50 protein-coding genes (2 of these 50 cut by a window edge) are annotated in these 57,671 nt (G+C 42.3%); 48 read left to right on the top strand and 2 right to left on the bottom strand.

Features of this window, described 5'->3' with window-relative positions; genetic code table 11:
* From rseP to hfq, 47 genes are all read left to right on the top strand, one after another.
* Positions 1–48, top strand: the end of a protein-coding gene (rseP, locus tag AC25Y5_RS04765) for an RIP metalloprotease RseP (protein ID WP_488139337.1). The gene continues 1,218 nt to the left of window position 1, outside the view; the window shows 48 of its 1,266 coding nt (coding positions 1,219–1,266); its start codon lies off the left edge, out of view; it ends in the stop codon at positions 46–48.
* A 104-nt stretch (positions 49–152) separates the two neighbouring features.
* Entirely contained in the window at positions 153–1,859 is a 1,707-nt protein-coding gene (locus AC25Y5_RS04760) for a proline--tRNA ligase (protein ID WP_488139336.1), read from the top strand.
* A gap of 68 nt (positions 1,860–1,927) precedes the next feature.
* Positions 1,928–6,238 (top strand): PolC-type DNA polymerase III, encoded by a 4,311-nt coding sequence (locus tag AC25Y5_RS04755; protein ID WP_488139335.1) that lies wholly within the window; start codon positions 1,928–1,930, stop codon positions 6,236–6,238.
* A 359-nt stretch (positions 6,239–6,597) separates the two neighbouring features.
* Positions 6,598–7,074 carry a ribosome maturation factor RimP gene (rimP, locus tag AC25Y5_RS04750; protein ID WP_482100475.1) on the top strand — a complete coding sequence of 159 codons (477 nt, stop codon included), beginning with the start codon at positions 6,598–6,600 and terminating at the stop codon, positions 7,072–7,074.
* A 22-nt stretch (positions 7,075–7,096) separates the two neighbouring features.
* Positions 7,097–8,284: a transcription termination factor NusA gene (nusA, locus tag AC25Y5_RS04745; RefSeq protein ID WP_482100476.1), complete on the top strand. Its 1,188-nt coding sequence runs from the start codon at positions 7,097–7,099 to the stop codon at positions 8,282–8,284.
* Between the two features lie 21 nt (positions 8,285–8,305).
* Positions 8,306–8,584, top strand: coding sequence for an RNase P modulator RnpM (gene rnpM, locus AC25Y5_RS04740; RefSeq protein ID WP_482100477.1), 279 nt, complete (start codon positions 8,306–8,308; stop codon positions 8,582–8,584).
* A complete protein-coding gene (locus AC25Y5_RS04735; protein ID WP_482100478.1) occupies positions 8,581–8,958 on the top strand; it encodes a YlxQ family RNA-binding protein in 378 nt (125 codons plus the stop codon). The genes rnpM and AC25Y5_RS04735 overlap by 4 nt, the downstream gene beginning before the upstream one ends.
* A complete protein-coding gene (infB, locus tag AC25Y5_RS04730) occupies positions 8,906–11,335 on the top strand; it encodes a translation initiation factor IF-2 (RefSeq protein ID WP_488139334.1) in 2,430 nt (809 codons plus the stop codon). Before AC25Y5_RS04735 ends, infB begins: the two co-directional genes overlap by 53 nt.
* Positions 11,332–11,610 carry a DUF503 domain-containing protein gene (locus AC25Y5_RS04725; protein WP_482100480.1) on the top strand — a complete coding sequence of 93 codons (279 nt, stop codon included), beginning with the start codon at positions 11,332–11,334 and terminating at the stop codon, positions 11,608–11,610. The genes infB and AC25Y5_RS04725 overlap by 4 nt, the downstream gene beginning before the upstream one ends.
* Before the next feature lie 22 nt (positions 11,611–11,632).
* Complete coding sequence (gene rbfA / locus AC25Y5_RS04720; protein ID WP_482100481.1) at positions 11,633–11,983, top strand: 30S ribosome-binding factor RbfA; 351 nt, start codon at positions 11,633–11,635, stop codon at positions 11,981–11,983.
* A gap of 85 nt (positions 11,984–12,068) precedes the next feature.
* Positions 12,069–12,980 carry a tRNA pseudouridine(55) synthase TruB gene (gene truB / locus AC25Y5_RS04715; RefSeq protein WP_488139333.1) on the top strand — a complete coding sequence of 304 codons (912 nt, stop codon included), beginning with the start codon at positions 12,069–12,071 and terminating at the stop codon, positions 12,978–12,980.
* Positions 12,981–12,994: 14 nt separating this feature from the next.
* Entirely contained in the window at positions 12,995–13,942 is a 948-nt protein-coding gene (locus AC25Y5_RS04710) for a bifunctional riboflavin kinase/FAD synthetase (RefSeq protein ID WP_488139332.1), read from the top strand.
* A 128-nt stretch (positions 13,943–14,070) separates the two neighbouring features.
* Positions 14,071–14,340, top strand: a complete 270-nt coding sequence (gene rpsO / locus AC25Y5_RS04705; protein ID WP_482100484.1) for a 30S ribosomal protein S15 — start codon at positions 14,071–14,073, stop codon at positions 14,338–14,340.
* A gap of 296 nt (positions 14,341–14,636) precedes the next feature.
* Complete coding sequence (pnp, locus tag AC25Y5_RS04700) at positions 14,637–16,754, top strand: polyribonucleotide nucleotidyltransferase (protein WP_488139331.1); 2,118 nt, start codon at positions 14,637–14,639, stop codon at positions 16,752–16,754.
* Between the two features lie 123 nt (positions 16,755–16,877).
* Complete coding sequence (locus tag AC25Y5_RS04695; RefSeq protein WP_488139330.1) at positions 16,878–18,125, top strand: M16 family metallopeptidase; 1,248 nt, start codon at positions 16,878–16,880, stop codon at positions 18,123–18,125.
* A gap of 71 nt (positions 18,126–18,196) precedes the next feature.
* A complete protein-coding gene (locus tag AC25Y5_RS04690; protein WP_488139329.1) occupies positions 18,197–18,475 on the top strand; it encodes a YlmC/YmxH family sporulation protein in 279 nt (92 codons plus the stop codon).
* Positions 18,462–19,235: a hypothetical protein gene (locus tag AC25Y5_RS04685; protein WP_482100488.1), complete on the top strand. Its 774-nt coding sequence runs from the start codon at positions 18,462–18,464 to the stop codon at positions 19,233–19,235. Before AC25Y5_RS04690 ends, AC25Y5_RS04685 begins: the two co-directional genes overlap by 14 nt.
* 12 nt (positions 19,236–19,247) lie before the next feature.
* Positions 19,248–19,838, top strand: coding sequence for a dipicolinate synthase subunit B (locus AC25Y5_RS04680; RefSeq protein WP_482100489.1), 591 nt, complete (start codon positions 19,248–19,250; stop codon positions 19,836–19,838).
* Positions 19,839–20,015: 177 nt separating this feature from the next.
* Complete coding sequence (locus AC25Y5_RS04675) at positions 20,016–21,041, top strand: aspartate-semialdehyde dehydrogenase (protein ID WP_488139328.1); 1,026 nt, start codon at positions 20,016–20,018, stop codon at positions 21,039–21,041.
* A gap of 27 nt (positions 21,042–21,068) precedes the next feature.
* Positions 21,069–21,959 (top strand): 4-hydroxy-tetrahydrodipicolinate synthase, encoded by an 891-nt coding sequence (dapA, locus tag AC25Y5_RS04670; protein ID WP_488139327.1) that lies wholly within the window; start codon positions 21,069–21,071, stop codon positions 21,957–21,959.
* A 108-nt stretch (positions 21,960–22,067) separates the two neighbouring features.
* Complete coding sequence (locus tag AC25Y5_RS04665; protein ID WP_482100492.1) at positions 22,068–23,735, top strand: ribonuclease J; 1,668 nt, start codon at positions 22,068–22,070, stop codon at positions 23,733–23,735.
* Between the two features lie 97 nt (positions 23,736–23,832).
* Positions 23,833–26,163, top strand: a complete 2,331-nt coding sequence (locus tag AC25Y5_RS04660; RefSeq protein WP_488139326.1) for a DNA translocase FtsK — start codon at positions 23,833–23,835, stop codon at positions 26,161–26,163.
* Positions 26,164–26,319: 156 nt separating this feature from the next.
* The gene (locus tag AC25Y5_RS04655) at positions 26,320–27,048 is read left to right on the top strand and encodes a GntR family transcriptional regulator (protein ID WP_488139325.1); all 729 of its coding nucleotides are present in this window, start codon (positions 26,320–26,322) and stop codon (positions 27,046–27,048) included.
* 44 nt (positions 27,049–27,092) lie between these two features.
* A complete protein-coding gene (locus AC25Y5_RS04650; protein WP_488139324.1) occupies positions 27,093–28,160 on the top strand; it encodes a BMP family lipoprotein in 1,068 nt (355 codons plus the stop codon).
* Between the two features lie 141 nt (positions 28,161–28,301).
* On the top strand, positions 28,302–29,858 hold the full coding sequence (locus AC25Y5_RS04645) for an ABC transporter ATP-binding protein (protein ID WP_488139323.1): 1,557 nt from the start codon (positions 28,302–28,304) through the stop codon (positions 29,856–29,858).
* On the top strand, positions 29,848–30,894 hold the full coding sequence (locus AC25Y5_RS04640; protein ID WP_488139322.1) for an ABC transporter permease: 1,047 nt from the start codon (positions 29,848–29,850) through the stop codon (positions 30,892–30,894). Before AC25Y5_RS04645 ends, AC25Y5_RS04640 begins: the two co-directional genes overlap by 11 nt.
* A 1-nt stretch (position 30,895) precedes the next feature.
* Positions 30,896–31,855, top strand: coding sequence for an ABC transporter permease (locus AC25Y5_RS04635; protein ID WP_482100498.1), 960 nt, complete (start codon positions 30,896–30,898; stop codon positions 31,853–31,855).
* Positions 31,856–32,011: 156 nt separating this feature from the next.
* Positions 32,012–33,286: an EF-P 5-aminopentanol modification-associated protein YfmF gene (gene yfmF, locus AC25Y5_RS04630; RefSeq protein WP_488139321.1), complete on the top strand. Its 1,275-nt coding sequence runs from the start codon at positions 32,012–32,014 to the stop codon at positions 33,284–33,286.
* 1 nt (position 33,287) lies between these two features.
* Positions 33,288–34,586 carry an EF-P 5-aminopentanol modification-associated protein YfmH gene (yfmH, locus tag AC25Y5_RS04625; protein WP_488139320.1) on the top strand — a complete coding sequence of 433 codons (1,299 nt, stop codon included), beginning with the start codon at positions 33,288–33,290 and terminating at the stop codon, positions 34,584–34,586.
* On the top strand, positions 34,583–35,317 hold the full coding sequence (ymfI, locus tag AC25Y5_RS04620) for an elongation factor P 5-aminopentanone reductase (RefSeq protein WP_488139319.1): 735 nt from the start codon (positions 34,583–34,585) through the stop codon (positions 35,315–35,317). Before yfmH ends, ymfI begins: the two co-directional genes overlap by 4 nt.
* Before the next feature lie 454 nt (positions 35,318–35,771).
* The gene (locus AC25Y5_RS04615) at positions 35,772–36,569 is read left to right on the top strand and encodes a DUF3388 domain-containing protein (protein WP_488139318.1); all 798 of its coding nucleotides are present in this window, start codon (positions 35,772–35,774) and stop codon (positions 36,567–36,569) included.
* A gap of 16 nt (positions 36,570–36,585) precedes the next feature.
* Positions 36,586–37,452: a helix-turn-helix domain-containing protein gene (locus AC25Y5_RS04610; protein WP_488139317.1), complete on the top strand. Its 867-nt coding sequence runs from the start codon at positions 36,586–36,588 to the stop codon at positions 37,450–37,452.
* Between the two features lie 49 nt (positions 37,453–37,501).
* Positions 37,502–38,080, top strand: a complete 579-nt coding sequence (gene pgsA, locus AC25Y5_RS04605; RefSeq protein ID WP_488139316.1) for a CDP-diacylglycerol--glycerol-3-phosphate 3-phosphatidyltransferase — start codon at positions 37,502–37,504, stop codon at positions 38,078–38,080.
* A gap of 14 nt (positions 38,081–38,094) precedes the next feature.
* Positions 38,095–39,348: a competence/damage-inducible protein A gene (locus AC25Y5_RS04600; protein ID WP_488139315.1), complete on the top strand. Its 1,254-nt coding sequence runs from the start codon at positions 38,095–38,097 to the stop codon at positions 39,346–39,348.
* A 175-nt stretch (positions 39,349–39,523) separates the two neighbouring features.
* Positions 39,524–40,585, top strand: a complete 1,062-nt coding sequence (gene recA / locus AC25Y5_RS04595; protein ID WP_488139314.1) for a recombinase RecA — start codon at positions 39,524–39,526, stop codon at positions 40,583–40,585.
* 339 nt (positions 40,586–40,924) lie between these two features.
* A complete protein-coding gene (gene rny, locus AC25Y5_RS04590; protein ID WP_482100507.1) occupies positions 40,925–42,484 on the top strand; it encodes a ribonuclease Y in 1,560 nt (519 codons plus the stop codon).
* A 64-nt stretch (positions 42,485–42,548) separates the two neighbouring features.
* Positions 42,549–43,346, top strand: a complete 798-nt coding sequence (locus AC25Y5_RS04585) for a TIGR00282 family metallophosphoesterase (protein WP_488139313.1) — start codon at positions 42,549–42,551, stop codon at positions 43,344–43,346.
* A gap of 86 nt (positions 43,347–43,432) precedes the next feature.
* Entirely contained in the window at positions 43,433–43,705 is a 273-nt protein-coding gene (locus tag AC25Y5_RS04580; protein WP_067211081.1) for a stage V sporulation protein S, read from the top strand.
* A gap of 193 nt (positions 43,706–43,898) precedes the next feature.
* Positions 43,899–45,440, top strand: coding sequence for a tRNA (N6-isopentenyl adenosine(37)-C2)-methylthiotransferase MiaB (gene miaB, locus AC25Y5_RS04575; protein ID WP_488139312.1), 1,542 nt, complete (start codon positions 43,899–43,901; stop codon positions 45,438–45,440).
* Positions 45,440–45,871 (top strand): YlbF/YmcA family competence regulator, encoded by a 432-nt coding sequence (locus tag AC25Y5_RS04570; protein WP_482100510.1) that lies wholly within the window; start codon positions 45,440–45,442, stop codon positions 45,869–45,871. The genes miaB and AC25Y5_RS04570 overlap by 1 nt, the downstream gene beginning before the upstream one ends.
* A 123-nt stretch (positions 45,872–45,994) precedes the next feature.
* On the top strand, positions 45,995–46,549 hold the full coding sequence (gene cotE / locus AC25Y5_RS04565; RefSeq protein ID WP_488139311.1) for an outer spore coat protein CotE: 555 nt from the start codon (positions 45,995–45,997) through the stop codon (positions 46,547–46,549).
* Positions 46,550–46,780: 231 nt separating this feature from the next.
* Positions 46,781–49,345, top strand: a complete 2,565-nt coding sequence (mutS, locus tag AC25Y5_RS04560) for a DNA mismatch repair protein MutS (RefSeq protein WP_488139310.1) — start codon at positions 46,781–46,783, stop codon at positions 49,343–49,345.
* Between the two features lie 5 nt (positions 49,346–49,350).
* Complete coding sequence (mutL, locus tag AC25Y5_RS04555; RefSeq protein ID WP_488139554.1) at positions 49,351–51,165, top strand: DNA mismatch repair endonuclease MutL; 1,815 nt, start codon at positions 49,351–49,353, stop codon at positions 51,163–51,165.
* A 25-nt stretch (positions 51,166–51,190) separates the two neighbouring features.
* A complete protein-coding gene (glpK, locus tag AC25Y5_RS04550) occupies positions 51,191–52,684 on the top strand; it encodes a glycerol kinase GlpK (RefSeq protein ID WP_488139309.1) in 1,494 nt (497 codons plus the stop codon).
* A 418-nt stretch (positions 52,685–53,102) separates the two neighbouring features.
* A complete protein-coding gene (locus AC25Y5_RS04545; RefSeq protein ID WP_488139308.1) occupies positions 53,103–54,029 on the top strand; it encodes an alpha/beta fold hydrolase in 927 nt (308 codons plus the stop codon).
* Positions 54,022–54,969, top strand: coding sequence for a tRNA (adenosine(37)-N6)-dimethylallyltransferase MiaA (miaA, locus tag AC25Y5_RS04540; protein ID WP_488139307.1), 948 nt, complete (start codon positions 54,022–54,024; stop codon positions 54,967–54,969). The genes AC25Y5_RS04545 and miaA overlap by 8 nt, the downstream gene beginning before the upstream one ends.
* A 45-nt stretch (positions 54,970–55,014) precedes the next feature.
* On the top strand, positions 55,015–55,242 hold the full coding sequence (gene hfq, locus AC25Y5_RS04535; RefSeq protein ID WP_482100516.1) for an RNA chaperone Hfq: 228 nt from the start codon (positions 55,015–55,017) through the stop codon (positions 55,240–55,242).
* A 40-nt stretch (positions 55,243–55,282) separates the two neighbouring features.
* Here the strand turns inward: hfq and AC25Y5_RS04530 are convergent, their stop codons facing one another.
* Positions 55,283–55,876 (bottom strand): trimeric intracellular cation channel family protein, encoded by a 594-nt coding sequence (locus AC25Y5_RS04530; protein ID WP_488139306.1) that lies wholly within the window; start codon positions 55,874–55,876, stop codon positions 55,283–55,285.
* Positions 55,877–56,016: 140 nt separating this feature from the next.
* On the opposite strand from AC25Y5_RS04530, the gene AC25Y5_RS04525 reads away from it, so the two are divergent.
* Positions 56,017–57,279, top strand: a complete 1,263-nt coding sequence (locus AC25Y5_RS04525; protein ID WP_488139305.1) for a methionine gamma-lyase family protein — start codon at positions 56,017–56,019, stop codon at positions 57,277–57,279.
* Between the two features lie 106 nt (positions 57,280–57,385).
* On the opposite strand, the gene lexA is transcribed toward AC25Y5_RS04525, so the two are convergent.
* Positions 57,386–57,671 carry the final stretch of a transcriptional repressor LexA gene (lexA, locus tag AC25Y5_RS04520; protein ID WP_482100518.1) on the bottom strand. 335 nt of this gene lie beyond the right edge of the window, so the window shows 286 of its 621 coding nt (coding positions 336–621); the start codon falls outside the window, past its right edge — the gene reads right to left on this strand; the stop codon is at positions 57,386–57,388.

Genomic DNA, 57,671 nt, shown 5'->3' with positions numbered 1-57,671 from the left:
CTAATGCTTGTTGTAACCTGGAATGATATACAGCGCTTTTTCTTCTAATGAAAGTAGTAAAAGGAGACATATAGCTCTGAAGCAATTCAGGGCGTTGACGTCTAGCCAATAGATCAGGATTTCAAAAACATTACTTGAGGTGGGAAACATAGATGAAACAATCACGAACATTCATACCAACAATGCGTGAAGTACCTTCTGATGCTGATATTATTTCACATCAGTTACTCTTACGTGCAGGATTTATCCGCCAAAATACGAGTGGGGTATATTCCTTCCTTCCACTTGGCACTAAAGTGATTCGGAAGATTGAATCGATTATCCGCGAAGAAATGGAAGCGATTGAAGCCGTAGAAGTATTGATGCCTGCTTTGCAACAAGCCGAACTTTGGCAGGAAACGGGAAGATGGTTTAATTACGGACCTGAGTTGTTTAGACTGAAAGATCGTCATAATAGAGAATTTGCTCTAGGAGCAACGCATGAAGAAGTGATTACTTCTCTCGTCCGTGACGAAGTGAAATCCTATAAGAAGTTACCGCTTACGATGTTCCAGATTCAAACAAAGTTTAGAGACGAACAGCGTCCACGTTTTGGCCTTCTTCGAGGACGCGAATTCATCATGAAAGATGCGTATTCTTTCCATGCGACAGAAGAAAGTCTTGACGAGAAATATCAGGAAATGAAACAAGCTTATGTGAATATATTCACAAGACTCGGCCTCGATTTCCGCGCTGTTTTAGCGGATGGTGGTTCAATCGGTGGAACAGATACGCATGAATTTATGGCGCTATCTGATATCGGTGAAGACACCATTGCATATAGTGACGCATCATCATATGCAGCCAATGTTGAAATGGCTGAAGTTAATATGGCATATGAAAAGATTGATGAAGACTTACAAGAGGTCGAGAAAGTTGCAACTCCCGAACAACGTACGATTAGCGATGTAGCTACGTTTTTGGACGTTGACGCATCGCGTATCATTAAAACGCTTGTTTTTAAAGCAGATGATGAACTAATTGCAGTGCTGTGCCGTGGGGATTATGAAATTAATGATATCAAGCTTAAAAACGCGCTTGGTGCAACACTTGTGGAACTTGCTAGCGAGGTTGAGGTTCAAGAACTTCTTTCTTGTGAAGTTGGTTCAATCGGTCCTGTTAAATTGCCAATTGATCTTAAAGTAATTGCAGATCACTCAGTTGCGTCCGTCGTGAATGGTGTTTGCGGAGCGAACGAAGATGGATTCCATTTAACGAACATCAATCCTGAACGCGATTTTGCAGTTGATCGCTATTCGGATCTTCGATTCATCCACGAAGGAGATATTTCTCCAGATGGAACTGGTACAATTAAGTTCGCTAAAGGAATTGAACTTGGACATATCTTTAAGCTAGGGACGACTTACAGCGAACCGATGGAAGGAACATTCCTTGATGAGAACGGCAGGGCTAAACCGTATATCATGGGTTGTTACGGTATTGGTGTATCCCGTATACTTGCAGCAGTCGCAGAACAGTTCAATGACGAGAATGGTTTGAAATGGCCTAAGAAGATTGCCCCATTTGATATCCATCTCATTACTGTGAATGTCAAAGATGACAGTCAGAAAGAATTGGCCGATGAATTATATACTATTTTGGAATCTTACAGATATGATGTTCTCTATGATGATCGCCCTGAACGTGTGGGAGTCAAATTCGCTGATTCAGATTTGATTGGCTTGCCAGTCCGGATTACAGTTGGAAAGAGAGCTTCTGAAGGAATTGTTGAAGTTAAATTCAGACAAACTGGTGAATCGGCTGAATGGCAAAAAGAAGAACTTACCGAAAAACTACAGGCGTTCTTCACAGCGGAATAAGTTAGAGGAGGGAAGGCCGCACATCGGTACTTCCCTTCTTTTTCACTAATGAAAGATTGGAGAGGCTTATGGACGCTTTAAATAAATTATATATATTGTTACAGCAAATCGGAATGACAGATGACCAATTTGTCATCCACTTTGAAAATGCAGAACTGAACCGTGTGAACATTCACCGGAAATCAAGAGTGTGGCAATTCAATATAACTTTAAATAAGCCACTACCGGTAGATATATTTACAATTTTTTCTCAGCGCATCAATGAAACATTCTCTGCTATCGCAACGGTCAAGATTCATATATCGTCTGAAACCCAAGATGTGGACAACAAGTTAATCACAGACTATTGGCCGTTTATTATTGAAGAAATGAGCGACATGTCCCCACCGATTAGAGAGCGGCTGATAAGCCAAAAGCCGGTTATACAAGGTGGTAAAATGACGCTACTTTGTACAAGTGATATGGAACTGCAAACGATGAAAAGTAAATACGCTTCTATCATTTCGGATGTCTACACTTCATTCGGTTTTCCAAGACCTGCCGTCGATTTCAAATTGACAGAGGAAGATAGTGGTGCCAAAGATGCGCGTAAAGCATTTGTTGCACAACGTGATGCAGAAGAAGAAGCGCTTGGTCAAAAAGCGCTAGCTGATTTGAAACTGCGTGAAACAACCAAGAAGGAAAATGGTAATGTTTCTGGACCATTCAGACTTGGTACTCCTATCAAACCTGACGAGCCAATGTTGGAAATTCAACAAATTCAAGATGAAGAACGCCGAGTGACAATTGAAGGGTATGTGTTTGATACGGACGTGCGTGAATTGCGCAGCGGAAGGTCACTCCTGACAATCAAAGTGACCGATTACACGGATTCCATTCTTGTGAAAATGTTCTCGCGGGATGATGAAGATGCAGAAATGATGAAGACTTTGAAAAAAGGAGCCTGGATTCGTGCGCGTGGAGGTATTCAAAACGATACATTCGTACGCGACCTTATTATGATGGCTCAAGATGTTATGGAAGTATCACCTATTATAAGACAGGACAAAGCACCAAAGGATCGTAAACGCATTGAACTACATGCACATACAACGATGAGTCAGATGGATGCTGTTGTCTCCGCAACAGCTCTTGTTGAACAAGCAGCAAAATGGGGACATCCTGCCATCGCGATTACAGATCACGCGAACGTTCAATCATTTCCGGAAGCTTATTCTGCAGGAAAGAAAAATGGCGTAAAAGTTATTTTTGGACTGGAAGCATATTTAGTGGATGACGGAGTACCGATTGTTTTTGAAGAACAACACCGGAAGCTTGAAGAAGATACATATGTTGTATTTGACGTTGAGACGACAGGGCTTTCTGCGGTATATGACACCATTATCGAACTGGCTGCGGTCAGATTGAAAAACGGTGAGATTGTTGAAACGTTTGAGAGGTTCTCAAATCCGCATCATCCCCTGTCATCTACCACTACAAAACTTACTGGTATTACAGATGAAATGGTAAAAGATGCACCGGAAATCGGGGATGTCGCGAAGGATTTTATTGAGTTTATCGGAGATTCAATTCTTGTTGCACACAATGCAAAATTCGATATGGGCTTCTTTTACGAAGCATGTAAGAAATCTAGTTTAGAAGCAGCTGCTTATCCGGTCATAGATACGCTTGAACTCGCTCGTTTCCTTTATCCGGAAATGGGGAATCACCGGTTGGGTACGTTGGCGAAAAAGTTTGGAATCGAGCTGACACAGGCTCACCGGGCCATTTATGATACCGAAGCAACTGCCCATCTATTTTTACGTTTGTTGAAGGATGCGCAAGAGAAAGGCATCGAATACTTGGATGATTTTAATCGCCATATTGGTAAAGGTGATTCTTACAAACGAGCGAGGCCATCGCATTGTACACTATTAGCAACGGATGACGAAGGGTTGAAAAATTTATTTAAACTCGTGTCCTATTCCCATATGGATTATTTTTACCGGGTTCCACGCATTCCGCGTTCTTTACTCGTCAAGTATCGAAAAGGTTTGCTCGTCGGCTCTGGTTGCGACAAAGGGGAAGTGTTCGAGGGACTGATGCAGAAACCGATGGATGAGGTAGAGGAGATTGCAAAGTTTTATGATTACCTTGAAGTCCATCCCAAACCGGTTTACTCACATCTCTTAGAACTTGAATTGATTCGTGATGAGTGGAACATGGAAGATATCATGCGAAAAATGATCAAACTCGGGAAAAATACTGGTCTCCCGGTATGTGCAACAGGGAATGTCCATTATATTGACGAAACGGATGCAACTTTCCGTCAAGTGCTTGTTAGATCGCAAGGGGGAGCCAATCCCATGAACAGGCACTCACTACCGGCGGTCCAATTTCGGACAACCGATGAAATGCTTGAGGAGTTCGCGTTTCTTGGAGAAGAAATCGCGCAGGAAATAGTCATTGATAATCCACATGCCATTTTGGAGAAAATCGGTGAGGTAAAACCGATTAAAGATGACTTATACACGCCGACCATTGAAGGGGCGGACGATGACGTTCGAGAATTGACATATTCGATGGCACATGGAATATACGGTGAGCAGTTACCTGAAATCATCGAGGCACGCATTGAAAAAGAGTTAAAGTCAATCATTGGTCATGGGTTTGCGGTCATATATCTAATATCCCATAAACTTGTAAAGAAATCACTGGATGACGGGTATCTTGTGGGATCTCGGGGATCCGTTGGTTCTTCACTAGTCGCAACACTGATGGAGATAACTGAAGTGAACCCAATGCCGCCGCATTATGTTTGTCCTACGTGTAAAGTTGCGGAGTTTTTCGATGATGGGTCCGTCAGTTCAGGCTACGATTTACCTGATAAAATGTGTCCAGCATGCAAGACCGCTTTCAAAAAAGATGGTCAAGATATACCGTTCGAAACTTTCCTAGGTTTTAATGGCGATAAAGTTCCGGATATCGATTTAAATTTCAGCGGTGATTATCAAGGGAAGGCACATAACTATACGAAGGAACTTTTTGGCGAAGATTTTGTCTATCGCGCAGGGACAATCGGGACGGTTGCGGAAAAGACTGCTTATGGTTACGTCCGTGGTTATATGAATGACAACAATTTGAATTTCCGTGGAGCAGAAATAGATCGACTCGTACAAGGTTGTTCAGGAGTTAAACGGAATACAGGGCAGCATCCAGGCGGAATAATCGTTGTTCCCGATGATATGGAAATATTCGATTTCACGCCTATCCAATTTCCTGCGAATGACTTGAATTCAAGTTGGAAGACGACTCATTTTGACTTCCATTCAATCGACAACAACTTGTTGAAACTTGATATTCTAGGTCACGATGATCCAACAATGATTAAGATGTTGCAGGATCTCTCGGGAATTGATCCATTGACGATTCCACCGGATGATGAAGGAGTCATGCAATTATTCAGTGGTACAACTTCACTTGGTGTCACACCGGAACAAATCGGATGTAAAACAGGAACGCTAGGCGTACCTGAATTCGGAACGAGATTTGTACGCCAGATGCTTGAAGAGACGAAACCATCAACATTTTCGGAACTGATTCAGATTTCAGGGCTATCCCATGGAACTGATGTCTGGTTAGGGAACGCACAGGAATTGATTCAAAATAAGACATGCGAACTTTCCGATGTTATCGGTTGCCGGGATGATATAATGGTGTACTTAATCTATCAAGGGTTAGAGCCTTCGATGGCATTTAAAATTATGGAATCTGTTCGTAAAGGTAAGGGACTTACTCCCGAGTTTGAGGCGGAAATGAAGGTTCAGGGTGTGCCGCACTGGTACATTGAATCATGTAAAAAAATTAAATATATGTTCCCGAAAGCGCACGCAGCGGCCTATGTACTAATGGCACTGCGCATTGCATATTTCAAAGTGCATCATCCGATACTATACTATGCAACGTATTACACAGTACGGGCGACTGATTTCGATTTGTTGACGATGACAAAAGGTTCTGCCTCCATACGAGCACAAATTAAAGAGATTAACGTTAAAGGCCTGGACGCAACACCAAAAGAGAAAAGCTTATTAACCGTACTTGAAATTGCACTTGAAATGTGGGAGCGCGGAATTACATTGGCAAGACCTGACTTATACAAATCCGATGCAGCGACATTCCTAATTGAAGGCAACACACTAATTCCTCCGTTCAATGCCGTCCCGTCTCTTGGGACGAATGTAGCTAATTCGATCGTAGAAGCCAGGAAAGATGGAGAGTTTCTTTCAAAAGAGGATTTCCAGCAGCGTGGCCGTGTTTCGAAGACAATTGTCGAGTATATGGACACTTTAGGTTGTTTGGAAGGAATGCCTGAGGCGAATCAACTATCCCTCTTCTAGCACATTGTTTGCTACATCATTTATCCTATGGTATGATGGGAACAACTTTTGTAATAGTCTTGCGCAAAAAGAGTGGGATTTCCCGCTCTTTTCTGTTGTTCTGTACTGTTTTTTACCAAAGTCGGAGGGGAGTCTAAATTCATTTTCGACTTTGGTTAAAGCTTCCGGCGGATGCCACGGATTTAGTAGGGAAGTAAATCGTGCACGTAGCTGCATGATGCAGGTTGGTTGGCTAGGTGGAATTGAGTTTCAATCCCCCTGGTTGTCGCAGAGATGCGACGTTTCTAGACTAACTTCTCTACTTAATCTGGTCGCAAATACGCCGAGGCGTATTTGATTACTATTTCGGGAGGGGTAAGATGAGCAATATTACGGAAGAAGTCGAAAAACTCGTTATTCCAATTGTTGCAGAACTGGACTTGGAACTTGTCGACGTGGAATTTATAAAAGAAGGCAGAGATTGGTTTCTACGAGTCTATATTGATACACCTAACGGGAGCATCGATATTGAGCAATGTTCTCAGGTGAGTGAAAAGTTAAGTGAAGAACTTGATCGTACTGATCCGATTCCACAAAACTATTTCCTAGAAGTATCATCACCTGGTGCAGAGCGTCCGTTGAAGAAGGAAGAAGACTTCCTAAAAGCAATTGGACAATTCGTATTCATTAAGACGTACGAGGCCATCGATGGCATGAAAGAATTCGAAGGTTATCTGTTAGCATACGGTCCTGAAGGCGCAGAAGTTGAAGTAAGCATTAAAACAAGGAAATTGACAGTCGTTATTGACAAGGAAAAAATCGCATTTGCCCGTTTGGCGATCGACTTTTCCGCATAATTGAATAGTAGGAGTGATTAATATGAGTAGTGATCTACTCGATGCATTGACTGCCCTTGAAAAACAAAAAGGTATTTCAAGGGATGTCTTAGTAGAAGCGATTGAAGCGGCACTAGTAACTGCATATAAACGAAATTTCAATCAGGCGCAGAACGTGCGAGTTGACTTGAATCTTGATAAAGGGACGATGAAAGTTTATTCCAGAAAAGATGTCGTCGAAGAGGTTGAAGATGATCGTTTACAAATCAGTCTTGAAGATGCACATAAAATCAATCCTGCTTACGAACTTGAAGATATTGTTGAGGAAGAAGTAACTCCGCGTGACTTTGGTCGCGTTGCTGCGCAAACTGCTAAGCAGGTTGTCACACAGCGAGTGCGGGAAGCCGAACGCGGTATCATCTTTGAGGAGTACGTCGACAGAGAAGATGATATCGTCAACGGTATTGTTGAACGGCTTGACGCTCGTAACTTATATGTCGGCCTCGGTAAAGTGGAGGCTGTATTGCCGGTTGGTGAACAGATTCCGACTGAAACCTATCAGCCCCATGACCGAATCAAAGTATATATTACAAAAGTTGAACGTACATCACGCGGTCCGCAAGTGTTTGTCTCAAGAACACATCCCGGACTTCTCCGTAGATTGTTTGAAGTTGAAGTGCCTGAAATCTTTGAAGGAATCGTAGAAATCAAATCGATCGCACGAGAAGCGGGAGACCGTTCCAAAATTTCAGTTCATACGAATAATGATGCAGTAGATCCGGTCGGTTCATGTGTAGGTGCAAGAGGTGCCCGGGTACAATCGATTTCAAATGAACTGAATGGTGAGAAAATTGATATCGTCGAATGGTCCGAGGATCCGGCTATATTTGTGGCAAATGCACTTAGTCCTTCGAAAGTAATTGATGTTCAGGTGAACGAAGAAGATCGATCTACCACTGTTGTGGTTCCTGATTATCAATTGTCACTTGCAATAGGTAAGCGCGGACAGAACGCAAGACTCGCGGCTAAGATGACTGGTTGGAAAATCGACATTAAGAGTGAAACGGATGCACGTGAACTAGGAATTTATCCGCCAGCTTTCAAAGAGCCGATTGAAGAGAGTCTGTTAGAAGAAGAGTCAACTGAAATCGATCCATATTTTGTTGAGGATGATGCTACAGAAATTAGTAGTACCGATTCAATCGATCTGTATACGGACAACGAAAACTGAAAAGAAAGGATGAGCACACACATGACAAACATGAAAAAAGTTCCTTTACGTAAATGTGCGGCGACTGGCGGTATGTTCCCGAAAAAGGAAATGATTCGTATCGTCCGCCCAAAAGAAGGGGAAGTTTCAGTCGATCTCACTGGCAAGAAGTCAGGCCGTGGGACATATGTGTCTAAATCCGAAGAAGCAGTTGAATCCGCGCGTCGTAACAGATCGATTGAAAGCCAGCTTGGAACAGCTGTACCTGAACAGGTATACGATGATCTTCTTCATGCTATCCGCCGGGAGGCATTAAAATGACAGATCCGAAAAGGATTTATCAAATGCTTGGAATGGCGGCTAGAGCAAGGATGCTTATCATGGGTGAAGATTTGGTTGTACGGGAAATCCGTTCCGGCAACGCGCGTCTAGTAATTGTTTCAGAAGATGCATCTAAAAATACAATGAAAAAGTTAACTGATAAAAGTACGTTTTACAACGTTGAGAAGCATGTCTTCGGGAATCGAGAAGAGCTCGGGCATGCAGTTGGGAAAGAGTCACGGGTAGTACTTGCCCTAACGGATGCTGGTTTTGCCAGAAAAATATCCGGGCTACTCAACGAATATAACCGGGGGTGGACTAATGACGAAAATTCGAGTACACGAATATGCGAAAAAAGTGAATCGGTCGAGTAAAGAAGTTATTGATGAATTAGGAAAGATAAATGTGAGTGTGTCAAATCATATGTCAACAATTGATAATGATGTAATTACGAAACTGGATAGTAAATTTGGAGGCAATGTGAATAAACCAAATGCCCCTAAAGTATATCCAAAAGCTGCTGAACGAAAAGAAACGCCAAAAGCTGCACAATCTGCTAGCGGCAACCGTCCAGCACAAGGCTCAACAGGCGGCAACCGTCCGTCACAAGGCTCAACAGGCGGCAACCGTCCGTCACAAGGCTCAACAGGCGGCAACCGTCCGTCACAAGGCTCAACAGGCGGCAACCGTCCAGCACAAGGCTCTACAGGTGGCAACCGTCCAGCGCAAGGTTCAACAGGTGGCAACCGCCCTGCACTAGGCTCAACAGGCGGCAACCGTCCAGCACAAGGCTCAACAGGTGGTAACCGACCGGCGCAAGGAGCGCCAGGTGGTCAAAACCGTCCAAGTTCTGGCGGACCAAGCCGACCGGCAGGCGGAGCACCTAACCGCTCAGGTGGAGGTCGTGGTGGACGTCCACCGGCACGTGGTATAAACCAAGGGCGTAGAAGATACCGTCCGGCTAACCCGATTCCGAAGGTGGAGAAACCATTACCGGAAAAAATTACTTACTATGAGTCGCTTTCAGTAGCAGAACTTGCGAATAAACTAGGTCGTGAGCCATCCGCTATTATTAAAAAACTATTCATGCTTGGTATTATGGCTACAATCAACCAAGAACTCGACAAAGATGCGATTGAACTTATCTGCGCAGACTACGAAGTTGAAGTAGAAGAAGAAATTCGTATTGATGTAACTGATCTTGAAACATATTTTGAAGAACATGAAGAAGTTGCGACTGAACTAATTGAACGTCCACCAGTTGTAACAATCATGGGTCACGTAGACCATGGTAAAACAACACTTCTGGATTCGATTCGACATACAAAAGTTACGCAAGGCGAAGCGGGTGGAATTACTCAACATATTGGTGCATACCAAATTGAAGAGAATGGCAAGAAAATAACTTTCCTTGACACACCTGGTCACGCAGCATTTACGACAATGCGTGCACGTGGAGCAAAAGTGACTGATATTACAATTCTAGTTGTTGCAGCGGATGATGGTGTTATGCCACAAACGATTGAAGCCATCAACCATGCAAAAGCGGCTGATGTTCCGATTATCGTTGCAGTAAATAAAATGGATAAACCTTCTGCAAATCCCGATCGTGTTATGCAAGAATTGACAGATCAGGGTCTTGTAGCTGAAGCTTGGGGCGGCGATGCAATATTCGTACCAATTTCAGCGTTGAAAGGTGAAGGGATTGACCAGTTGATAGAAATGGTCCTTCTCGTTGCTGAAGTTGCTGAACTCAAAGCGGATCCAAAAATCCGTGCACGCGGAAGTGTTATTGAAGCATCTCTTGACAAAGGACGCGGAGCCGTTGCAACGCTTCTTGTACAAGACGGAACACTTCATATTGGAGACCCAATTGTTGTAGGTAACACATACGGTCGTGTTCGCGCAATGGTGAGTGATATCGGCCGCCGTGTGAAAGAAGCAGGACCATCTACACCGATCGAAATTACTGGGCTAAGCGACGTACCACAAGCCGGAGATCGTTTTGTTGTCTTTGAAGATGAAAAAACAGCACGTCAAATCGGAGAAACAAGAGCCGGTGAAGCGCTGCAAGATCAACGTGTTGAGAAAACGCGTGTCACGCTTGATAACCTGTTCGATCATATGAAACAGGGTGAAATTAAAGAATTGAACTTAATCGTTAAAGCGGACGTACAAGGTACGGTTGAAGCGATGGCCTCTTCACTTATGAAAATTGAAGTCGAAGGTGTTAACGTGAAAATTATCCATACAGGTGCCGGCGCGATTAATGAATCTGATATATCTCTTGCTGCTGCTTCGAATGCTATCGTTATCGGATTTAACGTTCGTCCTGACGTCAATGCGAAACGTGCGGCGGACGAAGAAGGCGTAGACATTCGACAACATCGTGTTATCTATAAAGTAATTGAAGAAATCGAATTGGCAATGAAGGGTATGCTAGACCCTGAATACGAAGAAAAAGTTATCGGACAAATTGAAGTGCGCGAAACAATTAAAGTGTCTAAAATCGGTACGATTGCGGGAAGCTATGTAACGAGTGGTAAAATTACTCGTGATTCAAGCGTTCGTATTGTTCGCGACAACATCGTCATTTTCGAAGGTGAAATTGATACTTTGAAACGCTTTAAAGATGATGCAAAAGAAGTGGCAAAAGGATACGAATGTGGTATTACAATCAAGAACTTTGATGATATACATGTTGGTGATGTCATTGAAGCATTCATTATGGAAGAAATTAAACGAGTATGATTGTCTATGCGGAATGTTCATTCTTCATTCCGATGGCTGCTTCTCTAAAAGACAAGCGGTCAGTTTTGAAACGGATGACGGACAGAGTGAAAAATGCTTATAATGTCTCCATTGCGGAAATAGATCATCAAGACTTGTGGCAACGTACAACAATCGCTCTAGTTGCCGTGGCTTCATCAAAAGATGCAGCTGAGCGTGAAGTTAGACGAGCGATACGGTTCCTGGAGTCAAATCCGGACTGGGAATTATCCAACTTGACGCTTGACCATTATTAATACAGGATTGGGGTGACCGCCCATGTCAATGCGTGCTAATCGCGTTGCAGAACAAATGAAAAAAGAACTTGGTGAAATCATCGGCCAAAAATTGAAAGATCCACGGATCGGTTTTGTTACAGTAACCGATGTCGAGGTGGCCGGAGATCTTCAACATGCGACTATTTACATTTCAGTTCTAGGACATGAAAAGGAAAAAGAAGATACGCTGAAAGGGCTCAATCAGGCGAAGGGATTTATTCGCACTGAAATCGGCCAACGTATCAGACTTCGCATTACACCTGAGATTAAATTCGAATTCGATAGTTCCGTAGCCTACGGAACTCGGATTGAATCACTTCTTAAACAGGTGAAGAACGAAGACAATCAATAAGAAATGAGTAGGAAGTCGGTGTCCCTAAGGACTTTCCGACTTCCTATTTTTACATATTAATGTAACTTCTAAGGTGGCGACTTGAATGAATGGAATACTTCCTTTATGGAAAGAAAAGGGGATGACTTCGCATGACTGTGTATTCAAATTGCGAAAAATTCTTGGTACTAAAAAAGTGGGACATACGGGTACACTGGATCCGAGCGTAGAAGGTGTATTACCGATTTGTATCGGGCAAGCGACAAAAGTAGCTGAATACGTAACGGACTCTGGGAAGGAATATGTGGCACTTGTTTCCATAGGGACTTCAACGGAAACGGAAGATGCGGATGGAGCAATTGTAGCTTCAGACTTATCGCCAAAACATATTACAAGGGCCGAAATTGAAGCAGCTCTCACAAAATTAACAGGCGAAATTACTCAAATTCCACCCATGTACTCCGCTGTGAAAGTGAACGGCCGCAAACTCTACGAATATGCACGAAAAGGAATAGAGGTTGAAAGGCCAGAGCGAAAAGTTCTTATACATGAAATCGAATTGTTAGACCCTGTAGAATGGTACGCAGGAGAATCGATTTCATTCCGTATTAGGGTCGCATGCGGGAAAGGAACATACATCCGAACACTTGCGGTACAAATTGGCGAGCTATTGGGCTTTCCTGCACATATGGCAGCCCTCGTCCGTACATCTTCAGGGACGTATGTGCAGGACGATTGTCGTACGTTGGATGAAGTCAGGTCACTTCAGGAAGAAGGACAAATTGCCACGATACTTCGTCCGCTGGAAGATGCACTGAGCGATTTCGTTGCCATTGAAGTCACTAAAGAGCTTCTCGAAAAAGTAGAAAATGGACAAGTGCTGCCTGAGCATCCACTGCTTGAAAGTGAAGAGGCAATCGTATTTATGAATGAAGGTAAGGCACTCGCAATTTACAGGAAGCATCCTACCAAGCTTGGTCTTATGAAGCCTGAAAAAATGTTTCCATTGAACAGGTAAGGGGAGCGATTACAATGGACATTTACAAATTACATTATCCAGGAACAATAATGGTTGATAACGACTCGCATTATTCCCTTGCAATCGGTTTCTTTGACGGCTTGCATAAAGGTCATCAGACAGTGATCAACGAAGCGAAGAGAAAGGCTGAAGAACTTGGCATCCGTTCGGCAGTTATGACATTTGATCCACACCCCTCTCATCTATTTGGTGATGGTGAGAATAAGGTAGGTTATATCACGCAGCATCAGGAAAAAGTTCGGCTGCTTAGTGCTATGGGGATTGATGCTTTGTTCATCGTAACGTTTGACTGGGCGCTTGCCTCGCTTTCGCCTAAGCAATTTGTTGATATTTTCTTGAAGGAACTCAATGTTTTGCATGTCACTGCAGGATTTGACTTTACATTTGGTTCAAAGGGTGTAGGTACGATGGAACAGATGGCTGCATTGGCAGACGAAGCATTCGGTACAACGGTTATTAATAAAGTGACGGATAACGAGGAAAAGATTTCATCAACACGAATTCGGAAGCTTTTGTCTGAAGGTAATGTTGAAGAGACGAAATTGCTTCTAGGTAGACCTTTTCGGACTGTGGGCATAGTCGTTGATGGTGAGAAGAGGGGAAGACTACTTGGATTTCCAACTGCCAACGTCATGCCTGAGAGTAGTACAGTGTTACCTGCAAATGGTGTCTATGCAGTGTGGTTTATTGTGGAAGGAAAAACTTATAAGGGAGTGTGCAATGTCGGCGTTAAACCGACGTTCCATGATCCGAGCGATAGGCCCGCTGTCATCGAGGTGCATGTACTCGATTTTACCGGAGATCTTTATGGCAAGGAAGCATCTGTAGACTGGATTGGGCATATCCGCAACGAGCAAAAATTCGGTTCTATCGATCTGCTAGTTGAACAAATTGCCAAAGATAAAATTAGCGCACAAGACATTCTAGAAGCGCATCAATGATGGTTGCATTTCAAAAATAGGCATGGTACTATAAATACGTGCCAATGTGCACAAACCATTCCTTGGCATCGCGAATCACCAACGCTTGCTCGGGAACCGGGGATATCTTACTATTGGAGGTGAAGAAGATGGCTATAACACAAGAGCGTAAAAATGAATTGATCAGTGAATATAAAATTCATGAAACTGATACTGGGTCAGCAGATGTCCAGATTGCAGTACTTACAGAAGAGATCAATAACCTGACTGAACATTTCCGTCTTCATAAGAAAGACAACCACTCACGTCGTGGTCTTTACAAAATGATCGGAACTCGTAAAAGACTTTTGAGATACTTACGAGACAATGAAGTTCAGCGTTACCGTGATCTTATTGCTAAACTCGGCCTTCGCCGTTAATAAGATGACTATCGAAAGTGGGCCTTGTGCCCGCTTTTTTTTGTGTTTTTTAAAGTGTTTGGTGTCAGTAACTGGCACAATGCGTTTCGACCTGTTCAAATCTCCACAAAAAATCAAAACTTCATTAATTACCTTGTTCTATATTAGAAACGACAATAAAGTGGTATACTATACAAATGTGCCATGACGACGGTTAATGATGATAAAAACTTGTGTTCACTGAGCGCTATCACTTACACTACTATTAATACATACACGTAAACAGTTCAGGCTGAGATGTGGAGAGGGGTTCAATTATGACCGAAAAAAAAGTATACACACTTGATTGGGCAGGACGACCGTTAACAATTGAAACGGGACAACTTGCAAAACAGGCGAATGGAGCAGTACTCGTACGCTACGGAGAAACAACAGTACTTTCAACTGCAACATCTTCTAAAAATTCACGGGGGTTAGACTTCTTCCCGCTTACAGTGAATTACGAGGAGCGTATGTATGCGGTCGGGAAAATACCCGGTGGCTTCCTTAAGCGTGAAGGACGTCCATCTGATAAGGCTGTTTTAACAAGCCGTCTGATTGACCGTCCAATACGTCCTTTATTCGCAGATGGATTCCGTAATGATGTACAAGTCATCTCAATGGTTATGTCAGTTGATCAAGACTGTTCATCTGAAATGGCAGCAATGCTCGGTTCTTCACTTGCATTGTCGATTTCTGACATTCCTTTTGAAGGACCGATTGCTGGTATTCAAATTGGACTAATCGACGGAAAATTCATCGTCAATCCAACACCGGCACAATTGGAGAAAAGTGAGCTTGACCTTGTTGTCGCTGGTACGAAAGATGCTATCAACATGGTTGAAGCAGGCGCACAAGAAGTCGCTGAAGACATCATTCTTGAAGCCATCATGTTTGGTCATGGTGAAATCATTAAACTGATTGAGTTCCAGGAAAAAATTATTGCTGAAGTTGGCAAAGCAAAAACAGATGTTGCACTATTCACATTGGACGAAACAATTATGTCTGATATTAAAAATAGCTGTGAAACCGATCTTGTTAATGCAATTCAGACAGTTGAGAAGCATGCACGCGAAGAGGCTATCAATGCTGTGAAAAACGAAGTCATTGAACGCTACAAAGAAAACGAAGCGGACGATGCGACAATGAAACAAGTAAAAGGCGTATTAGAGCACATCGTTAAAGAAGAAGTGCGTCGTCTTATTACAGATGATAAGATCCGTCCTGATGGCCGTGGTCTCGATGAAATTCGTCCACTTGCATCAGAAGTAGGCATTTTGCCACGTACACACGGTTCTGGTCTCTTTACGCGCGGCCAGACGCAAGCACTTAGTGTTTGTACACTAGGAGCACTTGGGGAAGTACAAATCATTGATGGCCTCGGTCTGGAAGAAACAAAACGTTTTATGCACCATTATAACTTCCCGAATTTCAGTGTCGGTGAAACAGGTCCAATCCGTGGACCGGGTCGTCGTGAAATCGGACACGGTGCACTTGGGGAACGCGCACTTTCAGCGGTTCTCCCGAATGATACTGACTTCCCTTACACAATCCGTCTTGTAGCAGAAGTGCTCGAGTCAAACGGTTCTTCTTCACAAGCATCCATTTGTGCTTCAACAATGGCGATGCTCGATGCAGGGGTACCACTTAAAGCGCCGGTTGCGGGTATCGCAATGGGACTTGTGAAAAAAGGGGACAACTACTCTGTCCTGTCTGATATCCAAGGGATGGAAGATCATCTCGGCGATATGGACTTTAAAGTAGCAGGAACTGAAAAAGGAATTACTGCACTTCAAATGGATATTAAAATCGATGGTCTATCTAGAGAAATCTTGCAAGAAGCATTGACACAAGCAAAAATAGGGCGCTTGGTAATATTGAATCATATGATTACAGCAATTTCAGGACCACGTGAAGAGCTTTCGCAATACGCACCTAAAATTATTGTCATCAAAATCAACCCAGATAAGATTCGTGACGTAATTGGACCAGGCGGGAAAGTTATCAATAAAATTATCGAAGAGACAAATGTCAAAATCGATACTGAACAAGATGGTACGATTTACATTTCTTCTCCAAATAATGACATGAATACAAAAGCGAAAGCAATGATTGAAAATATTGTTCGTGAAGCAAAAGTCGGCGAATATTATATGGCGAAAGTGAAACGAGTTGAAAAATTCGGTGCATTCCTCGAACTCTTCCCAGGGAAAGATGGACTGCTTCATATTTCGGAAATTGCAGAAGAACGCACAAAAGCGGTTGAAGACGTTCTAAAACTGAATGATGAAATGTTCGTTAAAGTAATTGAAATTGATAACCAAGGACGAGTTAACTTGTCTAGAAAAGTTGTCATTCTTGAAGAAAAAGAAGCAGCTGAAAAAGCGAAAAACTAAATCGAAATACAAATATAGATCGAAAAGCCCCTCTTCAAGTTGAGATGGAGGCTTTTTGTTCTTTCATTAATTATACTAGGAACAGCTATAATAGAATTAAGTTTAAAAGGGGGAATCAGAGAAATGATAAAAACACATCTATGCCAGAATGGCGTTAGAATCATCCATGAAACGATGCCTCATGTACGCTCGGTAGCACTCGGTGTATGGGTCGGTACGGGTTCAAGGGATGAAATGGAATCAGAAGCAGGAATCGCCCATTTCATTGAACATATGCTTTTTAAAGGGACGGCAACAAGAAGCGCACGGACGATCGCAGAGGAATTTGACCGTATCGGTGGTGACGTCAATGCATTCACATCCAAAGAAATGACGTGCTATTATACGACAGTGCTTGGACACCAGGCACCACGCGCACTTTCCATTTTGACGGATATGTTTTTCAATTCGAAGTTTGATGAAGTGGAAATAGAAAAAGAGAAATCGATTGTCCTTGATGAAATCGCGGCAGTTGAAGACGCACCTGATGATGATGTGGACGAAAGACTTTGGGCAACCATGTATCCAGAACAGCCAATCGGCAAACCGGTTCTCGGCAATGAAGAAACAATAAACAAATTTAACCGTAAAATGATAGAAGAATTTATGGAGAACAATTATACGCCCGAACGGATTGTTATTTCTCTTGCAGGAAACTATGATGAACGACTAATCAGGCTCATTGAAGTCCAATTTGGTTCATTCAAACGGGCTGAAACGGTTGAAGAACAGGCTTTTTCTACGATTCCAACATTTCATGAAGGTCTTACTCTTAAAGCTAAAGATATTGAACAAGCACATATCTGTCTAGGCTTTCCAGGTCTTCCTGTAGATGATAAACGGATTCATGAATTAATAGTTCTAGACAGTATAATTGGTGGCTCGATGTCCTCGCGCCTATTCCAGGAAGTCCGTGAAGAGCGTGGCCTGGCTTACTCGATCCATTCCTATTTCTCGGCCTATCGAAATGCTGGGACTTTCATGATTTACGGCGGGACATCACCCGAAAACCTAAAGGTATTATCCGAGACAATCGATGAAGTCATCCATTCAGTTTTGAATGAAGGCATTACTGAAAAAGAATTATATAATGCGAAAGAGCAGCTAAAAGGTGGATTCCTGCTAGGATTAGAAAGTTCAGAAGCTAGGATGCATCGCAATGGTAAAAATGAGCTTATTTTGCAAGAACATAAAACAGCCGATGAAGTCGTTTCCCTGATTGACAAAGTCGAATTGAATCAGGTTTATAGAATGGCAAATGATATTTTTACAGGAAAGCGAGCTATTTCAATAATTGCTCCAAAAGACGCTTTAAACGAATATGAAAAATGATTTTCGTGTCAGTCAGTTTTTCCTTGTTCAACTCATATGATGAATGGAGATGAAAGAAAGGGGATTTGACGATGCTATTATCAGAACTTGCTCAAAAGGAGCTTATTCAAGTTGAGGACGGTGTTCGCTATGGTTATTTGGCGGATACCGACCTTATTTTTAATGGGAAAACAGGTGATATTATCGGATTTGAAATAAAGAAGAAATTCGGTCGCTTTTCATTCAAGAACCGTCAAGAAACTTCCGATGAATTCATACCTTGGCATGAGATTGTCTTAATTGGAGAACACCGCATTCTGTTTGGAAAAACGCATAGTTTGGAAATGTTGGATAGCGATGACAGAGAATAAGTGGCTTTTTATAGGAACAGATAATAGATTAGCAGCTTGTAGTCGAATATGGTCTGAGAAAGGATTCATCAGTCACCATAGTGCGACTGATGTTTTTTCTGAAAAACTTCGTGAACAGATTGAGGAACTTAAACCACAGCATATCGTTTTTCCGATTTTACAAATGGGTGGGTCGCTACCACCCGCATTGCTAGGAAAAGATACAGAACTGTATACAGGAATCGCATCAGAAGAATGGCTGATGCCCTTCAAAGAGGCCGGACTTCAAATCCATACCTATCTTAAGGAAGAACAGTTCATCTGGCAAAATGCACTACTCACTGCGGAGGGGTTCATCCACGATTATTATTCACGCACGGGCAGATGCATTTCCGGTAGTACTTTCCGCATAGCGGGTTTTGGTAAAGTTGGAAAGGCGACTGCGCATGCACTGGCATCCCTAGGAGCCCATATTACCGTTGTCGCTAGGTCCGATGAACAACTGGGGGAAGCATCCATTCATGGATATAAGACCGAACGTTTAACGAGTAAGTGGTCAATGCTAGAGGGTACGCTCATTAATACGATTCCCGCAAAATGGTTGGAGCTTTCAGAAACCCCGGGTATGCATATTTTCGACCTCGCATCAGCCCCGGGTTGCCTAAAGGAACGGCTTTCGTCTGAATACTATACAGTACTCCTAGGATTACCGGGAAAACATTTTCCTGTTGACGCCGCAGCCGCATTAGCGGATGCGCTAGAGAGGATCTATAGAAGATGAAAGGGGAACTCCATGTTAAAGGGAAAAAGAGTAGGACTGGGCATTACAGCTTCACATTGTACGTATGAAGAAATCATTCCGGTTATCGATTCACTAAAAGACGCTGGAGCGACCGTTATACCAGTTATCACTCACTCAGTTTTAACCGCTGCAACGCGCTTCGGCACAGGGGAAGAATGGATTGCACGTATCGAAGGGGCGACGGGAGAAAAAGTAATTTCTACCATTGTTGGAGCAGAACCATTCGGTCCAAGTACCCCTGTCGATTGCATGATTATCGCACCGATGACAGGAAATTCAATGAGTAGATTTGCGAATGCTGCCACGGATTCGCCTGTGTTGATGGCGGCAAAAGCTACGTTGCGCAATGATAGTCCAGTACTCATTGGAATTTCAACGAACGATGCACTCGGTTTAAATGCGATGAACCTCATGAAGCTGGTAAATATGAAAAATGTCTTTTTTATTCCGTTCGGACAGGACGATCCAATCAAAAAACCGAATTCACTTATCTCTGATTTTACACTTATGGTACCCGCAACTGTTGCAGCCCTCGAAAAAAGACAACTCCAACCATTATTGATTATTCATAAAAAAATATAAAAATACAGGGCAGAATATTCTTTTATATGATATAATTCCTCCAATGAACTGCTAACGATGTTAAGGACTAAAGTATTTCCATTAAATATGCTACATAATGTAGCGATGCGGAAATAAGACTTATTTATACACGTCCTGGTTATTTATACATCTGTATAAGCTGAAAGGGAGATAGAGATGAAAAAAGTGAATGTAGCAATAGTAGGCGCGACGGGGGCAGTTGGTACAAAAATACTTGAAAAGTTACTGGAACGTGATTATCCTGTACAAACAATTAAACTATTAGCTTCGAAGCGATCTGCGGGAAAAGAAATTACTGCAGGTGGCCTTAAATATACCGTTGAAGAAACAGTACCGGAATCATTCGAAGGCATTGATATCGCTTTTTTCAGTGCAGGAGGATCGATTTCAGAAAAATTTGCACCTGAGGCAGTGAAAAGAGGTGCGGTCGTTATAGATAATACGAGCGCATTCCGAATGAAAGACCAAATTCCTCTAGTAGTGCCAGAAGTGAACGCGAATGCTTTAAATAACCATACTGGAATCATTGCAAATCCAAACTGTTCAACGATTCAGATGGTAACTGCGCTACAGCCAATCCGTGAAAAATTCGGTATGAAACGAATCATTGTTTCGACATATCAGGCGGTTTCAGGTGCAGGATCCGAAGCGATTGATGAACTGGAAAATCAAAGCCAGCAGTTTGAAAAACGTTCAGAGATTGAAGCAGCTGTCTTACCATCTGCATCAGCGGAACGTCACTATCCAATTGCATTTAATGCAATTCCACAGATTGATTCATTCGATCCGTCAGGCTATACACTTGAAGAATTAAAAATGATGAATGAAACGAAAAAAATATTTGGTGATCAAGAAATTTCTGTTTCAGCGACATGCGTTCGTTTGCCTGTCGTCACGGGGCATTCCGAATCCGTTTATATTGAAATCGGTTCAGAAAATGTATCCGTAGAAGAACTTCATACTTTACTGGAAAATGCGCCAGGCGTTGTTGTCCAAGATGATCCTTCCAAACAACTGTATCCAATGCCATTATTCGCAGAAGGAAAAGACGAAGTATTTGTTGGCCGTATACGGAAAGATCCAAATCATCCAGCAGGATTCCACCTGTGGATTGTATCGGACAATCTTCTAAAAGGGGCAGCATTGAATTCAGTACAAATCGCAGAAGCTTTGATTAAATAACAAATCTCAGTAAAGGGTTGATCATAAATGGAACTTGGACAGATTGCTACAGCGATGGTCACTTCTTTTTCATCTACAGGTGAAGTCGATTACGATAGAGCAGCTAAACTGATAGAGCATTTGATTGCAAATGGAACAGATACACTGGTCGTCAATGGTACAACGGGTGAGTCGCCGACCGTTACGACTGAAGAAAAGGAAGCTATGCTCGCTTTTACAATTGAACAAGTAAATAAAAGAATACCGGTAATTGCGGGAACTGGAACGAATAGTACTGCTGAATCCATACTGCTGACAAAGCAGGCCGAAAAACTTGGGGCGGATGGTATTATGCTTGTCACGCCTTACTACAACAAGCCCAATCAAAAAGGGATGTACGCACACTTTTCAACAATTGCAGGCGAAACAGAACTGCCTGTACTGCTCTACAATATTCCGGGACGTTCCGTCGTGAATATGCTTCCGGAGACTGTTATTGAACTGTCAAAAGTGAAGAATATCCGCGCAATAAAAGAAGCAAGCGGTAGTCTTGAACAAATGTCAGCAATCATTTCGGGAACGGACGATGGGTTCTCAGTTTATAGCGGTGACGATGCACTCACACTTCCGCTTCTTGCAATCGGCGGAAAAGGGGTCGTATCGGTAGCGGCACATGTCGTCGGAAACGAAATGCAACAGATGGTTAATGCGTTTAAACAGGGTAGAACAGAACAAGCAGGAGCAATGCACAGGGCTTTGGTTCCATTATTCCGCGCACTGTTTTCCGATCCGAATCCAGTACCTTTGAAATATGCATTGAAGAAAATTGGTGTTGAAACCGGAGGGGTAAGACTCCCGTTAGTTCCTTTTGAAGAAGTAGATATCCAATTTGATAAAGTATGGGATAACTATAAAAAGCAGTCTCATATATTTAATTAATCAAAGCCGGTAGCGAATACCGGCTTTTTTTGTTTGTACAGATAGCTACTCTCCCGTATAATGAAAATTAGTCGTTATGGACGGGAATTATTAATAGGAGGAAACAAAGTGACAAAACCAAAAAATGAAGTAATTAGAGTCATCCCACTCGGTGGAGTTGGGGAAATCGGGAAAGCGATGTACGTAGTCGAAGTCGATGAAGAACTATTTATTGTTGATGCTGGGCTTATGTTCCCTGAAGGAGAAATGCTTGGAATTGACATCGTCATTCCAGATATAAGTTATATTGTAGAAAACAAAGAACGTGTGAAAGGAATCTTCCTAACACACGGCCACGAAGATGCAATCGGCTCAATTTCGTACTTGTTGCAAAAAGTACAAGCACCTGTCTATGGATCTAAATTGACAATTGCGCTTGCAAAAGAACATCTGAAAGCGATGCCAGCACCTTCCAACGTCAAGTTTTTTGAAGTTACAAACAAAAGTCGCATGAATTTCAAATGTACGCATGTTACATTCTTTAATACGACTCATAGTATTCCAGACTCGCTAGGAATCGTTTTCCACACGAGTGAGGGAGCAATTGTCCATACAGGTGAGTTTAAATTCGATCAGTCCGCTAAAGGCAAATACCGTCCAGATATTGCAAAGATGGCATTACTAGGTGAGGAAGGCGTTTTCATCCTCATGTCAGATTCATCCGAAGCGGAGCGCCCGGGTTATACAACTTCCGAGTCCGTTATCGAAAAAAGCCTATCTAAAACGTTCCACGGAGCTGAAGGTCGTATTCTAGTTGCGCTTTATGCGTCAAACTTCATCCGGATTCAACAAGTTTTCGACACGGCATTTGAAACAGGTAAAAAAGTGGCAGTCGTCGGAAAAAGCTTAGAGAGTTATTTCGAAGTCGGCATGAAACTTGGTTATTTAACAATTGAGGATGATATCGTCATTCCAGTTAAGGAAATTGAAAAGTATGATGATGACCGTGTCGTAGTGATCGTGACAGGAAACCAAGGCGAGCCGCTTGAAGCGCTTGAAAAAATTGTCCGTAAACAGCATAGAGACGTTCGCATCAAAGAATCGGATACTGTTCTAATCACATTCACACCATCTCCAGGAATGGAAGTATCGATGTTCCAGACTATGAATGACCTTGCGAAAGCAGGTGCAAATGTACTCACTTCAAGTAAGAATGTTCACGTTTCGGGGCATGGTAGCTCGGAAGACTTGAAACTGATGCTGAACTTGATGCAACCGAAGTACTTCATTCCAATTCAGGGTGAATACCGGATGCTAATCGCTCACTCTAAACTGGCTCAGGAAACAGGGCTTCAAAAAGCGCAAATATTTATTGCAGACAAAGGCGATATCGTCGAATATAAAAATGATAAAATGCGCATGAGTGGACGAGTACAAGCGGGGAATATTTTGATTGATGGAATCGGTGTTGGAGACGTTGGAAATATTGTTCTAAGAGACCGTAAATTACTATCACAAGATGGGATCTTCACCGTGGTCGTTACATTGAATCGCAAACAGAAACGCATTGCTTCAGGACCAGAAATTGTTTCTCGCGGATTTGTTTATGTGCGTGAATCCGAAGAGCTTTTTGATGAGTCAGTAAAACTCGTTAGAAAAATTGTTGAGAAGTATGTGAATAAAGAGACGTTTGAATGGACAAACATTAAGCAAGAGATACGCGATACACTAAGCTCTTATCTGTATCAACAGACCAAGAGAAGACCGATGATTATTCCTATCATCATGGAATACTGATTCCAGAAAATTGAATCGATAAAAACGCTTCGAAGGGTTTCCTTGCCGTCTGACCGGCGGGAAACCCTTTTTTGTAAAAAGGAGGAAGCGGAAGGAAATGGCGAAAAAGAAGGCGAACAATAAAAAGAAATCCAATGCACGGAAAAAAAAGACCACTGAATCGCAACCATTATTATATGAAGTGATGGGCATCGCAATGATTGGACTAGCAATCATCATCATATTTGAATTCGGAGTTGCCGGAAGAGGCTTGTCCTCATTATCAAGATTCATCTTTGGGAATTGGCATGTCGCAATTCCGCTTTTACTCATTATTCAGGCACTCATGTTTATGATTAAGCAGAAAATGGGCGGCTGGAAAAATCGAATTGTCGCAGGTAGCCTTTTCATACTCGCAAGTCTGATTCTCTTTAGCCATGTCCATTTGTTCAAAGAATTGTATGAAAGTCGTGTCCTTATGACTGATTCAGTACTAAGGGAAACATGGAAAGTGCTTATTACGAATGATGGTATTACGTCAAGGAGTGGAGCACTTGGCGGCGGAATGGCAGGCGCATTTCTTTTCACAATGTTTTTTTCCTTGTTCGATTCAGCTGGAGCAACGGTCGCTGGAGTCTTGTTGTTTATCATTGGTCTCATACTCATAACTGGGAAAGCGCTCGTTCCCTATCTTGCTGAACGATTGCCAAAGGTTGCCGGAAATATGAAAGGGACCTTTACCAGAAAAGCACAAACAGTTGAAAAAGACCGGGCTGCAACAAGATTGACCCGCTCAAAATCGAAGAGAACTGAAGCTGCTGAAGAACCCCCGCTAATAGACATATCGAGTTCTCAAGCGGAAATTGAGGAAGTTGTATCACAACCAATTATTTCAGCATTCAGTGAACGAATTGACAAAGCACCCAGTGATGAGCAGGCAGCCGTCGTTGAAGTAGAAAAAGAAGTCACTGGTGAAATTAGCACTTATATAAAAGGTGTCACAGGAGAAGAAGAAAACGAGTCATATATTTTGCCTCCAGTAAATTTACTGAGACAGACGCCACTGGTTGACCAATCTGAAGAATACAACTCCATTCAAGCGAATGCACAAAAGCTTGAAAAAACGTTCCTTAGCTTCGGGGTTAAAGCAAAAGTTACCGAAGTACATCTTGGACCAGCTGTCACGAAGTATGAAGTGTTGCCGGACACAGGTGTTAAAGTAAGCCGTATCGTAAGCCTTGCAGATGATATCGCACTGGCACTGGCAGCAAGTGGTATCCGAATTGAAGCGCCGATACCAGGGAAATCTGCAATTGGAATTGAAGTACCAAACAGTTCCGTAGCTGTCGTCAGTCTTCGAGAAGTTATCGAAGCGAAAGAGAACAACCGTCCTGATTCAAAATTAATGATTTCGCTGGGACGCGATGTAACAGGGCAAGCCATGCTTGCAGAATTGAACAAGATGCCTCACGTTCTCATTGCAGGTTCGACAGGCAGTGGTAAAAGTGTTTGTATTAATGGAATAATCGTCAGTATTTTAATGCGTGCGAAACCGCATGAAGTAAAAATGATGATGATAGACCCTAAAATGGTGGAACTAAATGTCTATAATGGCGTTCCACATTTACTTGCACCGGTCGTCACAGATCCTAGGAAAGCATCTCAAGCACTAAAAAAAGTTGTATCTGAAATGGAACGAAGATATGAACTGTTTTCACATACGGGAACAAGAAATATTGAAGGGTATAACGATCATATCGAAGTATGGAATGAAGAAAATGAAGAAAAGCATCCACGCATGCCCTATATCGTTGTCATCGTAGATGAGCTTGCAGACCTTATGATGGTTGCATCGAGTGACGTGGAAGATTCGATTACCCGTCTTGCACAAATGGCACGTGCAGCAGGAATCCACTTGATCATTGCGACACAGCGTCCAAGTGTAGATGTTATCACAGGGATTATTAAAGCGAACATTCCGTCACGAATCGCATTCGCAGTATCGTCATCAATCGATTCTAGAACAATTTTGGATAGTGGCGGGGCAGAAAAACTGCTCGGTAGAGGCGATATGCTGTTTCTCCCAGCGGGTGTTGCAAAACCAGTTAGAATTCAAGGTGCCTTCGTTACGGACAGTGAAGTAGAGGCCATTGTCGATTTTGTGATTGAACAACAGAAAGCGCAATATCAAGAAGAAATGATTCCGACAGAAATAGAAGAAGTGGCACCGCATGAAGAAACGGATGACTTGTATGATGATGCTGTCCAACTAGTAACAGATATGCAAACTGCTTCAGTCTCATTATTGCAGCGCCGATTCAGAGTGGGTTATTCGAGAGCAGCACGTATAGTCGATCAAATGGAAATGCGTGGCGTTGTTGGTCCGCCCGAAGGCAGTAAACCACGTCAAGTTCTGATGGGGAAAGACGATGCGGATAATCACTCATGAAAAAGGGATCAAAATGGTACAATAAAGTACTCGCAAAATCCGAGCTATTAATAATTTCATTCGTGTTGTTTATTTTATCAGACAAAAGTGATATAGTATGGATGATTAGTAGTTGACGTTTAACATCAGAGGTCTGACCTCGCAGGGGGAGATGTAATGATGGTAAAGACGGATCAAAGGCATTTATATGTGCAAGTGATTGAACGTCTAAAGAGAGACATCGAACTGGGTATCTTTAAAGAAAATGAGCGTTTCCCTTCAGAGTTTGAACTTGCTCGCACGCTTGGTGTAAGCCGTGCAACACTCCGCGAAGCACTTCGTGTGCTGGAAGAGGACAAAGTCATTCTCAGAAAGCACGGTGTCGGTACATTCGTAAAGCCGAAGCCGTTATTTTCATCAGGCATTGAACAATTATCCAGCGTTTCATCAATGATTCGCGATGCGGGGATGGAACCAGGAACAATTTTCATGGATGTTTCAGAATCCATTCCATGTGAAGAGAGTCAAGCGAGATTTGAGTGCGGTGAAAATGATAATCTCGTTACGATTAAAAGAGTTAGGACTGCAGACAGCGATCCAGTTGTTTTTTGTATTGATCAGGTACTATCAAAAAATCTTCCAGCAGGAACGGAAGAACTATTGAATGAGTCTATTTTCGATGCAATTGAAAAGTCTGGCGCAATCCATATCGCTCAAGCAGTGGCACACATTGAACCAGTTGGGTATGATGATGAAGCATCGTCCATTCTCCGATGTGGTATAGATGTACCATTACTTGTCCTCCTACAGCATCATTACAGTGAGGAAGGCGAAATGGTCCTCTACTCTAAAAATTATTTTCGAGCTGATAAGTTCAGTTTCCATGTTGTTCGTAAAAGGGTATAAGACGTTCATACGTCCTACTAATAAAAAACAGGGGGGTTCCAAAATTGAGCAAACGTAAATTTGGACTAGCTTTATCAATGGTTCTTGCTGCAGGTACAATTCTTGGTGCATGCGGAACGGATAAAGAAAAAGAGGGTACGGAATCTACAGGCGGTACGAAGGAAGATACTTATTCAATCGCAATGGTAACTGACACAGGCGGAGTGGACGACAAATCGTTCAACCAATCTGCTTGGAAAGGCATCCAAGAATACGGTGAAGAAAACAAGCTAGAAAAAGGCGATGGCGGTTTTGATTACTTAGCATCAAAAGAAGATGCTGAATACCTTCCGAACTTGAACAAACTTATCCAACGTGATTTCGACCTTATCATAGGGGTTGGTTTCTTGTTGAAAGAGTCTATTGAAGAAATTGCTACACAACGTACTGACAACAATTTTGTACTTGTGGACGAGGTTTCTGACCTTCCTAACGTAGCAAGCCTTATGTTTAAAGAGCAAGAAGGCGCATTCCTTGCGGGTGTTGCAGCTGCTCGAATGACGAAGTCTGATAAAATTGGCTTTGTTGGTGGTATGGAAATTCCCGTAATTGAACGTTTTGAAGCTGGATTCCTTGCAGGAGTTGCTGCAGTGAAACCTGATCTTAAAGTGGATGTACAGTATACTGGGGACTTTGCAAAAGCTGAACTTGGTAAAGCTGCAGCAAACCGTATGTACTCTTCAGGCGTAGATATTATTTTCCACGCTGCCGGCGGTTCTGGTAATGGCGTATTCTCTGAAGCAAAAGAACGTAAAAAAGCAGATCCAAATGCATATGTATGGGTAATCGGCGTTGACTCTGACCAGTACGATGAAGGTAAAGTGGGCGACGACAATATTACATTGACTTCAATGCTTAAACGTGTTGATATTGCAGTTAAAAACACAGCTGATTTAGCTGCTAAAGGTGAATTCCCAGGCGGCGAAATAACAACTTTCGGTCTTGCTGATGATGGTATCGCACTTGCAGATTCACGTGGAGCAATTCCACAAGAAGTAATGGACGAAGTGGAAGAATTCACTAAGAAAATTGCAGATGGTGAAATCGAAGTTCCAGAATTCACTGAGAAATAAGTCTGAAAAGGTATCATGAAGGCCGATTCAATTCGGTCTTCATGATTTCCATTTAAATTAATAGAATAAAGGATTCCGTAAAAGGAATTTTTTCTTGTGTTAATTTAAACTTATATACGTATATGCGAGGGAGTGAACCCAGTGGAATATGTAATTGAAATGCTGAATATCCGAAAGGAATTCGGTAATTTTGTTGCGAATGATAATATTACTCTTCAACTTGAAAAAGGTGAAATTCATGCTTTATTAGGAGAGAATGGCGCAGGGAAATCAACATTGATGAATGTGCTGTTCGGTCTTTATCAACCTGACGGTGGAGAAATCCGGGTACGGGGGAAAGCGACTTCAATTACGGATCCCAATGTCGCAAACAGTTTAGGAATAGGAATGGTTCACCAGCATTTCATGTTGGTTGAAAATCTCACTGTTACTGAAAATATTATTCTAGGTAATGAACCGAAAAAAATGGGCATGATTAATGTCAAAGACGCTGCGAAAAAAGTGGCTGAAATTTCAAAGCTTTACGGACTTGACGTGGATCCATATGCAAAAATCGAGGACATATCAGTAGGTATGCAACAGCGGGTAGAAATATTAAAAACGCTTTATCGTGGGGCGGAAATTTTGATTTTCGATGAACCGACAGCCTCCCTAACACCTCAAGAAATTACTGAGCTGATTTCAATTATGAAGAAGTTGATTGGTGAAGGTAAGTCGATTATCGTCATCACACACAAACTTCAAGAAATAATGGATGTGTCCAATCGGGTTACAATTATTCGTAAAGGACAGGGGATTGGTACGGTCTTAACTTCCGAAACCAATCCTGAAGAGTTGGCAACACTCATGGTTGGACGCCAAGTTACATTCAAAACTGAAAAAGGTCCGTCTTATCCAAAAGAGGAAGCCCTTCGCATTGAAAATCTTGTTGTTGAAGATTACCGCGGTATTCCAAAAGTGAAAGGCTTGAATCTGTCTGTCCGTAAAGGCGAAATTGTAGGTATTGCAGGAATTGACGGCAATGGGCAATCGGAATTGATAGAGGCTATTACAGGTCTAAGGAAAGTGAAGAGTGGGAAAATTCTGATCGATTCAAAGGATGTCACAGGAAAAAAACCGCGTAACATAACTGAAACCGGTTTGGGTCATATCCCTCAAGACCGACACAAGCATGGACTTGTCCTTGATTTTACTGTTGGTTATAATGCGGCATTGCAATCGTATTATAAAAAACCATTGTCCAAAAATGGCATCATGAATTATAAACTCGTGTCTGAAAAAGCAAATGACATCATAGAAACGTTCGACGTACGGACGCAAGGGGAGCATGAGTTAGCCCGGGCGCTATCAGGAGGGAATCAGCAAAAACTTATCATTGGACGAGAAATAGATCGTAATCCAGATTTACTAATTGCTGCACTCCCAACACGTGGGCTTGACGTCGGAGCAATTGAATTCATCCATAAAAGATTAATCGAACAACGTGATAACGGGAAAGCCGTTCTCCTAATTTCATTTGAACTTGATGAGGTTATGAACGTTTCTGATCGGATAGCAGTCATTTATGATGGTGTAATTGTCGATACGGTTATTCCTGCCGAGACAACTGAACAACAACTCGGTCTTTTGATGGCAGGCCAATCTAAGGATCAAGCTTCCTACGAGCTGAAAGAAGGTGATGATTTCCATGTCGAATAGGTTTGTAAATATACTGGTGCCTATCATCTCAATTATTCTTGGTCTGCTAGTAGGGGCAGTCGTGATGTGGTTTAGCGGATACGATCCGATTGCCGGGTATATCGCATTATGGAATGGTATTTTCGGAAATATGTACTCAATTGGGGAAACAATCCGTCAAATAAGCCCTTATTTACTAGCTGGTCTAGCTGTTGCTTTTGCATTCCGCACAGGACTATTTAATATCGGTGTAGAAGGTCAACTAATTGTTGGTTGGTTTGCAGCAGCTTATGTAGGTATGGCATTTGAATTACCTGCAATCATCCATCTACCTTTTGCGCTTCTTGCGGCGGCACTCGCAGGAGCGCTCTGGGGACTGATACCGGGAATATTAAAAGCAACACTTCACGTGCACGAAGTTATCGTCACAATTATGATGAATTATATTGCACTTCATACAGTTAATGCATTAATAAAAGCAGTTTCTGATGGTGGTTACAAAACAGAAAAAATTCATCCTACTGCATCACTTCGATCGGAATTCTTATCCAATCTGACTGATTTTTCCACGTTACACTATGGAATTTTCGTTGCACTTGCGATGGTTGTAGTCATGTGGTTCATCTTGGAAAAAACGAAAACGGGCTTCGAACTTAAGTCGGTCGGTTTCAATGACCATGCATCTCAGTATGCAGGGATGAACGTCAAGAAGAATATTATACTTTCGATGGTAGTCTCTGGTGCATTTGCTGGACTTGGTGGAGCAATGGAAGCACTTGGAACTTTCGGTAATATGGTGACACGCAGTGCGTTTACCGGTATTGGATTTGACGGAATTGCCGTCGCTTTACTAGGTGCAAATACGCCGCTTGGTGTTGTTTTCGGTGCTTCATTGTTCGGATCATTAAAATATGGTGCTGGTAATATGCCGAATGAAGCAGGAGTTCCTGTGGAAATCGTTTCCATCGTCATTGCACTAATCATATTCTTTGTCGCTTCAGGTTATATCATCCGAGTTCTTCTGAGCAAGATGAAAAAGAAAAAGGAGGCAAAATGATATGAGTTTCCTAGAGATACTATATTTCATCATTCCGTTAACCATTTCTTATGCCGCCCCTCTCATTTTCACTGCAATCGGAGGCGTATTTTCAGAACGTGCGGGTGTTGTTAACATTGGCCTTGAAGGTCTTATGGTCATGGGTGCTTTTATCGGTATTTTGTTCAATCTGTTTTATGCGGATACATTCGGAGCTTGGACTCCATGGATTGCTTTACTAGTTGCAATGGTTGTTTCTGCAATATTCTCTATTATGCACGCAGTCGCTTCGATTACATTCCGTGCTGACCAAGTCGTATCAGGGGTCGCTATTAACATGCTCGGAATTGCGATTGCTTTGTTCTCAGTAAAAATGATTTTCGACAAAGGACAGACGGATTTCATACAGCATAGTATTCCGCGCTTCAACGTTCCGATTTTACATGAAATCCCGTTTATCGGACCACTCTTTTTTAAAGGGATTTATGGGTCTTCGATACTCGCTATAGCACTTGCTTTCTTAGCTTGGTTCATCATTTATAAAACACCATTCGGTCTTCGTCTACGATCCGTCGGAGAACACCCAATGGCTGCCGATACAATGGGAATTAAAGTAACCAAAATTCGTTATATTGCAGTTATCATTTCAGGTGGACTTGCGGGCATCGGTGGAGCTATCTATTCACAGACGATGACGAATGATTTCAGTCATGCAACGATTAATGGACAAGGATTCATGGCACTGGCTGCAATGATTTTTGGGAAATGGCATCCAATGGGTGCGATGGGAGCTGCATTGTTCTTCGGATTCGCACAGGCACTTGCCATCAGCTCATCTAGTATTTCATTCATGGAAAATGTACCATCCGTTTATTTATACATCTTGCCTTATGCGTTGACGATTCTCGCACTTGCAGGCTTTATCGGAAGGTCGAATGCGCCAAAAGCAAGCGGACAACCGTATATTAAAGGAAATCGATAAAAAAATGATACTGCCTAGATAGTCTGCTACAACAGACTTCTAGGCGGTTTTTTTGAGTAAATGACAATACTTCCGCCGGTATATTTGCATCTTTCGACTCACGGAATGTATAGTGAAGTGAGGATTCCGCATATTAACTAAAACAGAGGTGTTCATATGTTCAAAAAAGTAGTGCTACAAGAAGGCGTCACATTATATATCCGTAAGTCAGAACAATTCAAAACCGTCAACTTCTCTGTGAAGTGGAAATCGGTTCTTGATGATAAAAAATCCGCTCTTCGTGCTGTATTGGCAAATGTTTTAGAAGATTCAAATGGTCGTTACCGGACACAAACTGAATTCCGAAATGCATTAGACGAATTGTATGGAACGGTATTGTACACGGATGCAGGAAAGCGCGGGGAAACACATATTGTTTCCCTGGCTGCAGAATGTGTGAACGATGAGTATTTATCTGAAGGCGGCGTTCTTGAGGAAGTTCTTGGCCTTATTCAAACTGTCATATTTGACCCAAACGCAGTGGATGGGAAATTTGATGAAACAGTTGTCGACCGTGAAAAGAGATCTGTCAAAGATCGGATTCGTTCGGTTTATGATGACAAGTCGCGATATGCTCAAAAACGTATGCTCGAACTGCTTCGGCCTAATAGCGCAGCGTCTTCATCTTCCTACGGAACGGATAAGGATGTAGATGCAATTACAGCTGCAGACCTTTACAAGACGTATGAAAGCATGATAAATGAAGATGAAATTGATATTTACGTTGTTGGTGATATCGACGAAGACGCAATGATAGAAAAAATAAAAACAACATTCACATTCAACGCCCGAAAAGCGTATGAACGCAAAAAGGATGTAAAACAACCAGTTGTGAAATCGGATGAAGTTAAACATGTGCAGGAAAAACAGGAAATGAAACAAGGGAAATTACACCTTGGATTCAGTACACCTGTGACTTTCCATCATCCTGACTATGCGAAAATGCAAATGACAAATGGTGTTTTCGGTGGTTTTTCTCATAGTAAGTTATTCGTAAATGTTCGTGAAAAAGAAAGCATGGCATATTATGCTTCCAGTTCGTATTCTTCCCAATACGGACTTCTCTATGTGACTGCAGGAATCGATGCTGAACTTGAAGAGAAAGCCGTAAACCTCATCAAGGAACAACTTAAGGTACTACAAGCCGGAGATATTACAGACCTTGAAATCGAACAGACGAAGGCGTTGCTCGCTAACGGTATTAAGAGTGCATTCGATTCAGCAAGAGGGCAGATTGAAGTGTTTGATCAATACAAAGAACTTGATGAACATTTCACAGCGCAAACAATTATATCCGGTTGGGAATCCGTAACAAAAGAGGATATTAAAAAGATGGCTTCTGAAATTACGTTAGAAATCGTCTATCTGTTATCCGGCAAGGAGGCTAATTAATATGAAAAAAATTCAATTCGATAATTTGCAGGAAACACTATATAACGAAACGCTCGACAACGGACTGGATGTCTATATTCTACCTAAACGGGGATTCTCAAAAACATTCGTGACATTCACGACGAAATACGGTTCAATTGACCGGACTTTCGTTCCGCGTGGTAAAACGGAAGAAGTAACTGTTCCGGATGGTATCGCTCATTTCCTCGAACACAAAATGTTTGAAAAAGAAGATGGAGATGTATTTCAAAAGTTCAGTGTCAATGGAGCTTCTGCCAATGCGTTCACTTCTTTCACGAGGACTGCGTATCTTTTTTCTGCTACAGATAAGTTATACGACAACACGGAAGTTCTCCTCGATTTTGTTCAAGAACCGTATTTTACTGAACAGACGGTCGATAAGGAAAAGGGGATTATCGCACAGGAAATTACCATGTACGACGATCAACCCGATTGGCGCCTTTATTTCGGTACAATTGAGAATCTTTTCTATGAACATCCCGTAAAAATAGACATCGCAGGTACGGTCGCGACGATTCAAGATATCACCGCTGAACATTTGTATGAATGCTATGAAACTTTTTATCATCCGTCAAATATGGTCCTGTTTATTGTCGGAGCTGTTGATCCTGCAGAGATGATGGCATTCATCAAAAAGAACCAAGACTCAAAAACATTCGATGAGCCAGCCGAAATTGAACGCCGCTTCCCAACTGAAATGGAAACGGCAGCCATAGCGAATCGTACACTCGCAATGGATGTGTCTAAACCGAAATTCAATATGGGGATGAAATGCAACAATACGGACATCGAAGGGGAAGAGATGCTGATTCAAGAACTCTCAGCAGGCCTTGTTCTAGATATCCTATTTGGCAGATCTTCTGAATTCTTTACGGAATCATACAAAGACGGTCTTATCGATGAATCCTTCTCTTATGATTTTACAATGGAAAAAGGATTTGGATTTGCAATGATTGGTTCGGATACTGATCAGCCAGAAGAACTTGAAGCAGCCATTCGAAAAACGGTACGCGATGCGGCAGAGGCGTGGCCAATTACTGATGTGGAACTTAATCGGATGAGAAAGAAAAAAATAGGCCAATTTATGCGTTCTTTAAATTCGCCTGAATTTATCGCCAATCAATTTACACGATACACATTCAATAACATGAATCTATTTGACGTTGTTCCGATACTTGAAAAATTAACGCTTGAAAAATTGAAAGAAGCATTCCATACGTTTTCAGATGAAAGCGGTCATACTGTTTATTCAATTATCCCAGCCGATAAAGCACAATGACAGACAGGAAATACTGTGTCATCCTTGGTGCATCCGGTGGGATAGGCGGAGCAATCAGTCGGAATCTGGCATCTACAGGATGGTCGTTATACCTTCACTACAATGAAAATACAGCACAAGCGCTTCTTCTTCAGTCGGAACTGATTTCGGCTTATCCGGAAGCGGACTTTCAAATAGTGCATGCAGATTTTAGTGCAATCGACGGAGCAGACCTTCTGGCCAAACAAGTTCCTCGTGCAGGTGCAGTTGTTGTATCGAACGGTCAATCCATGCTTAAATTGTTAACGGAAACAACTGTTGGAGACATGGATGCCTTATGGAAAGTTCATGTCCAAAACCCGGCAAGGCTAATCAGTCTGTTATCGTCTCAACTGAGAGCATTTGATCGATCCTATGTCGTTGTGATTGGCTCGATTTGGGGCAATACGGGGGCGGCGGGAGAAGTGATGTATTCGGCCGTAAAAGGTGCGCAACATGCATTTGTTAAAGCATATGCAAAAGAAGCGGCCTATTCGGGAGTAAGAGTGAATGCAGTTGCCCCCGGATGGATTGAAACGCGGATGAATGCTGACATTCCAATGGACGAACGACAAATGATTATCGATACGATCCCGCTAATGAGTTGCGGGACACCAGAAAATGTCGCTGACGCAGTTAATTTTCTATTGAGCGGCAAGGCGGATTATATAACGGGTGAGATTTTGAAAGTAAATGGCGGTTGGCATATTTGATTTAACTTCATTCAGCATAAGTCATCCACTTCTATAAGTGGCGAAATGAATGCGAACGAAGTCAGCAATTCAGCGGGGGGCAAACCCTTGCTGAATGGGGAGAAATTGAGTTCCATTTCTCCTTGTTAAAGCCTTCGGCGGATGTCAAAGATTTTGAAGGGAGTTAATAATAGGATAGGCAACCTAAGTTCGCCGCGTCCTGCGGCAATAAGGAAGGATGCAGTTCAATCCTTCCCTGTTGCATACCTGCGTCCTGCAGGCACAAGCTCAATTCAAAATCTTGACGCAATCACGCCGAGGCGTGATTGATCTAAGGGGAGTTCGACAATCCCCTTTTTCTTTTACTCTTTTTCCTTTTCATAATGCCTAGAATCCGCTATCATAGAACTATATTGCTTTCTGTGCGTCATATAGTAGTAGATGTTTGAGAAATGGGCAAAGGGGAGTGTGTCTGATGGGGGAATGGTATCTCGAATATGAAATTCAGGTAAACCGTCCTGGTCTTCTGGGGGATATATCATCACTACTCGGAATGCTACGCGTGAACATTGTAACAATCAATGGAGTTGACGGCGGACACCGTGGTATGCTGCTACGGACCGAAGATGATGATCAGATTGCACGATTCGCACAAATTGCTGAGACGATGGAGACCATTCAGGTGATAAAAATCCGTGAACCGAAATTGCGCGATATTCTAGCGGTCCGACACGGGCGTTATATTCAGCGTGATGCGGATGAAAGAACAACTTTCCGTTTCCTACGAAGTGATCTTGGGATTCTTGTTGACTTTATGGCGGAGATATTTAAGCAGGAAGGTCATAAGTTAATCGGGATACGTGGAATGCCACGCGTAGGAAAGACTGAATCGGTTGTCGCAGCTAGTGTCTGTGCGAACAAAAAATGGATTTTTCTATCTTCAACAATGATCAAGCAAACACTTCGAAAAAACTTGGCAGGCGATGAGTTTTCGAAGGATAATATCTTCATCCTGGATGGAATTGTTACACGCCGTGCAGATGATGAGCGTCATATGCAACTCGTCAGAGAGATGATGCGAATGCCTTCTATTAAAGTTGTAGAGCATCCGGATATGTTTGTTAAGCATTCTGAATATAGCATTGAGGACTTCGATTACATTATCGAATTGAGAACAGATCCAGAGCAAGAAATTACATATGAAATGATGGAGAAGAACCATATGATGTCGGGCCATGGGTCGACGGACGGTTCGGGTTTATTCAACTTTTGATAGGCAGGTGTTTTTGGTGACCGGATTAGGTGATCGTCTCAAGCAGGCGAGAACGGATAAAGGTTTCACGTTGGAAGATTTACAGTCAATCACGAAAATACAGAAACGGTACCTTTCTGGTATCGAAAATGAAGATTACAGCATGATGCCCGGTTCTTTTTATGTAAGGGCGTTTATAAAACAATATGCAGAAGCAGTGGACCTCGACCCGGATGAAATGCTTACTATGTATAAGGACAGTTCTCCTGCCGTGTCTCCTGAAGATGAGGCAGGTCAGTTACCTTCAACGACATTAACACGTAGAAGGGGCTTGAAAAGCAATACACGGTTAAATGAAATTATGCCAAAAATTATCGTTGCTTTGTTTATCATCTTCATCTTGGTTGTTGTCTGGACCCTTTCTAAAGGTACATCAGATACCTCGTCCGGCGCGGATATCATAGAGACCGAACAGCCGGTAACGATGGAAAATAGCAAACAGGATCCATCTAAGGTTGAAAATGGTACGACAGACGAAGAGCCTGTGGAAGAAGAACCTGAACCTGAAAAACCACAACAGGCTCTAGCTTTTGAAAGTGCAAGCGGAGAGACGTCGATGTATGACCTTACTAATGCTGAAACGTTCAAACTTGAGATTCGTTTAAACGGAGGTTCTTGGATAGGCGTTAAAGATAATACCGGTAAAGAATGGATGACACCCGCACGCATCATGAACACGGGGGAAACGATTGAATTTGATGTGACGGCAACAGAATCCGTCCGAATTCGGGTAGGACGTCCTAAGTCAACTGAAATCTATGTGAATGGCGAACTACTTGAATATGGCGTAACGCCACAGGATACTGTTCCACAAAACATAATGATCAAATACACGAAAGAATGATAGTCATCTACTTCAGATGACTATTTTCTTTGAAAGGAAAGTGTTCTTAATGAATTTACCTAATAAAATAACAGTATCACGTGTCCTACTTATTCCAGTTTTCATGATTTTTATGCTAATCGATTTTGGCATGGGCGATATCGCAGTGGCTGGAACTGAAATGATGAAAGAACATTTAATCGGCGGACTCATTTTTATCATTGCCTCTATAACGGACTGGCTCGACGGTTATATCGCTAGAAAAAACAATCTCGTTACAAATATGGGGAAATTTCTAGATCCACTTGCAGACAAGTTACTCGTTTCGGCGGCTCTTATCATACTCGTTGAGCTTGGTATAGCACCTTCTTGGATTGTGATTATTATTATCAGCCGTGAATTTGCTGTGACAGGTTTACGACTTATCCTTGCAGGCGGCGGGGAAGTTGTAGCGGCTAACCAACTTGGTAAAATTAAAACAGTTGCACAAATTCTAGCAATTACTTCACTATTGTTGAACAATATATTTTTCGAATCGATTGGCTTTCCTTTCGGTGTAATTATGCTTTATATCGCATTGGTGTTTACAGTTTGGTCAGGTTTTGACTACTTCTATAAAAATAGAAAAATTCTGTTGGAGTCAATGTAAGGAGGTGGATGGATATGAAAGCAGAAATAATTGCAATTGGTTCTGAATTGCTGTTAGGACAAATAACGAATACAAATGCCAAATTCATTTCATTGAAACTTGCCGAAATAGGCATTGACGTCCATTTTCAAACGGTCGTGGGCGATAATCCTGAGCGTTTAGATGAAGTGATTGAAATTGCAAGGAAACGAGTAGATATTTTAATTTTCTCCGGCGGACTGGGACCGACGAAAGACGACATGACAAAAGAAACAATAGTGAAGCATATTGGTACGACACTTGTCAGCGATGATGATGCGCTTCGCCATATCCAACAGTATTTTGAACGTAGTGGTCGGATAATGACCGAGAATAATAAAAAACAGGCACTGGTCTTCAAAGGCGCTAAAGTATTGACTAATCGGAATGGCATGGCTCCGGGAATGGCGGTAGAGAAAGAGGGTATACGCTATCTTCTCCTACCAGGTCCACCACATGAAATGGAACCGATGTTTGAGCATGAGGCGATTCCATACTTGTTAGGTCTAACAGGGAAGCATGAAGTCATTACATCTAAAGTATTGAAATTTTATGGTATAGGTGAAGCGGAACTTGAGGACCGGATCCAGTCCATTTTAGAAAAACAAACGAACCCAACAATTGCACCGTTGGCAACAGCGGATGCAGTGACATTGCGTATTACTGCAAAAGCGGCAACGAACGATGCAGCGCTACAAATGATTGCTCCTGTAGAAGAGGAAATCCGTTCTCTAGTGGGCAATTTCATCTATGGGGTGAATGAAGATACATTGTCTTCCAAAGCTGCTGAACTTCTAATCCGAAATGGTTGGACATTGGCGGCAGCGGAGAGTTTGACTACTGGCCTATTCATGTCCGAACTCGCTATGGAACCAGGAATCAGTTCGTCACTAGAAGGCGGCGTTGTTGTCTACAATGAAAAAACTAAAATGGAACAGCTCGGTATTGAGCAGTCTCTATTGGAGGAATATGGCGTTGTGAGTGCGGAATGTGCGGCATCTCTTGCAGAGAACGTTAAACGAAAGTTCAAGTCAGACATTGGTATTGGACTCACGGGTGCTGCTGGTCCGGATCCACATGATGGTAAGCCAGCGGGAACCGTTTGGATTGGTATCGCCTCCTCCAATGGAATTACAGTAACACACAAATTATTTTTGTCGGGTTCAAGAAACGTAAATCGTCTCAGAGCAGCAAGATTTGCGACCTATTATCTTATTAAATATCTCACGGCTAAAGAAAGTCAAAATTAAAGTTTAGCTCCTGTTCTCATTTAAAAATGCGATTTACCCCTCTATTCTCACTTAAAACTACATTTTATAAAAAATAGTCGAATAAATGTTCGCTTTTATATTGAGTATTTCTCATTAAAGGAGTATAGTAGGGGTAGTAAGAAAAACAGAACATCACCTTCAGGGAGGAAATAATTTGAGCGACCGTAAAGCGGCATTAGATATTGCATTAAAACAAATTGAAAAGCAATTCGGTAAAGGATCCATTATGAAACTGGGTGAAAAAACAAACCTGGAACTTGAAACATCTTCGTCAGGCTCCCTTACACTGGATCTTGCACTCGGTATAGGTGGATATCCACGGGGACGTATCGTTGAAATATACGGACCTGAAAGTTCGGGTAAAACGACAGTTGCCCTCCATGCCATCGCAGAAGTGCAGGCTGCAGGAGGAACAGCGGCATTTATCGACGCTGAACATGCGCTCGATCCGCTTTATGCACAAAAATTGGGTGTCAACATCGATGAGTTGCTACTTTCTCAGCCTGACACGGGAGAGCAAGCACTTGAAATCGCTGAAGCACTCGTACGAAGTGGCGCTGTCGATATTTTTGTAATCGACTCCGTTGCTGCACTCGTACCTAAAGCGGAAATTGAAGGGGAGATGGGTGATTCGCACATCGGATTGCAAGCCCGTCTTATGTCCCAAGCTTTACGTAAACTTTCAGGTGCTATTAATAAATCCAACACGATTGCCATATTTATTAACCAAATCCGTGAAAAAGTAGGTGTTATGTTCGGTAGCCCGGAAGTAACACCTGGGGGACGCGCATTGAAGTTTTACTCTTCTGTTCGGATAGACGTACGACGTGGAGAAGCTATCAAACAAGGCAATGATATTATGGGAAATAAAACACGAATTCGCGTTGTTAAAAATAAAGTTGCACCGCCTTTCAAATTGGCGGAAGTTGATATTATGTACGGAGAAGGAATTTCAAGAGAAGGCGAAATTGTCGATCTTGGTGCAGAATCCGAAGTACTTCAAAAAAGTGGATCATGGTATTCATACGAAGGCGAACGAATGGGGCAGGGACGCGAGAACTCGAAACAGTTCTTGAAGGAAAATCCGGATATCCGTGCGGAAATCTCCCGCAAAATTCGTGAATCATATGGACTCGATGGTGCAAAAAATGTCGTTATTGCCAATGACATAGACGAAGAAGACGAAGAGCTAGAACTACTTCTTGATAAAGAATAACAGCGTTTAATAACCGATTTGTCCTTTACTTTGGACAATCGGTTTTTTTATGCTGAGGGCAAGGGAATGGGAGATTACCATTTTGAAACTGAAAGTGAGAAATCCAATGGTATTATCAAATATAAAACCTGTGTTAGTTGTAAAATGCAGGAATAAAACCTGCAATTAATTCATTGAATAATGCGTTCTGAAGACCTCCGTATCCTTGACATGTCAAATTTACATAGATACAATTAGAATTGTATAATTTCATACCCTTTAAATGATTTTGGCAGTATATTGTACGTAGATATATGAGCCGACTGAAAATGAAAAGAATAGCAGGAGGAGGTGAGCTGGATGTTAGTAGAATTTATCATCTTCGCTTTGCTCGGTCTGTTCGTCGGTGCAGTTGTTACCTATATCTTTGGTAAGAAAGTGAATGATTCAAAAGTGACTGGTGCCAAGAACTCGGCAGAACAAATCGTCGAAGAGGCGAAGCGTGAGGCAGAGTCTCTTAAGAAAGAAGCACTACTAGAAGCGAAAGATGAAACTCACAAACTGAGAATTGATGCGGAATCAGAGATCCGTGAACGAAGGGCGGAACTGCAAAAGCAGGAAAGCCGTCTTTTACAACGGGAAGAAAATCATGATCGCAAGGATGAAGCTCTCAATAAAAGAGACTCAGGTCTGGAGCGTAAAGAAGAAGCGCTTACAGGAAGACAACAGCTTATAGAACAGATGGAACGCAAGGCAGAAGAATTAGTAACGGTTCAGAAAACTGAACTTGAAAAGATATCATCACTGACAAGAGATGAAGCAAGAAGGCTCATCTTAAGTGAAGTAGAAAAAGAACTTGCTACAGACATCGCTGTCATGACGAAAGAGTCTGAACAACGTGCAAAAGAGGAATCAGATAAGAAATCGCGTGAAATTCTATCTATTGCTTTACAACGATTCGCTGCAGATCATGTTGCTGAAACGACTGTTTCGGTCGTTAATCTGCCGAATGACGAGATGAAAGGCCGCATCATTGGCCGTGAAGGACGAAACATTCGAACGCTCGAAACGTTGACAGGAATTGACCTGATCATCGATGATACACCGGAAGCTGTCATTTTGTCAGGATTTGATCCGGTACGTCGTGAAACTGCACGACTGGCACTTGAGAAATTAGTGGCAGATGGACGGATTCATCCGGCACGCATCGAAGAGATGGTTGATAAATCTAGACGTGAAGTGGATGAGCTCATCCGTGAAACTGGAGAGCAGACAACGTTCGATATCGGAATTCATAATTTGCATCCAGACCTTATCAAAATCATCGGAAGACTGCGTTTCCGTACAAGTTATGGTCAAAATGTTCTGAAGCACTCAACAGAAGTTGCTTATCTCGCGGGATTATTGGCAGCTGAACTTGGAGAAGATGTTACACTCGCACGACGGGCTGGACTACTCCATGACATCGGAAAAGCGATTGATCATGAAGTTGAAGGCAGTCACGTAGAAATTGGTGTAGAACTAGCAACGAAATACAAGGAACACCCTGTCGTTATAAATAGTATCGCCTCCCATCATGGGGATACAGAAGCGACATCGGTAATTGCGGTACTCGTAGCAGCAGCAGATGCATTATCAGCTGCAAGACCGGGAGCACGTAGTGAAACACTTGAAAATTATATTCGTAGACTGAAGAAGCTTGAAGAGATTTCTGAATCGTATGAGGGTGTGGAGAAATCATTTGCAATCCAAGCTGGACGCGAAGTCCGAGTGATTGTTCGTCCAGATCAGATTGATGATATTTCAGCCCATCGTCTAGCGAGAGATATTCGGAAACGAATTGAAGAAGAACTCGATTATCCAGGTCATATTAAAGTAACGGTCCTCCGTGAAACACGTGCGGTCGAATACGCAAAATAGTAAAAAAAGGGGTTTCCGTGATTTCGGTCCGGGAACTTCTTTTTTATTGGGAGAGATATTTTAAATGAAAGTATTATTCATAGGTGATATTGTCGGTTCGCTTGGTAGGGATATGATATTTGATTATTTACCGCGCTTAAAAAGAAAGTACAACCCTGATGTCATTATTGCCAATGGTGAAAATGCAGCAGCTGGAAGAGGCATTACAAAATCAATATTTGACGAGTTGTTACGCGCAGGTGTGGATGTCATAACAATGGGTAATCACACATGGGATCAGAGAGAAATCTATGATTTTATAGATGATACTGATTATCTAATACGTCCAGCAAACTTTTCAGATGAAGCACCCGGTAAAGGGATGACAACGATTTCACGTAATGGCGTTACATTGTCCATCATTAATCTACACGGACGGGTATTTTTACCTCCACACGGAGATCCATTTGAAAAGGCGGATGAACTGGTAGCAGAGGCGAGAGAAATCTCCCCGCTTGTCTTCGTCGATTTTCATGCTGAAGCAACGAGTGAAAAAATAGCTATGGGTTGGCATCTTGATGGGAAAGTGTCAGTAGTTGTAGGGACGCACACGCATGTCCAGACGGCGGATGATCGCATTTTACCAGGAGGTACAGCCTATTTGACTGACGCAGGTATGACGGGCCCGTATGATGAAATACTAGGCATGAAAAAAGAGGATGTCCTCTATCGTTTCAAAACCAATTTACCAGTCCGTTTTGAAGTACCTAAATCGGGACGTTCCCAGTTAAATGGACTTTTTGTGGAATTGGATGATGAAAAAGGGCATGCTGTAAAAGTTGAACGTGTTTCTATCAATGATGACCGACCTTTCAAAGGATGATTCGCGTCTAAACGTAACCTCCGAGTCATAGGATGGTTTATGGAGATATCTGTTCCATAGACATCGAAAAATAAGGAGGAATTATGTTGAATCCATTGAAAGTATCATCTCGCTCGAATCCCAATTCCGTTGCTGGAGCACTCGTTGCAGTTATTCGGGACCAGGGGTACGCAGAAATGCAGGCAGTAGGTGCAGGTGCATTAAATCAAGCTATAAAAGCAATTGCAATTGCACGAGGATTCGTCGCTCCTAGTGGTGGTGATCTCATTTGTGCACCGGCCTTCACAGATATCGAAATTAATGGTGAGGGACGAACAGCATTGAAATTGCTTGTTGAAAAGCGACAGCGCAATATGTAAATTAGAAAAGTTGAGACCACAGGAAGCCACTATTTTCCTGTGGTCTTTTAGTTGTTTAAAAATAAAAAGCCTTGTGGAACTGTGACAATCAATCGACAAAGCAGACTCACTCTTGTATAGCCGGTCTATAATTAGATATAATGAAACAATATGTTTAAATTCCCACATTTACGTGGGAAAGGGGGCAATTTAAATGAGTGAAGAACAGCGCCTGAATGCCGGGCTTTTGGAACCGGCTCATGTTAAACCGCCAGAAAAGGACTATAGCCAATACTTTCAGACAGTCTACGCACCACCATCGTTGAAAGATGCGAAAAAGCGTGGCAAAGAAGAAATTGCCTATCACGATGATTTCAAAATTGACGAACGTTTCCGAGGAATGGGAAACAATCGGAAGTTTTTTATCAGAACGTTTGGCTGTCAAATGAACGAACATGATACAGAAGTAATTGCAGGTATTTTAATGGGGCTTGGTTATGAGGCTACAGTAAATGTAAAAGAAGCAAATCTTATATTGCTCAATACATGTGCCATACGAGAAAACGCTGAAAATAAGGTTTTTGGAGAACTTGGACACTACAAACCTCTTAGACAGAAGAACCCTGACGTCCTGATTGGCGTCTGCGGATGTATGTCCCAAGAAGAATCAGTTGTGAATAAAATCCTAAAAACGTATGATCAAGTTGATATGATTTTCGGTACACATAATATTCATAGACTTCCCAACATTTTACATGAGGCATACATGTCAAAAGAGATGGTAATCGATGTTTGGTCAAAAGAAGGGGATATCATTGAGAACCTTCCAAAGGTCAGACATGGTAATATCAAGGCATGGGTTAACATCATGTACGGGTGTGACAAATTCTGTACCTATTGCATCGTTCCTTATACACGAGGCAAGGAACGCAGCAGGCGACCACAAGACATCATTCAAGAAGTTCGACAGTTAGCGGCAGAAGGGTATAAGGAAATAACATTGCTCGGACAGAACGTCAATTCTTACGGGAAAGACTTTGATGATATCGGTTACCGTTTCGGTGATTTGATGGGCGACTTACGAAAAATCGATATTCCGAGAATTCGTTTCACAACAAGCCATCCCCGTGATTTCGATGACCATTTAATCGAAGTGCTTGCTAAGGGGGGAAATTTAGTCGATCACATCCATCTTCCCGTCCAATCCGGTTCAAGTGATATATTGAAAATTATGGCACGCAAGTATTCACGCGAACACTATCTTAATCTAGTCGGGAAGATTAAAAAAGCGATTCCGAATGTAACGTTAACAACGGACATTATCGTTGGATTCCCGAATGAAACGGACGAGCAGTTTGAAGAGACGATGTCCTTATATAGAGAAGTCGGTTTCGATATCGCCTATACGTATATTTATTCACCAAGGGAGGGTACACCAGCTGCAAAAATGGTTGACAATATCCCAATGGCAGTGAAAAAAGAACGTCTGCAGCGGTTGAATAATCTTGTTAATGAATTATCCGCGGAAGCGATGAAACCCTACAAAGGAAAAGTCGTGGAAGTGTTGGTTGAAGGGGAAAGTAAGCGGAATCCAGAAGTGCTAGCAGGATATACATCGAAAAATAAACTGGTGAATTTCAAAGCACCCCAATCGGCAATTGGAAAAATTGTAAACGTAAAAATAATAGAGGCCAAAACGTGGTCACTCGACGGTGAATTCATCGGCGTTGTAGAAAAGGAAAAGGTGATGTCATAATGGAAAAGATTTATACAAAAGATGAAATTATTGCAAAAGCACGCGAAATTGCACACATGATTGCCAACACGGAACAAGTTGAGTTTTTCAAACGTGCGGAAGCACAGATTAATGAAAACCAAAAAATTCGTGAAAACATTGCGAGCCTGAAGTCATTGCAAAAACAGGCCGTCAATTTCCAACAGTATGGTAAAGAAAAAGCTTTAAGTATTATTGAAGGTAAAATCGAGAAGATTCAAGCAGATATCGATGAAGTTCCTATCGTCCAGGAATTTAAACAATCACAAGGCGAAGTGAATGATTTACTTCAACTCGTATCGAATACAATTGCAAATACAGTCACGGATGAAATCATCGAAGCGACAGATGGCGATGTGCGACGAGGCGAAACAGGTTCTTATGTAAAAAACACAACATATGAAAAACTATAATCAATCATACCAATCGGCGGAAATAAATTTTCTGCCGATTTTTTTCACTCTCTGGGCTTCTGTTGCATAGAATGGATTGAAGCGAATGGAGGAGGAATTAAACTGAAAAATTTACGCCAGATTGTGACGAAGACGGTTATTGCCAAGGGGAAGAAGCGGACCGAAACGACGGTGTCACTTAAGCCGCCGAATAGTCCCACGAGTATACTCGGCTGTTGGGTCATCAACCATACACATCAGGCGAAGAAGGTTGGTAAATACATCGAAGTGAGTGGTAAGTTCGACGTCAACGTTTGGTATTCCCATCAGGATCATTCAAAAACATCTGTATTTACAGAGTCAATACCTTACAGAGACAAGATTCGGCTACATTATAGAGATGAACCGACGTCGGGTCACGAAGAGGTAATTGTAGATGTCATCCAGCATCCGAATTGTACAGAAGCGGTCATTTCGGAGAGTGGTGAGAAGTTCCAAATCACAATTGAACGCGAATTAATGGCAGAAGTCGTTGGAGAAACTAAAGTATTAATTACGATTCATCCGCAAAGTTTTGAAGAAGAATGGAAAGTCACTGATGAATCATCCTCACATGATGAGGGACATAAATCAGCACGTGGTCAAGGTGGCCCTTCTGGACATGATGGTAAAAAAGGAAAAGAATCATCCTCATTTTGAGAGCCGGAGAACACTACCGGCTTTTTTTGGTTTTTTTACGTTAAGATGAAAAAGGGAAAACTGATCGCTTAGATTTTTGAAGACCATAAAAATCACGCAGAATTTGGGCTCTTCGTATTAAGGATTTGCTTAGAATTCCGCAAAGCCCGCGTAATTCACGCAGAACCTGGACCCTTCGTTGTCCAGGTTTGGTATAATAATAAAAAATAGTAAACCTAGTGAGGTTAGAGAATGACAACACATACACCAATGATTCAGCAATATTTAAAAGTAAAAGCAGCGCACGAAGATGCATTTTTGTTTTTCAGATTAGGCGATTTCTATGAATTGTTTTTCTCGGATGCCGAGAAAGCATCTCAAATTCTTGAAATTACGTTAACGAGCCGGGATGCTGGGAGTCGTGACAGAATACCGATGTGCGGCGTTCCTTATCATGCGGCTGCAGGTTACATCGAGACGCTTATTAGTAAAGGTCATAAAGTGGCTATTTGTGAACAGACAGAAGATCCGAAGCATGCGAAGGGGATTGTAAAAAGAGAAGTCGTCAAAATCATTACCCCCGGAACAATGACTGAAGGAAAAACAATTGACGCGAATACCAATCACTTCATCGGTTCTGCTGATAGTATAGGCGGCAACAGGTATGCGCTGGCTTATCTAGACTTGGCAACCGGAGAGGGAAAAGTAGAGTGTGTAGAAGGCGACGAGCGGACGTTAATTGCCGAAATTGAGGCACTTGGCATGAAAGAGGTCGTTGTCGATGAAAGACTGCATCTCACGCTCGATGGCAGCATGGCGAAACGCAATATTATGTTGTCTATTGAGTACGGTGAAGAGCAGTTTGAAACGAGAGATTTATTCGACGCGGTTCCATTCGATGTCACAGGGGCATGCAGCATGCTTGTTTCCTACGTGAAGCGCACGCAGAAAACGGCACTTGATCATATACGTCCATTTGAATTTTTGCAAAAACAAGCAAAACTATCGATTGACGCTAATTCAATGCGTAATTTGGAACTCATTCAATCCATTCGGAGCGGAAGTAAAGAGGGTACGCTTTACTGGTTGCTTGACGAGACAGTCACAGCGATGGGCGCTCGTAAATTGAAAATGTGGATCCATCAACCCTTAGCCGAAAAAAGAGAAATAGAAAATCGGCTCAATGCAGTAACTGATCTAATTGAAGAGTTTTTCCTAAGGGATGAATTGAAAAATAGCTTAAAAGAGGTCTACGATTTAGAGCGGCTTGCTGGACGAATCTCAATGGGGAGCGCAAGTGGAAGGGATTTAGCGCAACTTCGGAATTCCTTGAGACGAGTTCCTGCTATCAAAGAATCACTTCATCAATCCGATCGGTCATTGCTTCATCAGTTCTCTGAAAGAATTGATGGTTGTGATGAAGCATTGCAAATACTCGAAAACGCAATCGCCGAAAATCCTCCATTATCCGTTAAAGAGGGCGGCATTATCAAAGATGGATATAATCCATTACTAGACCAATACCGGGATGCTTCAAGGAATGGTAAAACATGGCTTGCAGAACTTGAACGCTTAGAACGCGAGCGTACAGGCATTAAATCTTTGAAAATAGGGTATAACAGAATTTTCGGCTACTATATCGAGATTACGAAATCCAATATCCATCTTGCAGACTTAGAGCGATATGAAAGAAAACAAACATTGGCCAATGCAGAACGGTACATAACCCCTGAACTGAAAGAAAAAGAAGACCTTATTTTAAACGCGGAAGCAGATGGACAAGAGCTTGAATATCAATTATTCAGTGCGGTTCGCGATTCCATGAAAACGCATATTCGGCATATCCAGCATCTTGCAAGCGTCCTGAGCGAACTGGATGTCCTTCTTTCATTCGCAGCGGTTTCAGAAAAACGCAACTACGTGAAACCGGTATTTCATGATGGGAAATCGTTAGAAATTAAAAATGGGCGTCATCCCGTCGTTGAGAAAATGATGGACCATTCTCTATACGTACCTAATAACTGTAAATTGAGTGATGAAGCGAATATGTTGCTTATCACTGGTCCTAACATGTCGGGTAAAAGTACGTATATGCGACAAGTAGCACTCATTGTCGTTATGTCACAGATTGGTTGTTACGTCCCTTGTGATCAAGCATTACTGCCAATCACTGATCAAATATTCACGAGAATCGGGGCCGCGGATGACCTGGCTTCAGGACAGAGTACATTCATGATGGAAATGATGGAATCACAATATGCCATCGCTAATGCAACGGCGCAGAGCCTCCTCCTATTCGATGAAATTGGACGTGGCACTTCTACATATGATGGTATGGCACTGGCGCAGGCCATGATGGAGCATATTCACGATGAAATTGGAGCAAATACGCTGTTTTCTACCCATTACCATGAACTGACCAATTTGGATAACGAACTATCCCGACTTGAAAATGTCCATGTCGCTGCAATGGAACAAGATGGTAAAGTCGTCTTTCTCCATAAAGTGATGGCAGGTCCGGCAGACAAAAGTTACGGTATTTACGTTGCGGATCTTGCAGGCCTTCCTGAAACAATCCTGAGTCGAGCAAAAGCATTACTGGATACATTTGAAAATGTGAAAAACCAAACAGTTCGCGAAGAGCCGATCCAATTGAATTTTTTTGACTTAAACAATGAAGAAAAAAATGACCATTCAACTGAAGAGCGGGATGTGCTATCGGATATAGCCGGGGCGGATTTAATGAATATGACGCCGCTTCAAGCGTTGCAATACGTGCATGGATTGAAAGAAAAGCTCGGCACTAAGAAAGGGTGAGACCGATAGATATCATCAAAGTGATGGACGATACACTGTCCAATAAAATCGCTGCGGGCGAAGTCGTCGAACGACCTGCATCTATCGTAAAAGAGCTAGTTGAAAATGCGATTGATGCAAAAAGCACGGTGATTGAAATTGCACTCGAAGAAGCAGGCTTGTTGAACATTCGTGTGACCGATAATGGCAATGGAATGTCAAGACTTGATGCTGTTCAGGCATTTGAGCGGCACGCAACAAGCAAGATTACGACGGATCATGATTTGTTCCGAATCCGGACACTCGGTTTCCGCGGGGAAGCACTTGCGAGTATTGCATCGGTGTCTAAGATAATGATGTGGACTTCTGACGGTGAAACGGAAGGCACAGAAGTGCAAATTGATGGCGGTAGACTCGTCAAACATGACTTTGCAGCGTTTCGAAAAGGGACAGATATTACTGTTTCCCAGTTATTTTTCAATACGCCTGCACGCCTTAAATACATGAAAACGATTCAGACGGAACTAGGACATACCATTGACCTGGTCAATCGTCTCGCGCTCAGTCATCCCGCAATCGCTTTCAAATTGACGCATTACACCCAAGTGTTATTGCAAACAGCGGGAAGCAATGATCAGCATCGGGTTCTATCTGATATATATGGTATGGCTGTCGCTCGTAAAATGGTGCCCTTTGAAGGCGAGAATGCGGATTACAAAGTTTCTGGTTTTATAACATTACCGGAAATGACACGTGCTTCAAGAAACTATATGACTATAGTTGTTAATGGCAGATGGGTAAAAAGCCAAGCGATCAATCATACGGTACTAGATGCGCTTCACACCTATTTGCCAATCGGACGATCCCCAATCGCAGTTATCAATGTTGAAGGGGATCCCTACTTGACTGATGTCAATGTGCATCCTTCCAAACAACATATACGCATGAGTAAAGAAGGCGAGTTGCTCGTGATTATTAAAGAAGCCATTCAGAAGGCCATTCGAAAAAACACAATTGTCCCGGATGCCATTAAAAAAGAACCGGCTAAAAAAATTCAATCAGAGCAAGTAAATATGTGGAATGAATTCAGAACCGAACGACCTAAACCAGTCACCGAACCATCGATGACTCCACTCGAAAAACCAGCGTATCAGCCTTATTTATCACAAGAAGTAGAAGCTGAGAACCAAGTACCTTGGACGGTCAATGAACCATCACATGTACAAGACGATGTAGCACAACCTGAACAAGATAAAAACTTTCCGGCACTCGTTCCCGTTGGTCAAGTCCATGGAACGTATATCGTTGCACAAAATGAAGATGGTTTCTTCATGATTGACCAACATGCAGCACAAGAACGAATAAAATATGAGTTTTTCCGCGACAAATTAAGTAAAACCGATAATGGCGAAAGACAAATGTTACTTATCCCGCTCATATTTCATTACGCAGCGGATGATAAAACAAAAATAGAAGAAAATATCACCCTTTTGCAAGACGTCGGCATTTTTCTAGAAGAGTTTGGACCGTCTTCTTATGCAGTAAAAGAATATCCCTCTTGGTTCCCGGCAGGAGAAGAGTCCATCATCATAGAAGATATAATTGAGCAAGTACTGAATACACGAATAATCGATATCGGAAAACTGCGTGAAGATGCGGCCATAATGATGAGTTGTAAACGTTCCATCAAAGCAAACCACCACTTAACACTCGCTGATATGGAGAGGCTTCTGAATGATTTAGGGAACGTCGAAAATCCGTTCACTTGTCCACACGGCAGACCTGTACTCATTCATTTCACGACGTATGAAATTGAAAAAATGTTTAAACGAGTCATGTAAATTGAATGTGGAGGAGGGAAGGTAAATGGAGAAGTATGTACTCGCAATTGATCAGGGCACTACCAGTTCACGGGCAATACTTTTTGACAAGCAAGGAGAAATCGTCCATTCCTCACAACGAGAATTCAAACAAATTTTTCCGAAACCAGGCTGGGTTGAGCACAATGCCAGCGGAATCTGGGGATCCGTCCTATCTGTAATCGCATCGGTATTGACGGAAAGTGGTAAACAGCCTGAAGACATTGACAGCATCGGGATTACGAACCAAAGGGAAACAACCGTCGTTTGGGATAAAAAGACGGGACAGCCTGTGTACAACGCAATCGTTTGGCAGTCAAGACAGTCGCAGGGAATTGTTGATGCGTTAAAAGAAGCGGGTCATGAAAAAACAATCCAACATAAAACAGGCTTGAAATTAGATCCTTACTTTTCAGCGTCAAAAGTGAAATGGATTCTAGACAATGTAGATGGTACACGTGCCCGGGCTGAAAAAGGAGAATTATTGTTCGGGACAATCGATTCTTTTCTCATCTGGAAGTTATCTGACGGGGCAGTCCATGTAACGGATTATTCCAACGCATCCAGGACGATGCTCTATAATATTGCCGAACTACAATGGGATAGTGAATTATGTGACCTTCTCGAAATACCTGAATCGATGCTCCCTGCAGTCCGTTCCTCTTCAGAAATTTACACCAAAACAGCCAAGTCAGTCTTTTTTGGTGCTGAAATCCCGATTGCAGGCGCTGCGGGTGACCAGCAATGTGCTCTTTTCGGGCAGGCCTGTTTCCATAAAGGGATGGCTAAAAATACGTATGGTACAGGTTGTTTCATGCTCCTCAATACGGGCGACGAAATGGTGCGGTCAGACAATGGTCTGTTAACAACGATTGCCTGGGGGCTAGATGGCAAAGTAACCTATGCGCTTGAAGGCAGTGTGTTCGTCGCTGGTTCTGCAATTCAATGGCTTAGGGACGGACTGCGGATGTTTAAAAAGGCATCGGATACGGAAGCGTATGCAACACGTATAGCATCCTCTGACGGGGTCTATGTCGTTCCTGCTTTTGTCGGACTTGGAACCCCCTATTGGGATTCTGATGCGCGGGGTGCCGTCTTCGGTTTGACGCGCGGTACAGAAAAAGAACATTTCATCCGAGCAACTGTGGAATCACTTGCTTATCAGTCTAAAGATGTCTTGCTCACGATGGAAAAGGACGCCGGCATGGATATTGGTATATTAAGAGTGGATGGTGGCGGTGTGGCAAATGCATTTCTAATGCAATTCCAGAGTGATTTGCTGCAAGCGGATGTCGAACTTTCAAAATATCAAGAAACAACAGCGCTTGGTGCCGCTTATCTAGCGGGAATCGCAACAGGCTTTTTCGGTACACTCGAAGATGTCGAATCGTTATGGACAAAAGAAAAGACGTATTCACCTTCAATGGAAACTGAAGAACGGGATCAGCTGTACAGGGGTTGGAAAAAAGCTGTAGAGGCTACACGTATCTTTAAACTTTGATGGGGGAATTACCGGGGCAGGGGATTGCACTGGATGCAGTTATACGCGGTTTATCAGTCGCTCTATAGGTTGATGCAGGATTTTGTAGCAGGCACATCCAGTCGACCCACAAAGCTTGTACACGGTAGGTAAATTGTTTATAACAACTATGTGAGTCTGTAGCCGAAAAAGATCCTTGGGTTGATAGGTTGCGTGGAAAAGATGAACTTTCCAATATGAAGAGACTACGTTTGACGAAAGGTGTTCATATTGGTATAGATTGATTCTTTTTCTCACTCAACAGGCGGTATATTGTAGAAATGTTTTAAGAGACAGTTACAGTGGATATGGCGAAACTCCTTTCATACGGGTCAGCGCGAATGAGTACGCTATTTGAATGAACTGAACTGTCCACTTGCTGAAGCCAAAGTGAAGGAAGGTGTTCATCATTAAGGAATTGACAATTGAAATGACAGATGGTTTTCGGTTGAATACATGTATAGCGCAACCTACGGGTACGCCTGTCGGGCATATCCATTTACTTCATGGCATGTCGGAGCATATTGCCAGATATGAAGAGTTTGCAAATTATTTAACGGGTAGAGGATACATCGTTACGGGGCATGACCATCGAGGGCACGGAAAAACCGCTACCATGAATGGGGTAAAAGGTTATTTTGCAGATGTATTTGGATTTGACCGTGTTGTGCAGGATACATACGAGATTATTTCCGCTTTTCGGTCACAATATCCTTCACCTCGTTTCATTCTATTTGGTCATAGCATGGGGTCGTTTGTTGCAAGAAGATATGTTCAGCTGTATGGCAGTGAAATAGACATGGCCATATTTTCAGGGACAGGTGGAGACCCAGGTGCAAGCCGTCTTGCGGGCCTGGGGGTTGCTTATTTGCATGGCAAGAAAAATGGTTTTGACCAACAAAATCACTTCCTGAACAAACTGGTTTTCGGAGGATTCAATAAATCAGTTGACCAACCAAAAACTCCTTTTGATTGGTTATCTAGAGATTCTGAAGCTGTTGCGAAGTACATTGTAGATCCTCAATGCGGAGTTGTCCCAACAACACAATTTTTCATAGATTTATTCAAAGGACTTGGAGAGATTAATGACTCAGATGAAATAAATAAAATCCCGAAACAACTTCCAGTCTTCCTCTTTTCAGGAAATGAAGATCCCGTGGGGAACAATGGAAAAGGCGTTTTGGAAGTAGCGAAGCGCTACGAAAAAGCAGGTATGGAAGACCTGACTCTTATGTTATTTGAAGGCGGCAGACACGAAATGCTTCATGAAACAAATCGACAACATGTATTCAAAGCGGTCGGAGATTGGATTGAGAAAAATGAATAAGTATCCTGAAGTAATCGCAATTGTAGGCCCTACAGCGTCAGGAAAGACGGCTCTCAGTGTTCGTTTGGCCAAAGCCATTGGGGGAGAAATTATTAACGGTGATTCAATGCAAGTTTACAAGGGACTGGATATCGGAACTGCTAAAATCACAGTTGAAGAAATGGAAGGCGTTCCCCATCATTTATTCGATGTGTTAGAGCCAGACGAACCTTTTTCTGTTGCAGAATATCAAACACAAGTCCGAAAGTGGATAAAAAATATAACCGACCGAGGAAAAATACCGATTATCGCGGGGGGTACAGGATTATACATTCAATCGGTTCTTTTCGATTTTCGGTTTACAGAAGAAGCTGCGGATTTAGAAGTAAGGAAACGTCTCGAGCAGGAACTGGCCGAAGAAGGTGGTCAGTTGCTTTATGAAAAACTTGTAGGATTGGATCCGGCTACTGCGGGAAAAATTCATCCAAATAATCACCGCAGGCTTGTCAGAGCACTGGAAATTATCGAAGTGACTGGCAAGACAAAAGGGGATCATGAAGAAGGGGTAGGGCACGCTTCTCTTTATGAACATTTGATTGTCGGCCTTGAAATGGACCGTGACGTGCTGTATGACCGTATTAATCAGCGTGTAGACATAATGATGGCAAAAGGCCTAACCGAAGAAGCTACTAGATTATGGCATGAAGGCATTCGTGGAACACAATCGGTGCAGGCAATCGGCTATAAGGAAATCCATCAATACATTGAAGACAAGCACTCTTTGGATGAAGCCATTGAAATGATTAAGAAAAATACACGCAATTACGCAAAACGGCAAATGACGTATTTCCGCAACAAACTGGACATAGCTTGGTTTGACGCAAGTATAGATAAAAATGAGATTGTTAAGGAAATTTTGACAATCATGAAGGATTTAAATCATCCAAGTCGAATTAGTTAAAGTAGGCAGTAGAAATATAGTTATGACAACTGGAGGACTCGACGTATGAAACAGGTTAATATGCAAGAAACTTTTTTAAACTCGTTACGAAAGAATAATACATTTGTAACGGTATTTTTACTGAATGGATTTCAGTTGAAAGGACTTATAAAATCGTATGATAATTATACCGTTCTACTAGAATCAGACGGGAAACAACAACTCATTTACAAGCATGCGATTTCCACATATGTCCCATCGAAACCTGTTATTTTAAAAGAAGAGCTTGAGTGAAAAAAGGCGGAAATGGATGCTTCAATCCATTTCCGCCTTTTTAGGATAATTTACGAATTGGTAGTTTCCATTGGAAGATGAGCGATAAAATACGCAGTCCCGCGGTTACCACAAGTAATGCATAAAGGGCTATGTCATACTCATACAGACCAAGACCGACTGCAAGACCCGCGCCCACAGCCCATACAGCATAGAAGTCCCGTTTAAAGACAAGTGGCTTCCGACCAGCCAACAGGTCACGGATGACACCGCCGCCAGCTCCTGTAAGAACAGCTGCCACTATAATTGCATAGAGCGACATGTCCAATTGAACGGCAAGCATCGCACCTTGAATGGCGAACGTAGCCAACCCGATTGCATCAAAGTAATTTCCCCATTTGTTCCAATGAGCAAGAAGAAATCTTGAGAAAAAGAAAATAACGGTTATTAAAACAGTAGCAACAATAAAGAGGAATTCTTGATTCCATAAAACAGGTACGCCTATCAAAACATTACGAACAGCACCTCCGCCAAATGCGGTGACTATCCCCAAGATATAAACGCCAAAAATATCATATTCTTCTTCCATTGCAACAATTGCACCCGAAATGGCAAATGCCGCAGTACCGATCAAGCTAAAAACGTCCCAAGCCAATGTATTGCCTCCAATCAATAGACCCCTAAAATTCTAACAGGTATTCGTGATTTTTCAATGAACAGTTCTGTAAACATTGACCTCCGTGAACAGACTGATAAGATATATAGTGACTATTTAATGAGATGAGGAATACAATCATGGTGACTGAACAAGAAGATTTATTGCTTGAAGATGCTGAACGTATCGAAGGAAAACTTGCACCTTTTTTTAAAAGTGTTGAAAGAACTGCTTTTTATAATCAACGGAAAGTGCTGAACGCATTCCGCAAAAATAGAGTAAGCGATTTTCACTTGCATGGCACAACTGGTTATGGATATGATGATACAGGGCGTGACGTGTTGGAACAAGTCTATGCCGATGTATTCAAAACGGAGGACTGTCTCGTTCGCAACCAGATTATTTCAGGGACCCATGCAATTTCAATTAGTCTTTTTGGAATTCTTCGCCCAGGTGACGAATTGCTCTATATCACAGGAAAACCTTATGATACCTTGGAATCCATCGTATCAGGAAAAGGGAAAGATACTGGATCGCTTCTGGATTACGGCATTACATATAAACACATTGAGCTAAATGATGATGGAACGGTCAACTTTGAAGAAGTATCGAAAAATATCCATGCTAAAACAAAAATTATAGGAATCCAGCGCTCAAAAGGCTATTCAGATCGTCCATCCTTTATGGTGGATGAAATCGGTGAAATGATCCTTAAAGTAAAAGCCATCAATCCTGACCTGGTCGTCTTTGTCGACAACTGCTATGGTGAATTTGTCGAAGAGAAAGAGCCCACAGAAGTCGGTGCCGACCTGATGGCAGGGTCGCTCATTAAAAATCCAGGCGGCGGCATTGCAAGAACTGGTGGCTATATTGCCGGTCGTGCAGATCTTGTGGAGAAGTGTGCGTTTCGAATGACATCTCCTGGTCTTGGAGCGGAAGCTGGGGCGTCGCTTGATACTCTACGGGAGATGTACCAAGGATTTTTCCTGGCACCGCATGTTGTTAGCCAGGCAGTGAAAGGTGCGCTCTTCACGGCAGCGCTCCTCGAAAGTTTTGGACTCGAGACAACACCGCATTACACGCAAAAAAGAACCGATTTAATTCAGTCTGTATCTTTCAGAAATGCCAATCAAATGATCGCATTCTGCCAGTCAATTCAGCAGAACTCGCCCATCAATGCTCACTACGCACCTGAGCCCTCTTATATGCCGGGTTATACGGACGATGTTATCATGGCGGCGGGCACGTTCATCCAAGGGTCAAGCATAGAGCTTACGGCAGATGGTCCAATCAGACCTCCTTATACCGCATACGTTCAAGGGGGCCTCACATACGAGCATGTGAAAGTGGCTGTGTTGTCATCCATAGGAAGACTGGTTAAGGAAAATTTAATAGGGAAATAACAAAGAGCTATTCCTTCATAATAGAGGAATAGCTCTTTCGTATTTGTGAGAGTATTAGATAGTCTGGCATTGCAGATGAATATTACGCGAAATTCCATGTCTACCCTTAATGAATCGTACGATAAACGCCAACGACTTTACCAAGTATCGATACATTATCGAGAATAATTGGATCCATAGATTCATTTTCAGGTTGAAGACGGAAATAATTTTTTTCCTTGAAGAACCGCTTCACTGTCGCTTCATCATCTTCTGTCATTGCTACGACAATCTCACCATTATTAGCTGACTGTTGCTGTTTAACGATAACATAATCTCCATTAAGGATTCCTGCTTCAATCATACTATTCCCAACAATCTCAAGCATAAAGAGGTTGTCCTCCGAAGTGCCG

The sequence above is a fragment of the Sporosarcina sp. Y1011 genome, assembly GCF_057669885.1.
The sequence above is the reverse complement of the archived record's forward strand: the minus strand, read 5'-3'. Positions and strand labels throughout refer to the sequence as shown.

Excerpts from the sequence above, each read along its gene's own strand:
- pnp (WP_488139331.1), top strand. The coding sequence starts at position 14,637 with ATGACCGAAAAAAAAGTATACACACTTGATTGGGCAGGACGACCGTTA.
- AC25Y5_RS04600 (WP_488139315.1), top strand. The coding sequence starts at position 38,095 with ATGAAAGCAGAAATAATTGCAATTGGTTCTGAATTGCTGTTAGGACAA.
- AC25Y5_RS04660 (WP_488139326.1), top strand. The coding sequence starts at position 23,833 with ATGGCGAAAAAGAAGGCGAACAATAAAAAGAAATCCAATGCACGGAAA.
- AC25Y5_RS04725 (WP_482100480.1), top strand. The coding sequence starts at position 11,332 with ATGATTGTCTATGCGGAATGTTCATTCTTCATTCCGATGGCTGCTTCT.
- nusA (WP_482100476.1), top strand. The coding sequence starts at position 7,097 with ATGAGTAGTGATCTACTCGATGCATTGACTGCCCTTGAAAAACAAAAA.
- rbfA (WP_482100481.1), top strand. The coding sequence starts at position 11,633 with ATGTCAATGCGTGCTAATCGCGTTGCAGAACAAATGAAAAAAGAACTT.
- AC25Y5_RS04680 (WP_482100489.1), top strand. The coding sequence starts at position 19,248 with ATGTTAAAGGGAAAAAGAGTAGGACTGGGCATTACAGCTTCACATTGT.
- AC25Y5_RS04760 (WP_488139336.1), top strand. The coding sequence starts at position 153 with ATGAAACAATCACGAACATTCATACCAACAATGCGTGAAGTACCTTCT.
- AC25Y5_RS04710 (WP_488139332.1), top strand. The coding sequence starts at position 12,995 with ATGGACATTTACAAATTACATTATCCAGGAACAATAATGGTTGATAAC.
- AC25Y5_RS04640 (WP_488139322.1), top strand. The coding sequence starts at position 29,848 with ATGTCGAATAGGTTTGTAAATATACTGGTGCCTATCATCTCAATTATT.
- AC25Y5_RS04675 (WP_488139328.1), top strand. The coding sequence starts at position 20,016 with ATGAAAAAAGTGAATGTAGCAATAGTAGGCGCGACGGGGGCAGTTGGT.
- rny (WP_482100507.1), top strand. The coding sequence starts at position 40,925 with ATGTTAGTAGAATTTATCATCTTCGCTTTGCTCGGTCTGTTCGTCGGT.
- truB (WP_488139333.1), top strand. The coding sequence starts at position 12,069 with ATGAATGGAATACTTCCTTTATGGAAAGAAAAGGGGATGACTTCGCAT.
- AC25Y5_RS04635 (WP_482100498.1), top strand. The coding sequence starts at position 30,896 with ATGAGTTTCCTAGAGATACTATATTTCATCATTCCGTTAACCATTTCT.
- hfq (WP_482100516.1), top strand. The coding sequence starts at position 55,015 with ATGAAACAGGTTAATATGCAAGAAACTTTTTTAAACTCGTTACGAAAG.
- AC25Y5_RS04525 (WP_488139305.1), top strand. The coding sequence starts at position 56,017 with ATGGTGACTGAACAAGAAGATTTATTGCTTGAAGATGCTGAACGTATC.
- yfmF (WP_488139321.1), top strand. The coding sequence starts at position 32,012 with ATGTTCAAAAAAGTAGTGCTACAAGAAGGCGTCACATTATATATCCGT.
- AC25Y5_RS04585 (WP_488139313.1), top strand. The coding sequence starts at position 42,549 with ATGAAAGTATTATTCATAGGTGATATTGTCGGTTCGCTTGGTAGGGAT.
- miaB (WP_488139312.1), top strand. The coding sequence starts at position 43,899 with ATGAGTGAAGAACAGCGCCTGAATGCCGGGCTTTTGGAACCGGCTCAT.
- miaA (WP_488139307.1), top strand. The coding sequence starts at position 54,022 with ATGAATAAGTATCCTGAAGTAATCGCAATTGTAGGCCCTACAGCGTCA.
- AC25Y5_RS04695 (WP_488139330.1), top strand. The coding sequence starts at position 16,878 with ATGATAAAAACACATCTATGCCAGAATGGCGTTAGAATCATCCATGAA.
- AC25Y5_RS04570 (WP_482100510.1), top strand. The coding sequence starts at position 45,440 with ATGGAAAAGATTTATACAAAAGATGAAATTATTGCAAAAGCACGCGAA.
- rpsO (WP_482100484.1), top strand. The coding sequence starts at position 14,071 with ATGGCTATAACACAAGAGCGTAAAAATGAATTGATCAGTGAATATAAA.
- rimP (WP_482100475.1), top strand. The coding sequence starts at position 6,598 with ATGAGCAATATTACGGAAGAAGTCGAAAAACTCGTTATTCCAATTGTT.
- pgsA (WP_488139316.1), top strand. The coding sequence starts at position 37,502 with ATGAATTTACCTAATAAAATAACAGTATCACGTGTCCTACTTATTCCA.
- glpK (WP_488139309.1), top strand. The coding sequence starts at position 51,191 with ATGGAGAAGTATGTACTCGCAATTGATCAGGGCACTACCAGTTCACGG.
- rnpM (WP_482100477.1), top strand. The coding sequence starts at position 8,306 with ATGACAAACATGAAAAAAGTTCCTTTACGTAAATGTGCGGCGACTGGC.
- yfmH (WP_488139320.1), top strand. The coding sequence starts at position 33,288 with ATGAAAAAAATTCAATTCGATAATTTGCAGGAAACACTATATAACGAA.
- AC25Y5_RS04735 (WP_482100478.1), top strand. The coding sequence starts at position 8,581 with ATGACAGATCCGAAAAGGATTTATCAAATGCTTGGAATGGCGGCTAGA.
- ymfI (WP_488139319.1), top strand. The coding sequence starts at position 34,583 with ATGACAGACAGGAAATACTGTGTCATCCTTGGTGCATCCGGTGGGATA.
- AC25Y5_RS04690 (WP_488139329.1), top strand. The coding sequence starts at position 18,197 with ATGCTATTATCAGAACTTGCTCAAAAGGAGCTTATTCAAGTTGAGGAC.
- AC25Y5_RS04755 (WP_488139335.1), top strand. The coding sequence starts at position 1,928 with ATGGACGCTTTAAATAAATTATATATATTGTTACAGCAAATCGGAATG.
- infB (WP_488139334.1), top strand. The coding sequence starts at position 8,906 with ATGACGAAAATTCGAGTACACGAATATGCGAAAAAAGTGAATCGGTCG.
- dapA (WP_488139327.1), top strand. The coding sequence starts at position 21,069 with ATGGAACTTGGACAGATTGCTACAGCGATGGTCACTTCTTTTTCATCT.
- mutS (WP_488139310.1), top strand. The coding sequence starts at position 46,781 with ATGACAACACATACACCAATGATTCAGCAATATTTAAAAGTAAAAGCA.
- AC25Y5_RS04615 (WP_488139318.1), top strand. The coding sequence starts at position 35,772 with ATGGGGGAATGGTATCTCGAATATGAAATTCAGGTAAACCGTCCTGGT.
- AC25Y5_RS04685 (WP_482100488.1), top strand. The coding sequence starts at position 18,462 with ATGACAGAGAATAAGTGGCTTTTTATAGGAACAGATAATAGATTAGCA.
- AC25Y5_RS04655 (WP_488139325.1), top strand. The coding sequence starts at position 26,320 with ATGATGGTAAAGACGGATCAAAGGCATTTATATGTGCAAGTGATTGAA.